This is a genomic window from Pseudarthrobacter sp. TAF60_1, from assembly GCF_052113505.1.
Lineage (GTDB): Bacteria > Actinomycetota > Actinomycetes > Actinomycetales > Micrococcaceae > Arthrobacter.
Genome location: NZ_JBFRDI010000006.1, coordinates 57,672 through 114,077, shown reverse-complemented (window position 1 = coordinate 114,077; position 56,406 = coordinate 57,672). Strand labels below are relative to the sequence as shown.

55 protein-coding genes and 3 tRNA genes (2 of these 58 running past the window's edge) are annotated in these 56,406 nt (G+C 64.2%); 33 read left to right on the top strand and 25 right to left on the bottom strand.

The window, feature by feature from the left end:
* The 3 genes from AB4Y73_RS08990 to AB4Y73_RS08980 all read left to right on the top strand — a co-directional run.
* On the top strand, positions 1 to 1,413 hold the 3' portion of the coding sequence (locus tag AB4Y73_RS08990) for a beta-glucosidase (protein ID WP_441871077.1). The gene continues 1,059 nt to the left of window position 1, outside the view; 1,413 of the gene's 2,472 nt are visible here — the last part of the coding sequence; its start codon lies off the left edge, out of view; it ends in the stop codon at positions 1,411 to 1,413.
* Entirely contained in the window at positions 1,410 to 2,057 is a 648-nt protein-coding gene (locus AB4Y73_RS08985) for a TetR/AcrR family transcriptional regulator (protein ID WP_441871076.1), read from the top strand. Before AB4Y73_RS08990 ends, AB4Y73_RS08985 begins: the two co-directional genes overlap by 4 nt.
* Before the next feature lie 121 nt (positions 2,058 to 2,178).
* Positions 2,179 to 2,502 (top strand): hypothetical protein, encoded by a 324-nt coding sequence (locus AB4Y73_RS08980; protein WP_441871075.1) that lies wholly within the window; start codon positions 2,179 to 2,181, stop codon positions 2,500 to 2,502.
* An 88-nt stretch (positions 2,503 to 2,590) separates the two neighbouring features.
* Here AB4Y73_RS08980 and AB4Y73_RS08975 read toward each other — a convergent pair whose 3' ends face one another.
* Complete coding sequence (locus AB4Y73_RS08975) at positions 2,591 to 3,691, bottom strand: Gfo/Idh/MocA family protein (RefSeq protein WP_441871074.1); 1,101 nt, start codon at positions 3,689 to 3,691, stop codon at positions 2,591 to 2,593.
* Positions 3,692 to 4,178: 487 nt separating this feature from the next.
* Entirely contained in the window at positions 4,179 to 4,364 is a 186-nt protein-coding gene (locus AB4Y73_RS08970) for a hypothetical protein (RefSeq protein ID WP_441871073.1), read from the bottom strand.
* Positions 4,365 to 5,403: 1,039 nt separating this feature from the next.
* On the opposite strand from AB4Y73_RS08970, the gene AB4Y73_RS08965 reads away from it, so the two are divergent.
* The 6 genes from AB4Y73_RS08965 to AB4Y73_RS08940 all read left to right on the top strand — a co-directional run bounded on the left by AB4Y73_RS08965 (position 5,404) and on the right by AB4Y73_RS08940 (position 11,650).
* Positions 5,404 to 6,423 carry a VOC family protein gene (locus AB4Y73_RS08965; protein WP_441871072.1) on the top strand — a complete coding sequence of 340 codons (1,020 nt, stop codon included), beginning with the start codon at positions 5,404 to 5,406 and terminating at the stop codon, positions 6,421 to 6,423.
* Positions 6,424 to 6,427: 4 nt separating this feature from the next.
* Positions 6,428 to 7,390 (top strand): fumarylacetoacetate hydrolase family protein, encoded by a 963-nt coding sequence (locus AB4Y73_RS08960; protein ID WP_441871070.1) that lies wholly within the window; start codon positions 6,428 to 6,430, stop codon positions 7,388 to 7,390.
* A complete protein-coding gene (locus AB4Y73_RS08955; RefSeq protein WP_441871068.1) occupies positions 7,387 to 8,433 on the top strand; it encodes a cyclase family protein in 1,047 nt (348 codons plus the stop codon). The genes AB4Y73_RS08960 and AB4Y73_RS08955 overlap by 4 nt, the downstream gene beginning before the upstream one ends.
* 10 nt (positions 8,434 to 8,443) lie before the next feature.
* Complete coding sequence (locus AB4Y73_RS08950) at positions 8,444 to 9,517, top strand: amidohydrolase family protein (protein ID WP_441871066.1); 1,074 nt, start codon at positions 8,444 to 8,446, stop codon at positions 9,515 to 9,517.
* Between the two features lie 11 nt (positions 9,518 to 9,528).
* Positions 9,529 to 10,527, top strand: coding sequence for a fumarylacetoacetate hydrolase family protein (locus AB4Y73_RS08945; RefSeq protein ID WP_441871064.1), 999 nt, complete (start codon positions 9,529 to 9,531; stop codon positions 10,525 to 10,527).
* A 61-nt stretch (positions 10,528 to 10,588) separates the two neighbouring features.
* Positions 10,589 to 11,650 (top strand): LacI family DNA-binding transcriptional regulator, encoded by a 1,062-nt coding sequence (locus tag AB4Y73_RS08940; RefSeq protein WP_441871062.1) that lies wholly within the window; start codon positions 10,589 to 10,591, stop codon positions 11,648 to 11,650.
* A gap of 353 nt (positions 11,651 to 12,003) precedes the next feature.
* On the opposite strand, the gene AB4Y73_RS08935 is transcribed toward AB4Y73_RS08940, so the two are convergent.
* The 3 genes from AB4Y73_RS08935 to AB4Y73_RS08925 form a co-directional block, all read right to left on the bottom strand.
* Positions 12,004 to 15,369, bottom strand: coding sequence for a glycosyl hydrolase (locus AB4Y73_RS08935; RefSeq protein ID WP_441871060.1), 3,366 nt, complete (start codon positions 15,367 to 15,369; stop codon positions 12,004 to 12,006).
* A gap of 255 nt (positions 15,370 to 15,624) precedes the next feature.
* A complete protein-coding gene (locus AB4Y73_RS08930; protein ID WP_441871058.1) occupies positions 15,625 to 15,768 on the bottom strand; it encodes a hypothetical protein in 144 nt (47 codons plus the stop codon).
* A 307-nt stretch (positions 15,769 to 16,075) separates the two neighbouring features.
* Complete coding sequence (locus AB4Y73_RS08925; RefSeq protein WP_441871057.1) at positions 16,076 to 16,825, bottom strand: LysR family substrate-binding domain-containing protein; 750 nt, start codon at positions 16,823 to 16,825, stop codon at positions 16,076 to 16,078.
* 37 nt (positions 16,826 to 16,862) lie between these two features.
* On the opposite strand from AB4Y73_RS08925, the gene AB4Y73_RS08920 reads away from it, so the two are divergent.
* The 4 genes from AB4Y73_RS08920 to AB4Y73_RS08905 all read left to right on the top strand — a co-directional run bounded on the left by AB4Y73_RS08920 (position 16,863) and on the right by AB4Y73_RS08905 (position 18,957).
* Complete coding sequence (locus AB4Y73_RS08920; protein WP_441871055.1) at positions 16,863 to 17,267, top strand: DUF5997 family protein; 405 nt, start codon at positions 16,863 to 16,865, stop codon at positions 17,265 to 17,267.
* Between the two features lie 110 nt (positions 17,268 to 17,377).
* Positions 17,378 to 17,647 (top strand): type II toxin-antitoxin system Phd/YefM family antitoxin, encoded by a 270-nt coding sequence (locus AB4Y73_RS08915; protein ID WP_441871053.1) that lies wholly within the window; start codon positions 17,378 to 17,380, stop codon positions 17,645 to 17,647.
* On the top strand, positions 17,632 to 18,027 hold the full coding sequence (locus tag AB4Y73_RS08910; RefSeq protein ID WP_441871052.1) for a PIN domain-containing protein: 396 nt from the start codon (positions 17,632 to 17,634) through the stop codon (positions 18,025 to 18,027). Before AB4Y73_RS08915 ends, AB4Y73_RS08910 begins: the two co-directional genes overlap by 16 nt.
* Before the next feature lie 192 nt (positions 18,028 to 18,219).
* Positions 18,220 to 18,957: a DUF3883 domain-containing protein gene (locus AB4Y73_RS08905; RefSeq protein ID WP_441871050.1), complete on the top strand. Its 738-nt coding sequence runs from the start codon at positions 18,220 to 18,222 to the stop codon at positions 18,955 to 18,957.
* A gap of 138 nt (positions 18,958 to 19,095) precedes the next feature.
* Here the strand turns inward: AB4Y73_RS08905 and AB4Y73_RS08900 are convergent, their stop codons facing one another.
* Positions 19,096 to 19,476, bottom strand: a complete 381-nt coding sequence (locus tag AB4Y73_RS08900) for a VOC family protein (protein ID WP_441871049.1) — start codon at positions 19,474 to 19,476, stop codon at positions 19,096 to 19,098.
* 147 nt (positions 19,477 to 19,623) lie between these two features.
* Here AB4Y73_RS08900 and AB4Y73_RS08895 point away from each other — a divergent pair, with 147 nt between their 5' ends.
* Together AB4Y73_RS08895 and AB4Y73_RS08890 are read left to right on the top strand one after the other, a co-directional pair.
* On the top strand, positions 19,624 to 20,214 hold the full coding sequence (locus AB4Y73_RS08895; RefSeq protein ID WP_441871047.1) for a hypothetical protein: 591 nt from the start codon (positions 19,624 to 19,626) through the stop codon (positions 20,212 to 20,214).
* 53 nt (positions 20,215 to 20,267) lie between these two features.
* Entirely contained in the window at positions 20,268 to 20,870 is a 603-nt protein-coding gene (locus tag AB4Y73_RS08890) for a DUF6919 domain-containing protein (RefSeq protein WP_441871045.1), read from the top strand.
* Between the two features lie 82 nt (positions 20,871 to 20,952).
* On the opposite strand, the gene AB4Y73_RS08885 is transcribed toward AB4Y73_RS08890, so the two are convergent.
* The 5 genes from AB4Y73_RS08885 to AB4Y73_RS08865 form a co-directional block, all read right to left on the bottom strand.
* Positions 20,953 to 21,435, bottom strand: a complete 483-nt coding sequence (locus AB4Y73_RS08885; protein ID WP_441871044.1) for a pyridoxamine 5'-phosphate oxidase family protein — start codon at positions 21,433 to 21,435, stop codon at positions 20,953 to 20,955.
* Between the two features lie 122 nt (positions 21,436 to 21,557).
* Complete coding sequence (locus tag AB4Y73_RS08880) at positions 21,558 to 21,962, bottom strand: universal stress protein (RefSeq protein WP_441871043.1); 405 nt, start codon at positions 21,960 to 21,962, stop codon at positions 21,558 to 21,560.
* Positions 21,959 to 23,491 carry a tripartite tricarboxylate transporter permease gene (locus tag AB4Y73_RS08875; protein ID WP_441871041.1) on the bottom strand — a complete coding sequence of 511 codons (1,533 nt, stop codon included), beginning with the start codon at positions 23,489 to 23,491 and terminating at the stop codon, positions 21,959 to 21,961. Before AB4Y73_RS08875 ends, AB4Y73_RS08880 begins: the two co-directional genes overlap by 4 nt.
* A 9-nt stretch (positions 23,492 to 23,500) precedes the next feature.
* Entirely contained in the window at positions 23,501 to 24,046 is a 546-nt protein-coding gene (locus AB4Y73_RS08870; RefSeq protein ID WP_441871189.1) for a tripartite tricarboxylate transporter TctB family protein, read from the bottom strand.
* 32 nt (positions 24,047 to 24,078) lie between these two features.
* A complete protein-coding gene (locus AB4Y73_RS08865; RefSeq protein WP_441871040.1) occupies positions 24,079 to 25,080 on the bottom strand; it encodes a tripartite tricarboxylate transporter substrate binding protein in 1,002 nt (333 codons plus the stop codon).
* A 140-nt stretch (positions 25,081 to 25,220) separates the two neighbouring features.
* Between AB4Y73_RS08865 and AB4Y73_RS08860 the strand changes: the two genes are divergently transcribed.
* The 7 genes from AB4Y73_RS08860 to AB4Y73_RS08830 all read left to right on the top strand — a co-directional run bounded on the left by AB4Y73_RS08860 (position 25,221) and on the right by AB4Y73_RS08830 (position 33,087).
* Positions 25,221 to 26,108: a LysR family transcriptional regulator gene (locus AB4Y73_RS08860; RefSeq protein WP_441871039.1), complete on the top strand. Its 888-nt coding sequence runs from the start codon at positions 25,221 to 25,223 to the stop codon at positions 26,106 to 26,108.
* Positions 26,109 to 26,260: 152 nt separating this feature from the next.
* Positions 26,261 to 27,175: a 5-dehydro-4-deoxyglucarate dehydratase gene (gene kdgD, locus AB4Y73_RS08855; RefSeq protein WP_441871037.1), complete on the top strand. Its 915-nt coding sequence runs from the start codon at positions 26,261 to 26,263 to the stop codon at positions 27,173 to 27,175.
* A 26-nt stretch (positions 27,176 to 27,201) separates the two neighbouring features.
* Positions 27,202 to 28,809 carry an aldehyde dehydrogenase (NADP(+)) gene (locus AB4Y73_RS08850; RefSeq protein WP_441871035.1) on the top strand — a complete coding sequence of 536 codons (1,608 nt, stop codon included), beginning with the start codon at positions 27,202 to 27,204 and terminating at the stop codon, positions 28,807 to 28,809.
* Entirely contained in the window at positions 28,806 to 30,134 is a 1,329-nt protein-coding gene (locus tag AB4Y73_RS08845; RefSeq protein ID WP_441871033.1) for an enolase C-terminal domain-like protein, read from the top strand. The genes AB4Y73_RS08850 and AB4Y73_RS08845 overlap by 4 nt, the downstream gene beginning before the upstream one ends.
* Before the next feature lie 102 nt (positions 30,135 to 30,236).
* Positions 30,237 to 31,157: an AEC family transporter gene (locus tag AB4Y73_RS08840; protein WP_441871032.1), complete on the top strand. Its 921-nt coding sequence runs from the start codon at positions 30,237 to 30,239 to the stop codon at positions 31,155 to 31,157.
* 87 nt (positions 31,158 to 31,244) lie between these two features.
* Complete coding sequence (locus AB4Y73_RS08835) at positions 31,245 to 32,372, top strand: L-talarate/galactarate dehydratase (RefSeq protein ID WP_441871030.1); 1,128 nt, start codon at positions 31,245 to 31,247, stop codon at positions 32,370 to 32,372.
* Between the two features lie 10 nt (positions 32,373 to 32,382).
* Positions 32,383 to 33,087: a FadR/GntR family transcriptional regulator gene (locus AB4Y73_RS08830; protein ID WP_441871029.1), complete on the top strand. Its 705-nt coding sequence runs from the start codon at positions 32,383 to 32,385 to the stop codon at positions 33,085 to 33,087.
* A gap of 142 nt (positions 33,088 to 33,229) precedes the next feature.
* Here AB4Y73_RS08830 and AB4Y73_RS08825 read toward each other — a convergent pair.
* Positions 33,230 to 33,312, bottom strand: a tRNA-Leu gene (locus tag AB4Y73_RS08825).
* Positions 33,313 to 33,643: 331 nt separating this feature from the next.
* On the opposite strand from AB4Y73_RS08825, the gene AB4Y73_RS08820 reads away from it, so the two are divergent.
* Genes AB4Y73_RS08820 through pknB form a run of 7 tightly spaced genes read left to right on the top strand, consistent with a single transcriptional unit; the run spans position 33,644 to position 43,074 of the window.
* Positions 33,644 to 34,384, top strand: a complete 741-nt coding sequence (locus AB4Y73_RS08820) for an FhaA domain-containing protein (protein ID WP_441871027.1) — start codon at positions 33,644 to 33,646, stop codon at positions 34,382 to 34,384.
* A gap of 5 nt (positions 34,385 to 34,389) precedes the next feature.
* Entirely contained in the window at positions 34,390 to 34,872 is a 483-nt protein-coding gene (locus tag AB4Y73_RS08815) for an FHA domain-containing protein FhaB/FipA (RefSeq protein ID WP_441871026.1), read from the top strand.
* Positions 34,873 to 34,875: 3 nt separating this feature from the next.
* Positions 34,876 to 36,516, top strand: coding sequence for a protein phosphatase 2C domain-containing protein (locus tag AB4Y73_RS08810; protein ID WP_441871024.1), 1,641 nt, complete (start codon positions 34,876 to 34,878; stop codon positions 36,514 to 36,516).
* The gene (locus tag AB4Y73_RS08805) at positions 36,513 to 37,910 is read left to right on the top strand and encodes an FtsW/RodA/SpoVE family cell cycle protein (RefSeq protein ID WP_441871022.1); all 1,398 of its coding nucleotides are present in this window, start codon (positions 36,513 to 36,515) and stop codon (positions 37,908 to 37,910) included. Before AB4Y73_RS08810 ends, AB4Y73_RS08805 begins: the two co-directional genes overlap by 4 nt.
* A complete protein-coding gene (locus AB4Y73_RS08800) occupies positions 37,907 to 39,364 on the top strand; it encodes a peptidoglycan D,D-transpeptidase FtsI family protein (protein WP_441871021.1) in 1,458 nt (485 codons plus the stop codon). Before AB4Y73_RS08805 ends, AB4Y73_RS08800 begins: the two co-directional genes overlap by 4 nt.
* A complete protein-coding gene (locus AB4Y73_RS08795; protein WP_441871019.1) occupies positions 39,361 to 41,100 on the top strand; it encodes a protein kinase domain-containing protein in 1,740 nt (579 codons plus the stop codon). The genes AB4Y73_RS08800 and AB4Y73_RS08795 overlap by 4 nt, the downstream gene beginning before the upstream one ends.
* A gap of 15 nt (positions 41,101 to 41,115) precedes the next feature.
* On the top strand, positions 41,116 to 43,074 hold the full coding sequence (pknB, locus tag AB4Y73_RS08790) for a Stk1 family PASTA domain-containing Ser/Thr kinase (protein WP_441871018.1): 1,959 nt from the start codon (positions 41,116 to 41,118) through the stop codon (positions 43,072 to 43,074).
* Positions 43,075 to 43,183: 109 nt separating this feature from the next.
* Here the strand turns inward: pknB and AB4Y73_RS08785 are convergent, their stop codons facing one another.
* The 3 genes from AB4Y73_RS08785 to AB4Y73_RS08775 are packed head-to-tail and all read right to left on the bottom strand — an operon-like array spanning position 43,184 to position 44,795.
* Positions 43,184 to 43,825, bottom strand: coding sequence for an aminodeoxychorismate/anthranilate synthase component II (locus tag AB4Y73_RS08785; protein ID WP_441871016.1), 642 nt, complete (start codon positions 43,823 to 43,825; stop codon positions 43,184 to 43,186).
* A complete protein-coding gene (locus AB4Y73_RS08780; protein ID WP_441871015.1) occupies positions 43,822 to 43,992 on the bottom strand; it encodes a hypothetical protein in 171 nt (56 codons plus the stop codon). The genes AB4Y73_RS08785 and AB4Y73_RS08780 overlap by 4 nt, the downstream gene beginning before the upstream one ends.
* 2 nt (positions 43,993 to 43,994) lie before the next feature.
* Positions 43,995 to 44,795 carry a class E sortase gene (locus AB4Y73_RS08775; protein ID WP_441871188.1) on the bottom strand — a complete coding sequence of 267 codons (801 nt, stop codon included), beginning with the start codon at positions 44,793 to 44,795 and terminating at the stop codon, positions 43,995 to 43,997.
* A gap of 180 nt (positions 44,796 to 44,975) precedes the next feature.
* On the opposite strand from AB4Y73_RS08775, the gene AB4Y73_RS08770 reads away from it, so the two are divergent.
* Both AB4Y73_RS08770 and AB4Y73_RS08765 read left to right on the top strand, forming a co-directional pair.
* Positions 44,976 to 45,230, top strand: a complete 255-nt coding sequence (locus tag AB4Y73_RS08770) for a cell division protein CrgA (protein WP_441871013.1) — start codon at positions 44,976 to 44,978, stop codon at positions 45,228 to 45,230.
* 19 nt (positions 45,231 to 45,249) lie between these two features.
* Entirely contained in the window at positions 45,250 to 45,873 is a 624-nt protein-coding gene (locus AB4Y73_RS08765) for a DNA-3-methyladenine glycosylase I (RefSeq protein WP_441871012.1), read from the top strand.
* 204 nt (positions 45,874 to 46,077) lie between these two features.
* On the opposite strand, the gene AB4Y73_RS08760 is transcribed toward AB4Y73_RS08765, so the two are convergent.
* The 3 genes from AB4Y73_RS08760 to AB4Y73_RS08750 all read right to left on the bottom strand — a co-directional run bounded on the left by AB4Y73_RS08760 (position 46,078) and on the right by AB4Y73_RS08750 (position 48,615).
* Entirely contained in the window at positions 46,078 to 46,500 is a 423-nt protein-coding gene (locus AB4Y73_RS08760; RefSeq protein WP_441871187.1) for a carboxymuconolactone decarboxylase family protein, read from the bottom strand.
* 679 nt (positions 46,501 to 47,179) lie between these two features.
* The gene (locus AB4Y73_RS08755) at positions 47,180 to 48,061 is read right to left on the bottom strand and encodes a rhomboid family intramembrane serine protease (protein WP_441871010.1); all 882 of its coding nucleotides are present in this window, start codon (positions 48,059 to 48,061) and stop codon (positions 47,180 to 47,182) included.
* Between the two features lie 8 nt (positions 48,062 to 48,069).
* Positions 48,070 to 48,615 (bottom strand): peptidylprolyl isomerase, encoded by a 546-nt coding sequence (locus tag AB4Y73_RS08750; RefSeq protein ID WP_441871008.1) that lies wholly within the window; start codon positions 48,613 to 48,615, stop codon positions 48,070 to 48,072.
* A gap of 154 nt (positions 48,616 to 48,769) precedes the next feature.
* On the opposite strand from AB4Y73_RS08750, the gene AB4Y73_RS08745 reads away from it, so the two are divergent.
* Positions 48,770 to 49,753 (top strand): hypothetical protein, encoded by a 984-nt coding sequence (locus tag AB4Y73_RS08745; RefSeq protein ID WP_441871006.1) that lies wholly within the window; start codon positions 48,770 to 48,772, stop codon positions 49,751 to 49,753.
* A gap of 135 nt (positions 49,754 to 49,888) precedes the next feature.
* A complete protein-coding gene (locus tag AB4Y73_RS08740; protein WP_441871004.1) occupies positions 49,889 to 50,764 on the top strand; it encodes a glycosyltransferase in 876 nt (291 codons plus the stop codon).
* Positions 50,765 to 50,797: 33 nt separating this feature from the next.
* On the opposite strand, the gene AB4Y73_RS08735 is transcribed toward AB4Y73_RS08740, so the two are convergent.
* From AB4Y73_RS08735 to gyrB, 7 genes are all read right to left on the bottom strand, one after another.
* Positions 50,798 to 51,751 carry a DMT family transporter gene (locus AB4Y73_RS08735; protein ID WP_441871002.1) on the bottom strand — a complete coding sequence of 318 codons (954 nt, stop codon included), beginning with the start codon at positions 51,749 to 51,751 and terminating at the stop codon, positions 50,798 to 50,800.
* Between the two features lie 70 nt (positions 51,752 to 51,821).
* Positions 51,822 to 51,897: transfer RNA gene (locus AB4Y73_RS08730), tRNA-Ala, on the bottom strand.
* A gap of 73 nt (positions 51,898 to 51,970) precedes the next feature.
* Positions 51,971 to 52,087, bottom strand: coding sequence for a DLW-39 family protein (locus AB4Y73_RS08725; RefSeq protein ID WP_441871000.1), 117 nt, complete (start codon positions 52,085 to 52,087; stop codon positions 51,971 to 51,973).
* A gap of 69 nt (positions 52,088 to 52,156) precedes the next feature.
* Positions 52,157 to 52,230, bottom strand: a tRNA-Ile gene (locus AB4Y73_RS08720).
* A gap of 98 nt (positions 52,231 to 52,328) precedes the next feature.
* Positions 52,329 to 52,973: a DUF3566 domain-containing protein gene (locus AB4Y73_RS08715; RefSeq protein WP_441870998.1), complete on the bottom strand. Its 645-nt coding sequence runs from the start codon at positions 52,971 to 52,973 to the stop codon at positions 52,329 to 52,331.
* Positions 52,970 to 55,648: a DNA gyrase subunit A gene (gene gyrA, locus AB4Y73_RS08710; protein ID WP_441870995.1), complete on the bottom strand. Its 2,679-nt coding sequence runs from the start codon at positions 55,646 to 55,648 to the stop codon at positions 52,970 to 52,972. The genes AB4Y73_RS08715 and gyrA overlap by 4 nt, the downstream gene beginning before the upstream one ends.
* A 58-nt stretch (positions 55,649 to 55,706) precedes the next feature.
* Positions 55,707 to 56,406, bottom strand: the end of a protein-coding gene (gyrB, locus tag AB4Y73_RS08705) for a DNA topoisomerase (ATP-hydrolyzing) subunit B (protein WP_441870993.1). It continues 1,385 nt past the right edge of the window; only the last 700 of its 2,085 coding nucleotides appear in the window; its start codon lies beyond the right edge, outside the window; its stop codon occupies positions 55,707 to 55,709.

Below are 56,406 nucleotides of genomic sequence, written 5' to 3'. Positions count from 1 at the left end.
GGGACGTTTGCCACCGTCCGACCGGAAGGGGAGCTGGTGACACCACTGGAAGCCCTCCGTAGTGCCTTTGGTCCAGATGTTGAGGTTCTTTACGAACCTGGAACCAGAACCTCATCGCCGCAGCCGCTGACAGAAAGCGGATCCACCACCCCAGACGGCATACCAGGTGTCCTGTTGGAGATTCTTCCTCCCGCCTCGGCCGAAACCGAGGAAATTCTCTACAGTGAGGTCAGGCAGGCCTCTTCGTTCGTATGGTTTGGTCCTGTTCCCGGCCTCGGCGCCGGCGTCCCCGGCCGGGCCAGGATCACCGCCCGGCTTCGGCTGTCTGCTGCCGGGCGTTGGCAGCTGGGCGCCGGCGGTACCGGTTTGACATCCCTTCGCGTCGACGGGAAAGGGGTCCTGGACGTTCCACCGCCGGCCCCTGATGACGTGATGGGCGTCGTAGCCCGCGCCGAAACCCAACAGGTCGTCCTTGACCTGCCGGCCGGCGACATCGAGGTGGTCGTCGAAATGGCCTTCGAACCGGGCAGGGTCCAGGCCATCACCGCTGTTGCAGCTCCCGAAAGCACGCACGACCCTTTGGAAAAAGCCGTAGACCTGGCTGCAGGTGCTGATGCCGTTGTGGTGATCGTCGGGGACGAGCAGAGCTCGTCAAGGGAAAGCGCTGACCGGACGACCGCGGCACTTGAACCATCGGCCGACCGGCTGGTTGAAGCAGTGGCTAACGTCAATCCGGAGACTGTCGTGGTGGTGAACGCATCACGGGCGGTACTGCTCCCCTGGGCCGACAAAGTCAAAGCCCTGCTGATGGCCTGGTTCCCAGGCCAGGAATTCGGGCGGGCCCTTGCATCCGTACTCACCGGTAACGCGGCACCCTCGGGGAGGCTCCCTGTGACGTTCCCCCAACGGAACGAGGACATTCCTGGCTGGGGAACAAGCCTGGACGCTGACCTGACATTGGATTATTCCGCAGGCGAACCCATCGGGTACCGGCATTTCCAAGCATCCCGGCAGGCGCCTCGTTACCCCTTCGGCTACGGACTGGGATACTCCCGGTTCGAAGTGCTCCAAGCCGCCGTTACTGCCGCGGATCCCAGACTTGGTGGTCCTGAAGAGGGCGTCAGTGGAGTCGCGGCCCACGTAATGCTGAGCAACAGCGGTGACACCCCAGGCCGGGACGTGGTGCAAATCTACGGCAGGGCTGACGGAGAGCCGGAATCGCGGCTCATGGGATTCGCTGCCGTGCACCTCGAGCCCGGACAACAGCGGGAAGTCCAGATTGCAGTTGATCCATTCGGATTCCGCCGCTGGAACACCGCAGCCTCATCCTGGACCGTGCCCCACGGGGATTGGGAGCTGCGCGTCGCCCGCCATGCCGCTGATCCTGGCATCCTTTGTAGGATCAGGTTGTGACGCCAGCAGAAACCACGCATCGGGAGCCAAAGCAGGCCAGGAGCCGTCAATCGTTTGAGAAAACGATCGAGGCGGCCCTGGCCCTGCTCCAGGAATACGGCAGCGATGAATTTACCCTCGCCGATGTCAGCACCCGGGCAGGAGTTTCGATCGGTTCCATATACGCACGTTTCGAGGGCAAAGACGAACTGCTCCGGGTGGCTCACGGGCGGAAGATGGACGACATCGACGCCGTCACCCAGCATTTGTTCAAGTCATTGCCCCAAAATCCCGCGGCAGGCCTTCGCTCCGTTGCCCAGGAGGCCATAGAGCAGATCATCGAGGTTCTTTGCCGCTATGCAGACATCCTGCGGCCCTTCATGCTTCGTGCCTCCAACGACGAAACACTCTCCCAGCGCGGTCTCGCTTCCTATGCTGCACTTGCCGATCACTTCACCACTGTTCTGCGACAGTGGCCAGGAGAAGATCTGGAGCAGGCGGACATCGACTGGTGCTTCAACGTTGTCTACAGCGTCGTCGCCCGCCGGCTCGGTTTGGGCAGCACCGTCGAAGGCAGCGGCAACCTGCCCTGGTCAGAAATAGCAGCCAATCTGGCGGGTATGGTGGCCTCATACCTCCAAGCCTCCCTGCAACAATCCAACTGATCTCTTACTCGCCATCCATACCGTCGATACTGCCTATCAACAAACTCGCCTTCCGGCAGGTGCCGACTCTGGGCATAGTTGAACCAGCAAAGCATGGTACGAGTTCGTAGGAGATCAAGAGATGCAGGTACGGGTCAGTCCCGGGTCAGTAGCGTTGGACGAGCCGGATGACTGCAGCAGCTTCAAGCTGTTGTTGGCGAAGGAAGCCCGAGCAAACCTGCCCGCCCTCCTCCAGACTGCTTCGGCCGGAAAACTCGACCACGAGGACGTCCTCGTCTCAGTCGACTGGATCAGGAGTGAGTGCACCGGCCGCATCGGCATGGGCTGGAACTATCGCTTTGCCAACATGCTTGTGTACGCCGCCGGAAAGGGCTGGCTCAGTGATGACGGCACGCATGTACGGGCCCACATCGAGACAGACTCCGGGGAACCAGTGGATTCTTAGCCTAAGAGCGGTGGTGCGCAAACTACAGTGAAGCGCCGTATGCGGGGAGCGTGAATTCTCAGTTTGGTCTCTGCTGCTTATTGCTGGTTCACCTATAAGTTTTGATTTGACGACGAATTTTATCCAGAGTGTCAAAGATCCGTGCAGTCTCGTCCAGGCTGTGGAGAGCGTGTTCGCGTTTACCATCAAGGATTGCGGCAGTCACCTCGCGGAGCATAGGTACGTAGCCGTTACCCTCCCGCTTGGTCTGAACGGTCTCAGTCGTCTCACCCGTTTCGATGCTGAAACGGTGCACCATGAACTGTGATGCGAACCAGAACCCTGCGTCCATCGTGATCCAACCCGTAGTTCCCGACAGAGATGCTGACTGGTCCAGGAAGTTAACCATCGAACTGGCACCATGGGCGAAAGTTCCATTGCGATAGTTGAGCGTGAAGTTTGCACTCACATCAATCCCGTTTTCGCGCGTTACGCCGGCGGCCGTGATCGTTGAGGGGGCACCAAGGAACATGTGACTAAGGGTTACGGGGTAGATGCCTTGGTCCAGCAATGAGCTACCCCCGGGCTTCCAGCGGCTTGAGTCATCTTCAGGGAATGGCGCGCCGAAGGAAGCCCTAATACCGCGGACCTCGCCGATCGCTCCGCCATTTATGACTTCCTGAAGCCGGAGGTAGAGGGGATTGAATTTCATCCACATCGCCTCCATCAAAAAAACTCCCGATTTCGCGGCGATGGCGGCAAGTTCCCTGACCTCAGCCGCGTTCAATCCCATCGGTTTCTCGCATAAGACGTGGCGGCCCCGGGAGAGGGCCTCGCTGGCATACTCAAAATGGGTTACCTGTGGCGTCCCAATGTAAACAGCATCAATGTCAGAGTCGAGCATGCTGAGGTAGTCATCACCATGAGCGGGGATGCGGAAAGTCCGGGCAAATTTTTGGGCAGTCTCCGCATGGCGGCTGGAGACAGCGGCGATGGTTGCGTTGCTGACCAAGGAGAGGTCCGCGGCGACCTGCTGAGAAATCCCGCCCGTCCCGGCAATGCCCCACCGCAACCGTGTTTGCGAAGAAATAGGCCCCGGGCCCGATGAGACAGGCCTGGGAGCCGGACTTATGCCACCGACAGCAGCCAGGGGCAGTGTTCCCGTGCCGCTGCTGCCACAGCCGCTGGATGACCCTTCACCTTGGTGCATAAAAATGGCCCTTCTTCATTGACTTGAGATGCCCCGCAAGCGAGGTAGCCGGCCGACCAGCCTCCACCACACGGACGTGTGGAAAGGGCCTACGGAATGATGCCCTCGTCCATTGGCTACCGGTCCGTACCTTGAAGCCAGTCCCCCGGAAATCGTCCCGGATTTCGGAGCCGGGAGCTGTCACCACTACCTTCTCCGTTAGTACATCTCGCGCGGAAGACGAGTGTTCTTATGCACGGTATGCGTCGGATCTATACCCAAGAGTCGTCGTCACGGCGGCGCTGAAGTCAGGCAGCAGTTTCAGGCCATGTTCTTCATCCCCACAGGGTTGTCCCGGGACCGGTTACCGCCCGCCAGCCCGGGACAACGCGGGAGCAATGCGACGACCAACAGGTTCTGTAAAGCGTCCCGATGGGGAAAGCAGGTGTGGATCATTCCACCTTCCGGGCATAGAAGCGGTCCGTGGCGTGGCTCCTCGTCAAGGAGCTTAGCCTAGTGAATCGATCAGTTTCAGACCGTGCTGTGCCCACTCTATTTCCGTCTGCGCGCGGGCGATCAAGCCCTCATAAGTAAAGATCTTGTAAGCGGTAGTGCGCTGCCGGTCTGACTCCGGCGTCTTGGCGAGGCGCTTACTTAGCATCACATTGGTGCCGGTCCGCAATTCGTTGATCATGGCCGCCCACTGCTCCCGGCGGGTCCGGATCCTCGAGCTTGAGGGCACCGTAGACCACCGGGATGTCTTCTACAGCACTCGCGAGCAGACCGCCACTACGAAGATGGCCTGCTGCGTTTCCCGCGCCGTCACCTCAAAAACTCTCCTCACAAGCGATGCGCCCACCCCCGGTCCAGCGGTAGTGACCATAGCGGTTCCCTGACGCAAGGATGGCTCGATAGCAGGCCGTGCAGAGGCCTATGCTGCACCCATGCCTTCCCTTGCCGCCTTTGCCAGAGATCTCATCAGAGGGCCATCGTCGAATCGGGCTTGTTGAAGGCAAAACTTTGATCACGGCCAGAAAATGGTCACGGCAGGGCATCCCCATACAAGACGGCCCGGTCAACTCGTGCTGACCTTTCTTTGGAGAGAAGTCTGGTACTCAAACTGGCAGGACGAGGGTTACGTCGCCGGTGGGGACACCACGTATCGGATACGTGTGTCTCAGCACTTTCAGACCAGAACGGTCCCCTGCACGAGAGGCGGTTGGGCCAAATAACGATCTGGTGATCGAGAGCCTCGCGGCGTTTTCTGGCGGAGCGCGGACAAACTAGGTTTCGGTCCTGCTCGTCGGGAACCGGACCTTCCGCGAATCCTCGCCGAGGAACTTTACGGCTCCGCTGCAGTGGCCACCGTTGGAGTCGGGATAGGGCCCACACCCGGGTTCTGTTGGGAACGGACTCCCGGAACGGCGCCGCTGTACGAACGTGGTTGCGGACTGGGAAATCTCTCCGGACCAGGTTGCGACGAATAGAACGAGTTCTCCGCCGGTGTGCACAACCGGGCGATGAAGCGTGGATAGAGCCGGTTCCGGTTCCAAAATCTGAATCAACAATGAGGATCCTTGCATCTAAGTGCATCGCGAACGACTGCCTTTACCATCGACGGCGCGTATGGCCGCTATAGAAAAAATCGTCTTCCCCTGGTATCTCAGGTGCCGCACTGTGGTTACAGGACCTGCACCAAACCGACCGCAGCCAGTAACCAAAAGGACTTCACCGTGGAAACTCCCCTCTCCCATCTTGCCCACCTCGAGATCACCAGCCCGGACGTCGAAGCCTCGGCCCGGTTCTACGAGGAAAAGTTCGGCATGCGCATTATTGACCGCGTGGACGGCAACGTCTACCTGCGCTGCTGGGGCGACTACTACCGCTACAGCCTGGTGATCACCGAAGGCCCCGAAGCGTCCCTGGGTCGGATGGCGTGGCGCACCAACTCCCAGGCAGCCCTGGAGGCCGCGGCCCAGCGCGTCGAAGCAACCGGCGTCCAGGGCACCTGGACTCCAGGAGGCCACGGCTACGGCAAGGCCTACGAATTCACCGGCCCCTACGGCCACCACATGCGCCTCTTCTACGAGGTGGAAAAGTTCGTCGCTGAGCCCGGTTTCGAATCCACCTACCCGGACCGGCCCGAGCGCCGCAGCAGCCACGCCGCCGCCCCCCGCTTCCTTGACCACGTCACCGTAGCCTCCTCGGACGTCCGCGGCTTCGCCAAGTGGTACAACGAGGCCCTGGGCTTCCGCGTCATGGCCTTCACCGACCTGGACGAAGCACCCATCACCGTGTTCTCCGTCCTCACCACCAACGAAAAGTCGCACGACCTCGGCGTGGTCCTGGACACCTCCAAGCGCGCCGGCCGCGTCAACCACATCGCCTTCTGGGTAGATTCGCACGAGGATCTGCTCCGCACCGCGGATGTGCTCATGGAAAACGGCACTCCCATGGAATACGGCCCCTCCATCCACGGCATCGGCGAACAGAACTTCCTCTACTTCCGAGACCCCTCCGGCCTGCGCGTGGAGCTCAACTCCGGCGGCTACCGCAACTACGTCCCGGACTGGGAAGCCAACACCTGGCACCCGTCCGAAGGTTCCAACAACTTCTACAAGAACGGCGCCATGCCGCACTCCATGACCGAATCCTTCCCGCCGGCCGAAGGCTTCACCGCCACCGAGGAAGGCGCATCCCCCGAAATGAAGAAAGCCCTACTCAACCCCTACGCCAAGCAGGGTCGGGGCTAAGACAATGACCGAAGCACCTTACTCCCTTATCCGGTTCCAGGAGGGTGGTGATGACAAGGCCCGCACAGGCCTCTTGGTCCACGGCCGGGTCGTGCCGCTGAACGAGGACATCAACTCCCTGATCGAGCACTGGGACAAGGCCGAGGCCCAACTCGATGACGTCGCCGCTTCTGCCAGCAAGCGTAGCGGCCTGGATCTGGCCGACGTCAAAGTTCTCGCCCCGGTGGAACCGGCCCAAGTCCTGCAGACCGGGGCGAACTACCGCAAACACGTGATCGATCTAGCCGCTGCACACCGCGAACCGGGCCAGGACGAAGACGAAGTGCGCGCCAAGACAGCGGCCATGATGGACAAGCGCGCGGGCCAGGGCACGCCGTACTTCTTCATCGGGCTCCCGACGGCGATCGCGTCCGCCACGGACGACCTCACCCTGCCCGCCTACTCCAAGTCACATGACTGGGAGCTGGAACTTGCAGCAGTCATCGGCCGGACGGCGTTTCGGGTCACCCCCGAGGACGCCCTGGACTACGTCTTCGGCTACACCATGGTCAATGACATCACCACCCGCGAGTACGTCTTCCGCAAGGACATGCCCGCCATCGGGTCGGACTGGTACCGCGCCAAGAACGCCCCGGGCTTCCTGCCCACCGGACCGCTGCTGGTGCCCGCCAAGTTCTTCGGTGACCCGCAGGACGTCCACGTGACCCTGAAGCTCAACGGCAACGCCATGCAGGACGAATCCACCCAGGACATGATCTTCGGCGTCGCCAAGCTGGTCAGCGAAGCCTCCCAGATCATGCCGCTGCGCCCCGGCGACCTGGTCCTGACCGGTAGCCCCGCCGGCAACGGCCAGCACTGGGGCCGCTTGCTCCAGGACGGCGACGTCATGGAAGGCACCATCACCGGGCTAGGCACCCAGCTCATCCACTGCAAGGACGAAGTCCAACGCGAAGGCGGCCAGCAGTGACCAGCCAGGACACTGCACCGATCACCACCACCGGCACCGGGGGATCAGCTGCTGATTCCCCGGTCATCCGGCGTGAAGACCCGCTCGGTAGCATCCGTGCCATGGCCGCTGCCCACAACAACTGGGGACGCTGGGGCCAGGATGACGTCCTCGGAACACTGAACTTCATCGACACCGGCAAACGCATCGAGGCTGCCTCCCTGGTTAAGACGGGTGAGGCGTTCTCGCTGTCCCAGCCGTTCGACACCAACGGCCCACAGAAAGGCTGGCGCCGCCGCACCAACCCCGTCCACACCATGACCGACACCGGCGTGGACGCAGAACGCGGCAACCAAGGCTTCCCACACGGCATCGGCGGTGCGGACGACGTCATCTCCATGCCGCTCCAATGCTCCACGCAATGGGACGGGCTGGGCCACATCTTCGACCAGGGCAAGGCGTGGAACGGCCGGGCCGCCGGAGACGTGGTCACCTCCGAAGGCGACCTGGTCACCGGCATCCAGACCGCCGCCGCCAAGATCGTCACCCGCGGCGTACTCCTCGACGTCGGACGTGCGCTCGGACCAGGGCTGGGAAGGACCGACGGCGAACTGCCGGACGGATTCGCCATCACCCCCGAACACCTCCAGCGCACCATCGAACTCCAAGGACCCAGCTCAAACGTGGGGCGCGGCGACATCGTGGTGATCCGCACCGGGCAATACACCAGGACCCGCCGCGAAGGCTGGGGCGATTACGCCGGCGGCGCGGCACCCGGATTGTCCTTCACCACAGCGCCCTGGCTGCACCGCTCCGAAATCGCCGGGATCGCCACCGACACCTGGGGCTTCGAAGTCCGTCCCAACGAGTTCGACGCCGCCTTCCAGCCCCTGCACCAGATCGCCATCCCGAACATCGGGCTGTTCCTGGGCGAGATGTGGGACCCGGACGAACTGGCGGAAGCGTGTGCAGCCGACGGCAGGTACGACTTCCTGCTCACCGCCGCCCCGCTGCCCATCACCGGCGCCGTCGGATCGCCGGTTAACCCGATCGCCGTCAGATGAAGGAGCCAGCATGAGCGCCAGCGCTAAGGGAAATTCCACGTTGGATGTACACGCCCACATCCTGCTTCCTGCCCTGCAAGAGCTCGTGGCCGAGGCGGATCCCGCGGGCTTCGGTGCCCAGCAGGCCTTGGAGGTGCGGCGCAACGGGCCGGAGTCCATGGCCGCGTCGGGCAGGATGATCAAGGAGCGCTGGCCGCAGCTGACGGACCTGGACCGCCGGCTCGCAGACATGGACGCGCAGGGCGTGGACGTGCAGCTGGTCTCGCCGTCGCCGTCGCACTTCTACTACTTTGCGGGCGAAGAACTTGCCCTGCAGGTGGCAAAGGCAGCAAACCAGGCTGTCCGCGAGTTCGTGGACCGCGCCCCGGAGCGGCTCAACGGCCTTGGCCTGGTCCCGCTCCAGCACCCCGCACTTATGGTGGAAGCCTTGGAGCACGCGGTGCTGGAGTGCGGACTGCTGGGCGTGGAGATCGGTTCGTTTGCTGCCACTCCGGGCGACACGGAGCGCAGCACTGTGGAGCTGTCCGATCCCCGGTTGGAACCCTTCTGGGGCCGGGCGGAAGAGGTGGGTGCGTTGGTGTTCCTGCACCCGTTCGGCTGCTCCCTGGATGAGCGGCTGGACCGGTTCTACCTCGCCAACACCGTTTCCCAGCCCGCCGAGAATGCTGTGGCCCTGTCCCACCTGATCTTTAGCGGCGTCCTGGACCGGCACCCGGGGCTCAAGGTCCTCGCCGCGCACGGCGGCGGCTACCTTCCCACCACGCTGGGCCGCTCGGACCACGCGTGGAAGGTCCGGCCGGAGGCACACGGCTGCGCCCAGCCGCCGTCGTCCTACCTGAAGAAGCTGTACTTCGACTCGCTCGTCCACAGCCCTGCTGAACTGCGGTCGCTCGTGGCCGCGGCCGGTCCTGGGCAGGTGCTGCTCGGCTCCGACTACCCGTTCGACATGGGATCGGACCTTCCGGTGGACGAGGTGCAGGCCGCGGGACTTCCTGCCGGTGACGAAGCCCGGGTTTTGGGCGGAAACGCACGCACACTGGGCATCACCGCAGCCGCTGCCCTGGCCACCCGGCCCAACGCTTAAGGAACACGCACATGGTCAAAATTGCTCGTTGGAATCACGACGGCGGGACGCAGGCCGGCTTCGTCGACGGTGGAAACTGCTATGCGCTGGCCGCAGGCCAGAGCGTCCAGACGCTACTCGACGCCGGACTTGAAGAAACGCTGGGTGTTGCCCGGAAGGTCATCGGTTACACGGAGCCCGTGCCGCTGGCCGACGTGCAGTTACTTGCCCCGCTGGCGCCCGCCACTATCCGGGACTTCGTGGCGTTCGAGGAACACGTCGAGGGCGTTCGAAAGAGCATCGACGGCGTGGCCGGCGTCGTGCGCGAATGGTACGAGGCACCCACGTTCTACTTCACCAATCCGCACACGGTGACCGGCACCGGTGAGGTGATTGGCATTCCGGCGGGCTGCGAGGATCTGGACTTTGAAACGGAAGTTGCCGCCGTCGTCGGACGCGTTCCCGGGAGCGACGGCCGGAACCTGAGCGCCGCGGACGCCCACCGGCACATTTTCGGCTACACGGTGCTCAACGACTGGTCCGCGCGGGACCTGCAGCGGCGTGAGATGAAAGTCAGCCTGGGGCCGTGCAAGGGCAAGGACTTCGCCAACACGCTGGGGCCCTGGATTGCCACTGCTGACGAGTTCGTGGACGTGCACGACGCCGAGGGCTTCCTGCCGATCTCCATGGCTGTCGAAGTCAACGGTGAAGCGATCGGCCAGGACTTGCTCTCCAACATGGGCTGGCCCTTCGCCGAGCTGGTTGCCTACGCCTCGCAGGACTCGGTGGTGCGGCCCGGCGATGTGCTGGGCTCCGGCACCTGCGGCAGCGGCTGCCTCGCCGAACTCTGGGGCCGGAACGGCGCCCAGACTCCCCCGCCGCTGAAGACCGGCGACGTGGTCCGGATGACGGTGGAAGGGATCGGAACCATCGAGAACACCGTGGGCGTCCGGCGCGAGGCCGTGACCCGGGTTCCCGCCCGGACCCGTCCGCGCAACCGGGTCGCCGCTGCGGCTCCTTCCGGAACCTAGGGTGGTTTCCCTCCAGCTCGAAGGCGCCCGTTCGCCATTGGGCAGCGATGTCACACAGAACATGCCCATAACTAAGAGCGACGCTCGGTTGCCGCGTCTCGAAGACGTGGCCGAACTCGCGAGAGTCTCGCCCCAGACCGTTTCCCGCGTGATCAACAACCACCCGAACGTCAGCGCAACTACCAAGGAAAGGGTGGAAGCTGCCATCGGCGAACTCGGTTACCGCCGAAACACGGCCGCGCGCAGCCTGAGGACCCGGCGTTCGCAGACCATCGGCGTGCTGGGCAGCGAACTCTCCCAGTACGGCCCTGCCAACACGCTGCTGGGCGTGGAGCAGGCCGCGCGCGACGCCGGCTACTTCGTCAGCATCGCGGCGCTCCGCTCCGTCAGCCGGGACGCCATCTTCGACGCACTGCGGCACTTCACCGAGCAATCGGTGGACGGAATCGCCGTGCTGGTGCCGCACTCTGAAACGTTGCGAATCCTTGAGGAATTCAACCCCGTCGTCCCCGTTATTACCATCGGATCCCTGGGCAACGAGGCCTTCAGCGGCAGCATGGCGGACCAAAAGCGCGGCGCCCAGCACGCCGTCGAACATCTCATCGAACAGGGACACCGGCGGATCGGCCACGTGGCCGGCCCCTCCGACTGGATTGACGGCGCCCTCCGCGCCGAGGGCTGGCGCGCCGCCCTCGAGGAGGCCGGGCTCCCTCAGGATCTGCTGCGCGAAGGGGACTGGAGCGCAGGCAGTGGCTACGAGATCGGCCGCCGGCTCGCAGAAGAGCGCACTGCCACGGCGCTCTTTGTGGGCAACGACCAAATGGCGCTTGGTATTCTGCGGGCGTTCAACGAGGCCGGTGTCCGCGTTCCAGACGAGGTCTCCGTCGTGGGGTTCGACGACCAGCCGGAATCCGGGTACTTCACCCCTCCGCTCACCACCGTGAGCCAGGACTTCGAAGAGCTCGGCCGTCGCTGCATGGACATCATGCTGAAGGAGATCCAGGCCGGCGCAGCCGTGAGTTCCACGGTGGTCATGCCCAGGCTGGTGCTCCGGGCCAGCACCGCAGTACCAGCGCCGCCCCCTAAGTCGGCCAAACGTAGTCTGCGCCGCCGGGTCTCTTAACGTCACTTTGTTAGCGCTCATGTTTGCCCCGTGAACGCAAGTCGTCCATGGTGCCCGGAGGACAGCCACCTCACCGGAGACCTGAAAGGCAAGGTAGCGACAGATTTGGTGTACCAGCTGAAGCCCAAGCACATATTTCGTGAGTAACGTAACCCTCGTATTCCACGAACTCCGGGGCCTTCCTCCCCATCTTCGTGGTGCTCGCCGGTATCTTCGCTGTGGAAGTAATACTGTCCGTCTTCATGCCCGAGCAGCGTCTTTCCGAAGCGACACCCGCCGAGTAGCGGACATCCGGAAACGACTTGGGGAGCCAGGCTTGTGGCCGGCTCCCCAAGGTACTCCCTCCGGGCCAACTACTTTCGGTAGGCCATCAGCCGTACCGGGCCCTGCAGGCCCGCCGGAAGCGTGTCGGCCTCAGGTTCAAAAACGTGGGCTCCAGGGCGCGCCATCGAACCTGCCGCTGCGTCTCCAATGAGCCGGTTGGCCCAGGAGTTGGTGACCGCTATTTCCAGCAGGTTCTCGCCGTTTCTAGCAGCACCGGTGACGTCCACGTTGAAGGGCGGCGTCCAGAGCACGCCCAGGTCCCGCCCGTTGAGACGGACTTCTGCAAGGTCGTGAACGTTGCGAATTTCCAGAACCAACCGATCCGTGGACCCGTTCACGAGCTGGTCGAGGTGGAAAGTGTGGCTGTACGTGGCTGTTCCGGAGAAGTGTTTTACATCCGAAGGATAGTCCGAAGCGAGGGGGCCGCTCCAGGGTTCTGCCGCGGTCAACGTGAGCGGAGAAGGGGATTGGGAATCACCGTCAAACTCGACATGCCAGGGTCCGTCCAGCTCCTGCCCATGCACGGGAATCTCCGGCCGCTCAGGAACTTCCGGCTGTTCAGGGCGCGGAGTCTGATGGGAGCCGTCATGTCCGAGCAGGACAAATACGGAGCCAAAGGCATCAAATTCTATGCTGAGGGCTGTTTCCTCCGTTTCCCCGGTGATGATCGAAGCAGTTTCGCGGTTGGCACTGACCGGGTCCCATAGCTCTGCCGTCGTGGTGTTGACCCGGAATGTTGCGTGGACCTTCTCCGGCCGGTCGAGCTGGTTGCTGACGAAGTACAGGTCGCCTTCTTCAAGGCGGCGATGGATCACCGCAAAGTTTGAGCCATCGGCAGTGTCCAGGACCCAGTCGGGGCGAGCCTTCATCCTGGCCAGGGCGACCTTGAGCCCGTCAGATGCCGGCGCTCCTTCCAGGTCCAAAAGGCGTGGCCGTTGCCGGTTCCAGAGGGCATCGACGGCGGCGGTCCAATCGTCCCTGTCATCCCCTTCGCTCGGTGAGCAATCCGGCCGCAATCCGGCCACTGTTGCTCCGGCGTCTAGCAGTTCAGTGATGCGCTGGACTGCGCCCAGCGTCATCCGGCGGCTGGAACCGCCCAGATAAAGGAGTCGGTAGGTCACCCCACCGGTACTGATCAGATGACCGGCGGCCGTAACCGTGATTTGGTTCAACAGGCCATCGAGATTGATGAAATCGAATCCGTATCCGTCAGGGACCTCGGGGGCTGAATCACCGAACACACCGGTCACCGGAGCTTCTTCGCCGTAGAAGTATGCGATGTCGGCGGCGTGCGTTCCTTGCTGAAGCAGGTAGCTGCAGCGTGCGATGTAGTCGATCCATGGCCGGGCAGCGTGGGCCCAGGTCTCGTTTCGGGTGAAGGCCTGCCCCAGGTAGGGCGAGAGGGTCACACCTGGTTTGGGGGCTGCGTCCGGCTGATGGGGAGAGGTATGGATGTTCAGGAGGTTGACGCCTAGGGAGAATTCCATGTCCACGACGGGCTTAAGGTTCCTGGGGGTGAACATATATGGCTTGCCGAATGCGCTCATGGACTCAGCTCCCACAGCTGCTTTTCCATAGATGTTGGCTACGGAGGAGGCGCCGCGCAGATCCGCAACGTACGTTGGTTGAGGGCCGTTTTCCGGCTCGTAGCACCACATCGCTCCCATGGGGACGTCGGCGTGGGAGCGCATCTCGAGGTCGTCGCCCAGCTGTGGGCGGTGATCCTCCAACGCCTCGGCGTAATAGCCCATTCCCCGTCCGTGTGCTATTCGGGCGATGGTCGCGTAATGCTTCTCCGCCAGAAGCTCTGCGATGGTGCGCCGGAAATCCCACAGGAACGCGTCGCTGCGTTGGGCCCCGCCCACCAGAACACCACTGACCACGGGCAGCCACGGGAGAAGATCATAGCCGCGCCGGCTGGCGAACTCCTCCCGCATCGCAGAGGTCCAGTTCTGCGGCCCGGACTCAATGCTGTCACTGAGCAGGGCCGTCACCCCCTTGGAGCCGACGAATTCCTGGCCCAGGGCATCGTCAAAAAAGCCAAGGTACTGCTCGATATATTCGGTGACCAGTCCGGCGTCGAGCTTGTCAACTTCCAGGCCTGTGGCGTCCGCGGGAGCCGGCCCGTTCAGGTGTCCAGTGAGGGAGTACCCGAAGCGAATGACTGTCCAGTTACCTTGCGGCGGCTCCCAGTCCAAGGTCCCGTCCTGCTGAAGCCGGTCACTCAGATCAATAATGTCCTCAGGCTGGACTGCGGCCAGCTCCTCCGAGGGGCCACCCCCAAGAGCGTAGAAGTCCGGGACGGGTGCAAAGCCGGCCTTCTCTTCTGCCCGATTGACCCGAGCACCCGGAAAGAGTTGGAATCCGGATAGTTTGAAGAGAAGGTTTTGCCCCTCCGGGGCCGGAAACTTCAGAGGTTTGACACCCGGCGCGAAAGGGAAGCCGAAGCCGACACGGTCCTGAAGACGAAGCCGGAAATAGCAAGCCGTCACGGCGGGAAAAGCCGCCGAACGGACGGGGGAAGGGGACGAGGGAAGTTCGACGATCGTCCTGAAGGTAGTACCGTCGTCGCTGGCTTCAAGCCAGGCAAGGGGAGCGGGCGACGAGCCGAAGCCGTGCAGGGCGGGCAGGCCGACCCGGATGGAAGCAATCGCAACGGGCTCGTCATAGTCCAACAGAACCCAAGCTGTGCCGCGACCGTCACGATCGGCAGTATCGGCGGCAGACAACTCGGCGGCGGGCCAGAATAGACCGTCGGCCAGCGTATCCAAAGTGCGTTCGCCCGACGATGGGCCGCTGGCGGTAACCCTTGCAGGGAGGACCGGATGATGGCACTCACGGTGAGGAAGCGCCACAATGGCCACCTCCTCATAGTGGTCTGGGATCTTCATTTCTGACCCACGGACGGCCTTGAACGGGACGTCCTGGAAGGGCCCGGACACGGACGGCGGGACGGGTAGCGCCAGGGGTGCCCGATCGGCCGCGCTGACCTTTGTCGTGCTCCAGACCAGCTTTTTCATTCCTGCTGCGGGGCGGACCCATGGGCCTCCGGTGGCACTCCACCCGGCCGAGGTGGCGATCGACAGCTCCAAGCCCAGCCGATCGGCAGTGTCCGTAGCACACCTCATCGCTGACTGCCAGGCGGGCGAACGGAAGGCAACCTTTTCGGCTACATATTCAGGTGTTCCCATCGAGCCGTTAAATGCCTGAACACCGGCGACTCCGGATGCGGCAAACCACTCCAGGTCCTTGACAATTCCAGCCTCATCAACGTTTCCGTCCATCCAGTGCCACCAAGCCCTGGGACGTGCACTTGCTGGTGGATCAACGAACTCTTGGAACAGCCGGGAGTCCTTGCTCGATTCTCCGTCGGGGGCATGGGGCAGGTCTGGCATTAGAGGTCCTTTAGGCAGCGGCAGTTGGTCTCACCCTAGGACTCAGGCTGGCCCTTTGGGGGCAAAACGACCATGCGGAGTAAGGATGGTGAGCATAGGGGAAAACTATTTCCGCGGTCTCCGCAGGGTTCATCGAAGAACTCCCTGCAGCGACAACGTGGGAACAAAGGCCGATCATCTCCGGGTACCCTTTGCGCCCGCAGTTGGAGGGCGCAAAGGGCATTGGTCAGGAGTGCGACCGGGACGGTCTTCTGGCTACGGCCCGGCGATGTGCTGGGCTCCGGCACGTGCGGCAGTGGCTGCCTGGCTGAGCTTTGGGGTCGGAACGGTGCGAAGACTCCCGCCGGCGCTGAAGACCGGCGACGTGGTCGGGATGACCGTGGAAGGAATCGGCAGCATCGAGAACACCGTGGGAACCCGGCGCGAGGCCGCGACCCGGGTTCCCACTAGGACCCGACCGCGCAACCGGGTCGCCGCTGCGGCTCCTTCCGGAATCTAGGGTGGTTTCCCTCCAGCTCGAAGGTCGAACCGTGGTGGTCGTCATGTTGAGGCACACCCCAATCTGACGTCAGATTGGGGTCAATGAGTGCGTCAGAATAGGGTCCGTTCTACATATTGTGGACACGCCTTTGTGAAGGTCTCTAATCCCAAGCTGACACTTTTGGCTGGAACGCTCAATGTCCGCCAAGGCGTGGACCGCCCAGCCCTACCGCTTCCCCTTCTTCCGCGATCCCTTCCCGCGGCCCTTGTCCGGGTTGGGCGCGTACCGCTGCGCCACCTTGGGCTTCTTGACGGCAGGTCCGCGCCGGTCCGGCTTCGGTTCCTTTTTGGGTTTTTCCTGCTGAGCCGAGGGCTGCCGCGAGCTCGCCGCGGTCCGGCCGCGGACGATCCCGATGAACTCCTCAATGATCTCGTCCGTGGAATCGCTCGGCCAGGCCAGCGCAATCTCGGTAGTAGGCGCACCCGTCAGCCGCCGGGCCACGGTGTCCTTCACGTTGAAATGCCTGGCCACGGACATCGGCAGGATGACCACGCCAGCGCCGGACGCCACCACCTGCATGGCCATTTCCGCTCCGCCCAGCTCGGCGACGTCCAGAAACGTCTCTTCGGCCAGGTCCGCCAGCGCCACTTCCTCAAACACCGAAATCTCGTGCCCCTTCGGCGCCACCACCACGGGCTGCTCCTCATACAGGGGAATCACGCTGAGGCCTTCGCGCTCCACCGGAAGCCGGACGAAGCTGAGGTCCGCGGTACCGTCCGTTAATACGGAAAGCTGCGCACCGTCGTCGGACATGAACGACTCCAGCGGGATGTCCAGCACCCGCTCTTCCCAGCGGCGAATCCACTTCCCCGGCGTCACGCCGGCCACGTACGCGAAACGCAGCACCCGGGGCGCCTCCGGCTCCACGGGTTCGGAGGGGCTGGCGTTCTGCGGGGATTCATTGTCGGCGGGCACGTCTTCACAGTACCGCCCGCCCGGATACCCTTGAAGCATGACCTCTGCAAACTCCCAGTCCATGAAGCCGGCCACCGTTGCCAAGAAACTCGGCATCTACCTGCCCGCAACACCGCAGGAGTTCCAGGATTCAACCATTACCCGCGCCGATTTCGCCGAACTCCAGGCCAACCCGCCGGAGTGGCTCGCGGAACTGCGCCGCAACGGCCCGCACCCCCGCCCGGTGGTTGCGCAGAAACTGAACGTCTCCATCAGCGGCCTGGCCCGCGGCGGCGTTGAAGATGCGCTCACGACGGCGGAAATCACCGCGCTGCTGCAGGCTCCCCCGGCGTGGCTGGTCACCGAGCGCTCCACGCACGCCGCCGTCCGCGCCGAAGCCCAGCGTGTCAAGGACGAGGCTGCCAAAAAAGACGCGAAGAAAGCCCGCGCCAAGGCCGAGTAGTTGCGGCTCATTTTGAGGCCCACACGTTAGCCGCACATCCGGCCGCCGACGTCCGGACGTTCCTGCCCTGCGGCGTAGAACAAAGGCTACATCTGGCGTAGAATTCAGGCATGGACAAGGTTGGTGTTCGTGAACTTAAACAAAACCCCAGGGCTGTCATTGAGAGGGTTGAGCACGGAGCCACGCTCGAGATAACCCTTCAGGGCCGTTCCGTGGCAATGATCAGCCCCATAACGCACCGCAAAAAGTGGACCTCAGCAGCTGAAGTGGCACTTGCGCTGAAGCTGGCCCAACTCGGTTCAGACCAGACCGGATGGCTCGAGGAACACGAAGAATCCAGGGATACTGATCCAGCTGTTGATCCGTGGACACCCCGGTGATCCTGCTGGACACCAACGTCCTGATTGCCCCGCCAGCGGTGTGGCCGGCCGGTGCCGTCCTCGGCTCAAGCATCATCTCACTCGCGGAGCTCCAATTCGGCATCAGGTCATCAGCAACTGAAGAGATCCGCCGCAACCGAGTCCACCGCCTTGCCGTCTGGCGGGAGCTAATGGATTGGATTCTCTTTGACGAGCATGCGGCCGAGAGCTACGGCGAGCTGGCGGCGCGGGTCAAGCGCCTGAGGCCGCAGCATGCCAGGAGTAAGGACATCATGATCGCCGCGCAGGCCCACTCGCTAGGCATCCCGTTGATGACCCGCAACGCCAAGGACTTTGAGTTGATCGAAGATGTGGTGGAAATCCTGGAGGTAGGCGACTGAGGGCGGGTCGAACAATCCGACTCATTCCACGGCTGGGTCCTGCCGCCAAGGCGATAACCTGGACGCTATGCGCACCGGGAGCGGAACACCTTGACGGCCAGAGACTGGTCGGCGGCTGAAATATCCGCAACCGTAGCCAGCTACCTTGAGATGTTACGTCTGGAGGTGCTCGGGCAGCCCTACAGCAAAACGATGTTTCGGGACCGGCTTCTTGATCTGTTGAACGACCGGACCAGCACCGCCGTCGAGTACAAGCACCAAAACATCTCGGCCGTCATGATGAGGTTGGGCCTTCGTCCCATCAAGGGATACCAGCCAGCCAAGAACTATCAGCACGCCCTAATCGCTGAAGTTCAAGCGAAACTGGCTTCCTCGCCGTCGATCATCGAACAAGTGTTGGCCGAAGCACTCCAGACGCCCGACGCAGCCGCAATTGGGGCACTCGACGTCGTGTGGTCCCCCGTCCCCAAAATCGTCCTCCCTGACGAACGGTCCGGCGTCCGGACAGTGCGTCATTATGACTACGCTTCGGTAGAAGCGAGCAACCGGAAGCTCGGGAACGGCGGCGAGGAGGCCGTCGTCGAACTTGAACGCAGGAGGCTGCACGGTGCCGGAAAGCGCAAGCTGGCTGAGTCAGTTGAGCATGTGTCCAAGACCCGCGGCGACGGCCTCGGATACGACATCCTCTCCTTCGAGGAGAGCGGAAAGGAACGGCTCATTGAGGTCAAAACCACAAAGTCGCGCGCCGAGACGCCGTTCTTCGTGTCCCGAAACGAATTGCAGGTTTCCCAAGAGCAGCCCGAAATTTTCCACCTCATCAGGGTTTTCAACTTCGGCCCTGCACCTCGCTGGTACCACCTACCCGGCAGCATTGATGCAACGTGTGAGCTTCAGGAAAGCACATTCCTTGCCGTGCCGAAGGCGGGTTAACGTCGCGTGTGTGCACTCGTGCTGAGGCTGGATGTTCCGGCCGCTCATACAGTCCACTGAAAACCAAAGCTTGTTCGCGGACCCGAACCTACAAGGCTCGGATCCGAGGACAGGCTTCTGTTTTATCAGGGTGAAAGCTCAGTCCTGGTGCAGCTGCACCAGGTTGCCGCAGCCATCCTCGAACACCGCCGTGATTCCGTAAGGGGTCTCCGATGGTTCCCCCGTGAACGTCACACCGGCAGCCACCAGCCTCTCGTACTCGGCCTGCACGTCCGGTACGCCGAACACGATGGCCGGCATCCCGGCGTCGTGCACAGCGTTCATGTAGTCCGCTCCGATCGGGTTGTCGCTGGGCTCCAGCAGCAGCCCAACGGAACTGTCGCCGGCGCCGGGATCCTTGATGATGAAGAGGTTGTGTTCGGGCATCGCCATCAGCGTCTCGAAGCCGAGGGTCTCGGTGTAAAACGTGTGGGCGGTGGCCGGATCCTTGACGTGGATGCTGCACATTTTCAGTCTCATGGTCCCAAGCTACCCGGCCGGAAGCAGGGCAGGGAACCGCAAACCCGTCGGGACCCCGGCACCCCATTGACCCCAGTCCCCGCAGGGGATGCAATGGAAGGAGCAGTCCGGAATCCTGGGCCGGGCCTGATACGGGGAGGTGCCGCAGTGCCGGCATTTGCAGAGTCTGTCCTGGCGGGATCGTTCCAGCTGCTGTTCTGGGGCGCGGTGCTGGTGTGCGCGGTGGTCGCCACCGTCCTGGCTGTCCGCCACCACTCGACGCCGGCACCGGAGGCAAGTGCCCCCGACACGGTGTTCTGGGACGTGTTCATGGGCTCCGCCGTGGCTATCCCTGCCATCCTCATTCCCACCCTGGCCGCACCCTGGTCCGGCGCTGTGCTCACCGTGCTCGGCGTCGGTGCGGGGGTGGCCGCGCACCGGGGCAGCCCGCGGATCCTCGCCTGGCAGGCAAACCTCCGGCAGCAAAAGAAAAACAAGCCCCTTTACACGGCCGCGCAGGCTGAGCACGAGACACTGCTCGCCCGTTGGAGCCGCTACGAACTGGATCCGGCCTGCTGCATCGACTATCCGGCCATGACGGATGTCCGCCGGCCGGAGACGTCGGCCCTGATCAAAGCGATGCGGGATGCGGAGCAGCTGCGCGCCGAGCGGCACCAGGGGTACGCTCCCGCCGTCGAGCGCTTTGCCGTTGCCCTGACCGCCGCTGAAAGGGCGGCCGGCATCCCCGCGGGAGGTTAACTGCTGTGTCGCCGCCGCTGGAGTCCGGCCTCGGGGCGCCGTAGCATCCGAGGATGGAACCCACAGAAGCGGACATCCGTGACCAGTTCGGCAGGCGCCTGGAGGACAAGGGGGCCTGGCGGCAGGCAATCACCCTTGAAGCCGCCGGGGAACTGACGGCGCGCTGGCTGGAGGGCCACAGCGAATACCAAGCCGCCACGTTCACTGTGCGCTACGACGACGAGACCGAACCCATCGCCGTCGAGCTGGCTGCCCTCAACCGGAACGGGCTGTTCACCAAGGAATCCCAGCCGGGACTGCGGACCGAAAACCTGGCCCAGCGCCAGTACGTCACCGCATTCTGCAGCGCCGACGTGGCCGCCGACCTCCTCGCCCTGTCCACCCGCACCGAACTGGTGACGGTGGCGCACGCACCCGGCGAGGCCAGCAGCGCCGCCATCCCGGTAACGCTCGACGGCGACGAGGTAGTCACCGTCCTCGGCTCCAGTGAGAACCCGGTGGACGAGGAGCAGATCCAGGACTGGGCGGACGAAACCAACGAAACCCTGGCGTTGCTGCTCGCCGACTCCTGGTACGTGGAAATCCTGGACCCTCTCTGGGGACGGAATGACGTACTGCTCCCGGCCGTCCTCGCCACGCTGACCGCGCGGCAGTAAGGCCGCGTGGCAGTAGGGCCGGCTCTCCCAGGACAGCGCAAAGGCCGCCCCGTTGAGGGCGGCCTTTGTGCTTGTTCGTTACCTACAGCTCCACGGTGCCGCTTTCGCCCACACTCATCCGGCTGTTGGTCACCTTGGACTTCACCCACTGGAAGACCGTGGCTGCGGTGCCGCCGGGGCTGGTCCAGTATTCCGCGGAGTCCGAGTCGACCCGAAGCAGGCAAACTTCGGGGGTGTCCGGTCCGTCCGGGTACCAGGCCTCAACGGTCTGGTTCCACATTTCGTGGATCTTGGCCCGGTCGGTGATTACCTCTGCGGTGCCGGCAACGGACACCCACTCGGTGCGCTTGCCGAAGGACACGTTCACCCTGGGATCCGCCCGGACATGGGCCACCTGCGAGGTGCCGAGGCCCGTGAAGAACCACAGGTCGCCGTCGTCCTTAACATCCTGGACGGCGAGCGGCCGGCTGACCAGCGCACCCTCTTCGTTGATGGTGGTCAACATCCCGATATGGGAATCGTTGATGATGTCCGTAACTTTGCTGATGTTCTCAGTGTCCGTCATGCTCTCACCTCGTTCTGGTCGAAAGGGAAGTTCCCCTGTCCAGCCTATTGGTAAGCATGCTTAGAATCCACCCCCGGCACCCCCCACCCGGGTCCCCCAAGCCGCGCGCCGCCGTCGAACCCTCAGAAGTGCGAGTTGCCTGCCTTGACGGCGAGCACGGGACGGTCGGCCTGCATCAGGATCCGCTGGGCATGGCTGCCGAGGATGAACTTGCCCACCTGCGAACGGTGCCGCAGCCCGATCACAATGAGGGACGCATCCACCTCGCGGCCCACCTCAAGGAATTCGTCGGCCAGGTCGTTCAGGTAGGGCGGCTGCATCACGGTCGCCGTAACCCCGGCGTCTTCCGCCCGTCGGGCAGCCTCCGCCAGCAGGTCCGACGGCGCCACGGACTTGTCCACCAGAGCGCCTTCGCGGGCCGAATTGACGATCACCAGGTCCTCCTTCCGGAGGGTGGCCTCGGCGATGCCCGCCACCAGGGCGGCCTCCCCGGCAGGGGTGGGGACGAATCCAACGATGATGCTCATACCTTCTCCTTGATTTCTGAAGCTGCCGGGACGGCCGGGGTGGAGGCCTTGCGCTTGGCTGCGGCGCCGCGGATGACCGGCAGCACGGCTACCAGGACGAACACCACCAGCAGCGTGGCCGAAATGGGGCGGCCGAAGAAGCCGGTGGGCTCTCCGCCGAACACCAGCAGGGAGCGGCGCATGGAGCTTTCCAGCAGCTCACCAAGGACAAACGCCAGCACCAGCGGCCCGGGTTCGAAGCCGAACTTCTTCATGAGGTAACCCACGATGCCGAAGACCACCACGAGCGTCACATCGAACATGCTGTTGTTGATGGTGTACGCACCCAGCAGCGTGATGAGCGCTGTGACGGGTGCCAGGATCGCGGCCCGGACCCGCAGGATCTTCACGAAGATTCCCACGAGCGGCAGGCTCATGATCAGCAGCAGGATGTTGCCGATGTACATGGAGTTCACGACGCCCCAGAACAGCTCCGGGTTCTGTTCCACCAGCTGCGGCCCCGGCGTGACGCCCTGGATGAGCAGCGCACCGAACATCAGTGCCATGGTGGCGTTCGCGGGGATGCCGAGGGTCAGCAGCGGGATGAACGACGACGTCGCCGCGGCATTGTTCGCCGTTTCCGGCCCTGCCACGCCCTCGGGGGCACCCTTCCCGAAACGTTCGGGCTGCTTGGCGCGCTTCTTCTCCATTGCGTAGGAAGCCATCGAGGCGATGGTCGCCCCGCCGCCGGGGAGGATCCCCAGGAAGAAGCCCAACACTGACCCGCGGCCGATGGCGCCGGATGCCTGCTTCAGGTCGTTCCGGGAAGGCCAGACGTTGGTGACTTTCGACGGCGCCTTGGCGGCCCGGTGCCGCTCCTCCAGGTTGTAGAGGATCTCTCCGAGGCCGAAAAGACCCATCGCGATGGGCACGAAGTCGATGCCGTCCGCAAGTTGCAGGTTGCCGAAGGTGAAGCGGCTTTCGCCGGTGAAAATGTCGCGGCCAACCGTGGCGAGCAGGAGGCCCAGTGCCGCGGCGATGAGCGCCTTGGCTTTTGATCCGTTGCTGATGGTGGCCACGAGGAGGATGCCGAGCAGGGCCAGGGCGGTGTATTCGGGCGGTCCGAAGTCCAGGGCGAAGCTGGCCACAATTGGGGCCAGGAACGTCAGGCCGATGATAGAGGCAGTGCCACCAATGAAGGAGCCAATGGCTGCCAGGCCCAGCGCGGTACCGGCCTTGCCCTGTTTGGCCATCTGGTAACCGTCGAAGACGGTGACCACAGAGGACGCTTCGCCGGGGAGCCGGAGCAGCACGGACGTGATGGTGCCGCCGTACTGGGCGCCGTAGAAAATGCCCGCGAGCATGATGATGGCCGTGACGGGCTCAACGTTGTAGGTGAGCGGAAGCAAGATGGCGATGGTTGCCGCGGGCCCCAGTCCGGGCAGCACACCGATAAGCATGCCGATCACGACGCCGATCAGGCAGTACAGGAGGTTTGTCGGCTCCAGGACAACGGCAAATCCGTTAATGACGGGATTTAGAAAATCCACGGGGTTCTCCTAGAAGAGGTGGGGAATGGATGTGCCGAGCGCCAGGACGAAAATGCCATAAAAGGCAATGACCACACTGGCGCTGACAACGAGGGTGGAACGCCAGGTTTCGCCGCCCAGGAAGCGCATCCAGATGACGCACAGCACCAGGGCCGGGATTTCAAAACCGATCAGCGGCATGAGGGCCACGATGGCGGCCAGGGTCACCAGCCCAGTGAGCGGAGCCGTGGACATGCGGGTGAATTTCTCCGCGTCCCGGTTGCGCCGGCCGGCGATCAGCTGGAACAGGCCCAGTGCCACCATGACGCAGCTGATGAGGAACGGCCAGAGGCCGGGCTCCGGGGTGGCCGGGGTGCCGAGGCCCATCGCGACGGACAGGACGACGGCGCCGATCCCCACTCCGAGCACCACCAGGGAGGATGCCGCGTTGGCCAGGGCCCCTGCCGCCGGAGGCTTCTCCTCCTCCCACTGGGCGGCGAGCTGCTCCGGCGTCAGGTCATCCACGTCGGGGGCGTCCACCTCCACGGCGGACTTCTCCACGGCGGACTCTTCCACGACGGACCCTGCGGGAGTTTCCTTCGCTCGAATCACTTCTTTCCGTTCAGGCTGATCTGGTACTTGTCCACGAGTTCCTTGTACTTGGCTGCGTAGCCCTTCCACTCCTTGACCACTTCCTCACCGGAGATTTCCTTGGGGGTCAGCATGTTCTTCTTGTTGAATTCCTTGTAGGTGTCCGTCTTGAACGTCTCCTGGAATGAGGCGAGGAGCTTGTCCTTCACGTCCTGCGGGGTGCCTTTGGGGGCAGCCACCGCACGGTACTGCGCCACGGGGACGTCGTAGCCGGCTTCCTTGGCAGTGGGCGTGTCCGGCAGGAAGCTGGTGCGGCCTTCCGAGAACACCAGCAGCGGGGCAACCTTGCCCGCCGTGATCTGCGGCATCGCTTCACCCAGCTGGATGGTGGTGAGTTCAACCTGGTTGCCCAGGGCCGCCGTCAGGGCAGGCTTGCCGCTGTCGAACGGAACATCGGTGCCGGTGACGTTGGCCTGCTTGAACAGCACTTTCTGTGCCAGCTGGCTTCCGGTGCCCACACCGGTAGTGCCGAACGTGACGTTCCGGCCGGCGCCTGTCACGTCCTTGAAACTCTTGAAGCCCGAGCCGGGGCTGGCAACCAGGACGTAGTCGTCCTGGGACAGGCCGGCGATGATGTCCAGGTCGTCGATGTTGACGGCTTCGTCAGCCGATACTGCCAGGGGCGTGATGGTGATCAGGGAGGCGGTCAGCAGGACCAGCTCCTGACCATCGGCCGGCTTGCCGGCAACTTCCTTGGTGGCGAGGGCGCCGTTCGCGCCGGGCTTGTTCACTACGGGGACGGGCTTGCCGAGGGTCTTGGAGGCGCCTTCGGCCAGGGCCCGGGCGATCAGGTCAGTGCTGCCGCCGGCAGCTTGGCCCACAGTGAGGTTGACGGGGCCGGTGGGGAACTTGGATGAATCGGCGGGGCCGCCAGCCACGTTTCCACAGGCGGTCAACGCCAGGAGTGTCAGGGCAGACGCCGCTCCGAGGACGGCGCGGCGGGCGGGGAAGTGCTTCATTGGGACTCCTCGTAGAAATTCCGGGGCGGATCCCGGCGGGCGTGTGAACCGAATCACTTCGGCTCGCTAGTCGAGTGTAGGGAGCCGTTATGATGCATGTCTAAACCCTAATAAGCATCAGGTAATACCCGGAAGGCATCATGTTTACCTTCGACCAACTGGCCGGATTCATTGCCGTCGCTGAGGAACTGCACTTCGGCAGGGCAGCGGAGCGCCTCAACATGACCCAGCCCCCACTGAGCCGGCAGATCCAGAAATTGGAAAAGATCATTGGCACCGAATTGCTGGAACGCGATAACCGGAAGGTGCAGCTCACGCCCGCCGGCGAAGCGTTCCTTGAGGAAGCCAGACGGCTGATGGCTTTGGCTAACCGGGCACCGGTCACCGCCCGACGGATCGCCACCGGCCGCTCGGGCCACCTGCGGGTGGGCTTTACGGCAGCTAGTGGCTTCAGCATCCTGGGACCGCTGCTGGAGGAGATCTCGGAAATCATCCCGGATGTGGACATCGACCTCCAGGAACTTGTCACGGGCGAACAGATCCAGGGTCTGCTCACCGGTGGACTCGATCTGGGCCTCGCCCGGCCCCCCTTCGACCGGGGGATCTTCGACTCGCACCTGCTGTACAAGGAATCCATGATGCTGGCAGTGCCTAGCGGCCATCCGCTGTCGGCTTTGACGCGCCCCATCGAGGACTCGGATCTCACCGGCGAGCCGTTGATCATGCACTCACCCACGAAGGCAACGTACTTCTATGACCTCGTGGTCAGGATGCTCCCCGTCCAGCACGCCAACGTGATCCATACGGTCAGCCAGATCCTCACCATGGTTTCCCTGGTGGCAGCCCGCCGCGGGGTGGCCTTCGTTCCCCACTCGGCAACACTGCTGGCCATCAAGGGCGTCGAGTTCCTGCCCTTGGCCGGCATGGAGAGCGAACAACCGGTGGAGCTGCACGCCATCTGGAACCGGAAAGTGGTCAACCCGGCCCTCCGCCGCCTGCTGCAGGATCTGGAGTTCCGCACCGAATAGCGAGGGCCGCCGTCGGAATTCAATACCCTTCCGGTATCACCGGATACACAAATACACTTAGACAGGCATAACGTCCTCTGCCTAACCTGAACAGGATCCACACCACCCGCCCGCGGCACTCACCACGCGGCGCCCAGACAGAGGACAACAACGTGGCAAAGTACACCCCGCAGGAACTGGCAGACACCCTCAAGGAAGGCCTGCTGTCCTTCCCGGTGACCGCCTTCGACGCCAACCTGCAGTTCGATGAGGAAAGCTACCGCAAGCACCTCGCCTGGCAGGCCAGCTTCCCGGTGGCGGGCCTCTTTGCCGCAGGCGGCACCGGCGAGGGCTTCTCCCTCACGCCCGGAGAGTCCGAGCGCGTGGTCCGCGCCGCCGTCGATGAGGTGGGCAGCCTCGTTCCCGTGCTCGCCTCCGCCGGCGGCTCCACTGCCCAGGCCATCGAGAACGCCCAGGCCGCAGAAGCCGCCGGCGCGGACGGCCTCCTGCTCCTCCCGCCGTACCTGACCGAAGCTGACCAGGCCGGCCTCGTTGACCACGTCAGCGCCATCTGCAGCTCAACGTCGCTGGGCGTCATTATCTACAACCGCGCCAACGCCATCTACAAGGACACCACAGTGGCCACGCTGGCTGACCGCCACGAAAACCTCATCGGTTTCAAGGACGGCGTGGGCGACCTCGAACACGATGCCCGCGTCTACGCCAAACTCGGCGACCGCCTGTTCTACCTCGGCGGCCTGCCCACAGCCGAAACGTTCGCCCTCCCGCTGCTGCAGCTGGGCATGAGCACCTACTCCAGCGCCATGTACAACTTCGTCCCGCAGTTCGCCCTGGACTTCTACCAGGACGTGCGCAACAACGACCGCGTCGCCGTCAACAAGAAGCTCAACGAGTTCGTCATCCCGTACCTGGACATCCGCGACCGCGTGAAAGGCTACTCTGTGTCCATCGTCAAGGGCGGACTGGACGCCATCGGCCGCCCTGCCGGCGGAGTCCGGCCGCCGCTGCAGAACCTGGCACCCCAGGACCTTGCGGACCTCAAAGCCCTCATCGCCAACATCTCCTGACCCGCCTTCTCCTAGGAGTAACTACAGTGACACTCACCGGACATTCCCTGATCGCCGGCCAGACCGTCGTCGGCAGCGGCAAAACAGCCTTTGGCTTCAACCCCGCCACCAACGAACAGCTCGAGCCCGCCTACTCGCTGATCACCGAGGAGCAGTTGACGACGGCGACCTCCGCTGCCGCGGCCGCCTACCCCTCGTTCAGTACGCTGGACCCCGCAGCCCACGCAGCGTTCCTGGACGCCATCGCGGACAACATCGAGGCCATCGGCGATGAGCTGATCGTCCGCGCCGGCCAGGAAACCGGCCTGGCCGCCGCACGCCTCCAGGGCGAGCGGGCGCGCACCACCGGCCAATTGCGGCTCTTCGCCAACGTTGTCCGGCAGGGCGACTTCCGCGGCGTCCGGATCGACCCCGCCATCCCGGACCGCACGCCCCTGCCGCGCGCTGACATCCGCCAGCGCCAGATCCCGCTGGGCCCGGTGGCCGTCTTCGGGGCGAGCAACTTCCCGCTGGCATTCTCGACGGCGGGGGGAGACACCGCGTCCGCCCTCGCCGCCGGCTGCCCCGTGGTGTTCAAGGCACACAACGCCCACCCGGGCACCGGCGAACTCGTGGGCCAGGCCATTGTTAAGGCGGTTGCCGATGCCGGCCTGCACCCGGGCGTCTTCTCCCTGATCTATGGCCCCGGCAGCAGCATCGGCCAGGCCCTTGTGGCCGACCCCGCCATCAAGGCCGTGGGCTTCACCGGCTCCCAGTCAGCCGGCATCGCCCTGATGCGCACCGCAGCCGCCCGGCCCGAGCCGATCCCTGTCTACGCCGAAATGTCCTCGCTGAACCCGGTGTTCGTGTTCGACGGCGCGCTGCGCGGTTCCGCCGAAGACGTTGACGCTTTGGCACAGCAGTATGTCACCGCCGTCACCGGCAGCTCAGGCCAGCTCTGCACCTCTCCCGGACTCCTGTTCGCCCCGGCCGGCGAGCTGGGTGACAAACTCGCTGCCGCCGTCGGACGCGCTGTTTCCGCCTGCGCGGGGCAGACCATGCTCACCGAAGGAATCGCCGGCTCCTGGAACGCCGGCGCCGAAGCCCTCGGTTCCGCCGACGGCGTCACCCTCGTCGGGCAGGGCACCACAGGCCCCACCGAAAACGCCCCCGCGCCCGCCATCTTCGGCACCCAGGTCAGGGACTTCGTCACCAACCAGGTGCTGCACCAGGAAATCTTCGGTGCGGCATCGCTGGTGATCCGCTACTCCTCCACCGCGGAACTGCTCGACGCCATCGACCGGCTCGAGGGCCAGCTCACGGCGTCCCTGCAGCTCACCGAGGAGGACTACGCGACGGCGGCACCGCTGATCCCCGCGCTCGAGCAGAAAGTGGGGCGCATCATCGTGAACGGCTGGCCCACCGGCGTCGAAGTGGGCCACGCCATGGTCCACGGGGGCCCGTTCCCCGCCACCTCCGACTCACGCACCACCTCCGTGGGCACCCTCGCCATCAACCGGTTCCTTCGCCCCGTGGCCTACCAGAACCTGCCCCAGGAACTGCTGCCGGTTGCCCTGCAGGACGCCAACCCCTGGCAGCTCAACCGCCGCGTCGACGGCACCGTCGTTGCAGCGGATGCACAGGTCAGCGCATGACCAATCAGCCTGTTATTTCACGCGTGGAGGTCGTCCCCGTAGCCGGCCACGACAGCATGCTGATGAACCTCAGCGGGGCGCACGGTCCGTTCTTCACCCGCAACGTGGTCATCATTACCGACTCCGAGGGCCGCACCGGCCTCGGCGAGGTGCCCGGCGGCGAGAAGATCAAGGCCACCATCGAGGAGGCCGGCGCCCTGATCAACGGCAAACCGGTGGCGCGCTACCGGTCGCTGCTGCGGGAAGTCGCCGCGGAATTCGCAGACCGCGACGCCGGCGGCCGCGGCCTGCAGACCTTCGACCTGCGCACCACGGTCCACGCCGTCACCGCCGTCGAATCTGCCCTGCTTGACCTGCACGGCCAGTTCCTCGGCGTACCCGTCGCGGAACTGCTTGGTGACGGCCAGCAGCGCACCTCGGTGCCCATGCTCGGGTACCTCTTCTTTATTGGTGACCACGCCCGCACTGACCTTCCCTACCTGGTGGAGGACGCGCCGTCGGACCGCTGGGAGCAGGTCCGCCGGCAGGAAGCCATGACCCCCGAGGCAGTGGTTGCCTTGGCCGAAGCCGCGCAGGAGCGGTACGGATTCAGTGACTTCAAGCTCAAGGGCGGCGTGCTGTCCGGGGACGACGAAGTGGATGTAGTCACCGCCCTCCACCAGCGCTTCCCCGAAGCGCGCGTGACCCTCGACCCTAACGGCGGCTGGCTCCTCGAGGAGGCCATCCGCCTCGGTATGAGGATGCAGGGGGTCGTGGCGTACGCCGAGGATCCCTGCGGCGCCGAAGGACGCTTCTCCGGCCGCGAGGTGATGGCCGAATTCCGCCGTGCCACCGGGCTGAAGACGGCCACCAACATGATCGCCACGGACTGGCGGGAAATGTCCCACGCCATCCGCAGCAACGCCGTTGACATTCCCTTGGCGGATCCGCACTTCTGGACCATGTCCGGCTCAGTCCGCGTGGCGCAGCTGTGCAACGAGTTTGGCCTGACTTGGGGATCACACTCCAACAACCACTTCGACATCTCCCTGGCCATGTTCACGCACACCGGCGCCGCCGCCCCGGGCGAAATCACCGCGCTGGACACCCACTGGATCTGGCAGGACGGACAGGGACTCACCAGGAACCCGCTCCAGATCCGGGACGGGGCCATCTCGGTGCCCGACGCCCCGGGGCTCGGCATCGAGCTGGACCGCGCCGCCCTGGACAAAGCCCACGAGCTGTACCTGCAACACGGTTTGGACGCCCGTGACGACAGCATCGGCATGCAGTACTACGTGGACGGCTGGTCCTTCGACCCGAAGCGGCCCTGCCTGGTGCGCTAGGCTCGGCCTGCATCAATTCGAGTCGGTTCCGCACGGCCGGACTTCTCTGTGCGCGGAGGCGGCCGTGCGGAACCCCCAAAAGTTACATAGAAGGGCGCATTTGTGGGCGGCGTTGTATCCGGCATCCTGATCGTCTCCGCCGTCATTGCCGGGGGCTATCTAGCCGCCCGGCTGCGGATTTTGGGGCCGGAGGTCCAGGGAGCACTGACCCGCACGGCCTACTACGTCACCAACCCGGCGCTGCTGTTCACAGTGGTGGCCGGCAGTGACATCCGGGCAGCCCTCGGAACGGACGCCCCGCTGGCGCTGCTCTCGGCAGCGATAGTGGGGCTTCTCTATTGCCTGGCGAGTTTTCTGTTCTTCCGGCGCCCGGTGGCGGAGACCGCCGTCGGGGCCATGGCAAGCAGCTACGCCAACGCCAACAACATCGGCATCCCGGTCTCGCTATACGCCGTCGGTACCGCACAGCACGTGGCACCCGTGCTGCTGGTGCAACTCCTGGTGATGGCGCCCTTCTACCTGACCGTGATGGGGCTGGCTTCCGGGTCTCGGCTTTCATGGAAAAAGACGCTCGTCTCGCCGTTCGCTAATCCTATGATCATCGCCTCAGCACTGGGGGCCGTCGTCGCCATTACGGGGTGGACCGCTCCCGACCTGCTGCAGAAACCCATCGACATGCTCGCAGGCGGCGCCGTGCCCATGGTCCTGCTGGCTTTCGGCCTGTCCCTCGCCGGCCGCGCCCCGCTCCAAAAGGGTGACGGCCGGGTTGAAACGCTCGTGGCTACGTTCCTCAAGATTGCGGGCATGCCGGCGGTGGTGTGGGTCCTTGGACGCTTCGTCTTCGGGCTTGAAGGGCAGCACCTGCTGGCAAGCGTGATCATGGCGGCACTGCCCACGGCGCAGAACGTGTTCCTCTTCGCGTCCCCCTACGGCCGCGGCATGACGGTTGCACGCGACGTCATCCTGTGCACCACCGTACTCAGCGTGGGTGCACTCGTGGTTGTTGCGTGGCTGATGGGCTGAGCTCTCGCCGCTTCTCTTGTAATACAAGTTGATTACTTATAGAATAAGTGGAGGCAATGTTGCCCATCCCTCTCTAGGAGAACCCCCATGAGTACCGTCGATTTCATCCGGCACGTCAAGCTTTCCACCGCCCGCCTTCCGCTTGCCGTTCCCATCAGCGACGCAAAGGTCTTCACCGGCCGCCAGAAGCCCATGACCGAAGTGGTGTTCCTGTTTGCCGAGATCACCACGGAGCTCGGCCACACCGGCATCGGCTTCAGCTACTCCAAACGAGCCGGCGGCCCCGCCCAGTACGCCCATGCCAAGGAAGTCGCCGAAGGCCTGATTGGCGAGGACCCCAACGACATTGGCAAGATCTACACCAAGCTCCTCTGGGCCGGCGCATCTGTGGGCCGTTCCGGTGTGGCCACGCAGGCCCTCGCCGCCATCGACATTGCCCTCTACGACCTCAAGGCCAAGCGGGCCGGCCTTTCGCTGGCCAAGTTCCTCGGCGCCTACCGGGACTCCGTCCAGACCTACAACACTTCCGGCGGCTTCCTCAACGCCTCGCTCGATGAGGTCAAGGCCCGGGCCACCGTCCTCCTGGAGGAAGGCATCGGCGGCATTAAGATCAAGGTGGGCCTGCCGGACTCGGCCGAGGACCTGCGCCGCGTTGCGGCCATCCGCGAGCACATCGGCTGGGACGTTCCGCTGATGGTGGATGCCAACCAGCAGTGGGACCGCCCCACCGCCCTGCGCATGGGCCGCCAATTGGAACAGTTCAACCTCATCTGGATCGAAGAGCCGTTGGACGCCTACGACTTCGAAGGCCACGCCCACCTCGCCAACGTCCTGGACACCCCCATCGCCACCGGTGAAATGCTGGCCTCCGTGGCAGAACACAAGGGCCTTATCAACGCCAACGGCTGCGACATCATCCAGCCGGATGCGCCGCGCGTCGGCGGCATCACGCAGTTCCTGCGCCTGGCAGCCCTCGCGGACGAACGCGGCCTGGGCCTGGCCCCGCACTTCGCCATGGAAATCCACCTGCACCTTGCCGCCGCCTACCCGCGGGAACCGTGGGTAGAGCACTTCGACTGGCTGGACCCGCTCTTCAACGAACGCCTCGAAACCAAGAACGGCCGGATGATCGTGCCGGACCGCCCGGGCCTGGGCGTCACACTCAGTGACCAGGCACGTGCCTGGACCACCGAGACTGTGGAGTTCGGCCAGTAACCTTGAACGCATGACCCGGAACCTGACCGCGGACCTCACCGCAGAGCTTCGCACCCGCATAGTGGACGGCGCCATCCAGCCGGGAGACAAACTTCCGAGCGAGAACACGCTGATGGGCGAATTCAGCGTCAGCCGCACCGTGGTGCGCTCGGCGCTGACGAGGCTCCAGGCCGAGGGGCTGGTGGAAACCGAACGCGGGCGGGGCAGCTTTGCACTGACCCCGCCCGACGCCGGCCACCAGCCGGTCCCGGGCAGCCGGCCCGTGGCCAGCGTCGAAGACCGCCTCCACCTGCTCGAATTCCGGATGGGCGTGGAAGCCGAGGCGGCGGCACTGGCAGCCCGCAACCACTCCGACCGCCAGCTCCGGACCATCAACTCCGCGCTGGAACAATTCACCTCCAGCGCCGACCATCCCGGCCACGCCATGAAGGCCGATTACGAATTCCACCGCGCCATCGCGGCCGCCTCCGGCAACCCCTTCTACTCGGACTGCCTGGCCGCCCTGGGACAGACGATGATCGCGATGCCGCGCACCCGGCTCATGACCGGCGTCGAGCATTACGCCCGGGACCACTTCGACCAGGTGATCCACGAGCACCGATCCATCGCCGCCGCCGTCGCAGACGGTGATGAGGCCGCTGCCGCAGCCGCCATGCGCAGCCATCTGGCAAATTCCCGACGCCGGTTCAAGGCTTCTGTGCGGCAGCCCGCCTAAGACTCCCCTCCCGATGGTCTACTCCCCGCGGCGTTACCCGGGGATTCGACCGTTCGGCGGGGAAAATGGGCCACAACCAAGCACGCCGCGGCGGTTAAGCAAAGAGAACCCCGGTCCGAAGACCGGGGTTCTCTTGTTTGCGTGCGCGAGGGGGGATTTGAACCCCCACGCCCTTTCGGACACTGGCACCTGAAGCCAGCGCGTCTGCCGTTCCGCCACTCGCGCGCAACTTCTTTTCCTCGAATCACGGCGGGTTTCCCCGATCCGCGACCTTGTAAAAGCAGCGAGATCAAGCATAACGGACATCAGCGGCAAAACACTAATTGACGTCCGGAGGCCTCCGAAACCTGCCTCTTAAACACGGCAGCTGACGCCGGAAACTGAACTTTTCCGGCGGCCCGGCGGGTGGGCATTAAGGTCATTCACAGGCCTGCCCAGTAGTATCTGATGTAGTAGTGCCCGCCGCTGCAAGGCGGAGCACCGCGTACTTACCTGCACTGCTGGTTGAGTTCCGGAACGAATACTGCCCCGCAAACGGGGGGAAAGGAGAAGGACCATGGGATTGCTGGACAAGGTCGAGCGTGGCATCGAAAAGGCCGTCCGCGGTGTCTTCTCCACCGGCTCGCGGGCCCAGGTGGAACCTGTGGAAATCGCCAGCCGCCTCCGCCGCGAACTGGACCATAAATCGCTCACCGTTTCGGCCGGGCGCACGCTGGCCCCGAACGTGTTTGACGTCCAACTCAGTGAGAACGACTTCACCAGGGCCCAGGAATGGGGCACGCCCCTGGCCGAGGAACTGTGCGACGTCGTGATCAACCACGTCCGCAGCCAGGGATACACGCTGCAGGGACCGGTGCGAATCTCGTTCCGCCGGGCCGAGGAACTGCGGGCCGGAGATTTCGAAATTGCGTCCTCCACCGAGAAGTCGGGCGCACCAGCCAACCCGGCCCCCAGGCCCAACCTCCCGGCAGCCCCCACGCGCCAGCCGGTCCGGCTCCAGCCCGTCCTGGACATTGACGGCCAGCGGTACTCCCTGAACGCTCCCTCCATCGTCCTGGGACGCTCGTCGGAGGCTGACATCCTGGTTGATGACACTGGCGTTTCGCGGCGCCACCTGGAGATCCGCACCGCCAGCGGCGTAACCAGCGCCGTGGATCTCGGTTCGACAAACGGCAGCTATGTCAACGGCCACAAGGTGGCGGGCAGCACCGAACTGACAGACGGCTCCACGATCACGATGGGACGGACAAAGATTATCTTCCGCCTGCTCCCCGCCAACCCTGGTGGCCGCCAGTGAGTGACATGAGCGAACTGACCATTACGGCCCTGCGGTTCGGGTTCCTGATCCTGCTTTGGGTTCTCATCTTCAGCATCGTCTCCGCCATGCGGCGCGATCTTATGGTGGGCCGGAAGGCCGCCGCGGGCACGCCCACGGCGCGGCAGGTCCGGAAGAATCCTGAGCTGGCCGAAGCTCCGCCGCAGCCGGTCAAGCAACAGGCCCACCAACTCGTTGTCACCGAGGGACCGCTCAAAGGCAAGACCCTTCCCCTGGCCGCCAGCCCCATCCTTTTGGGCCGCGCGCAGGAAGCCACGCTCGTGCTGGAGGACGACTATGCGTCGGGCCGCCACGCACGGTTATTTCCGCAGGGCAGCCGCTGGTTCATCGAGGACCTCGGCTCCACCAACGGCACCTACCTGGCCGACCAGCAACTTACCCGGGCCCTGCCCGTTGAGCTTGGCGTACCCGTGAGAATCGGCAAGACGGTCATCGAATTGAGGCCATAGCCAATGGCCGATGAAACCCCCGCAGACGAGGCTAAGCCCGTGCAGCGGCCCCTGATCATGCGCTATGCAGCGCGCTCGGATGTGGGCCGTATCCGTGCCAAGAATGACGACTCAGCGTACGTGGGCCGGTATCTGGCAGTGGTTGCGGACGGCATGGGCGGGCACGCGGGCGGCGACGTCGCCTCGGCGGCCACCGTCCTGGACATGCTGCACCTGGACCACGGGGATTACCACGGCGATGCTGTCACCGTCCTTGCCGACGAAATCCAGACAGCCAACTCGCTGCTGTCCGAGCTCGTGCACATCAACCCCAAGCTGGCTGGCATGGGCACCACCGTCACCTCGCTGCTGCTCGCCGAGGGCAAGCTCCACATCGCCCATATTGGCGATTCCCGCGCCTACCGCCTGCGTGACGGCGTGTTTGAGCAGGTCAGCGTGGACCACACGTTCGTCCAGCGGCTCATCGACGAGGGACGCCTGCGGCCCGAGGAAGCCGAAACCCACCCCCACAAGAACGTCCTGATGCGCGTCCTCGGAGATGTTGATGCCAGCCCCGAATTGGACCTGGACACCATGGACGTCCAGCCCGGGGAGCGTTGGCTTCTTTGCTCGGACGGCCTCAATTACGTGGCCGGACACGTCGTGGAGCGCACGGTCCGGGAGACAAAAGACCTCCGCGAGTGCGTTGAAACCCTGGTGGACCTGACCCTTGAAGCCGGCTCGCCGGACAACGTCACCGTGATCATGGTGGAGATTGTGGAGGAAACGCACGACGACGTCAGTACCGCCGCCGTCGACGTCGTACCTCCCGCAGTGGTCACTGAAGCCGGAACCGCGGACGCCAAAGCTGAAGCCGCGGCAGCGGCAGATGCCGACGGTAAAGCCGCCCCGGCCCCCAAACCTGTGGTCGAAAAGCCGGACGCAGCAGACCAGGGCACGTCCACGGACCCGCACCTGGGCGAGCACCTGTCAGCTGAAGTGCTTCGCCAGGAGCTTTCCTCGCGGCCACACGAACTGGTCGGGGCTGCGGCCACCGCCGCGGAGTCCGGCTCCATTCCCACCATCGCAGGCCGCACCGTAGCCAGGCGCGCGGCCACCGTTCTCACGCATAAGGCCGACGCCCCTGCGAACGAAGAAGACGAGATCCTGGAGCCCGGGAAACCCCGCCGCTGGGTCACCTGGTCCATCGCCGCCGCGGTGCTTCTTGTGCTGACTATCGGACTCTGGCTCGGCTATGCGTGGACACAGACCCGGTACTACATCGGGGAGTACGATTCGCGCGTTGCCATCTACAACGGGGTTTCGCAACGGCTCGGGCCCATCCAGCTTTCCACCCTCGAGGCCGTGACTGAGATCCGGATGGATTCCTTGCCCCTTTTCTCCCAGCAGCGCGTGCGTCAGACCGTTCCAGCGCGTGACCTTTACGACGCACAACGGATCGTCAAGAATCTCGAGGGCACCGGAACCATTGCGCCCGCCGAGTGCCTGACCGCATCGCCCACGGCAACCGCCACGCCGGCACCGCCCGCTGATGGCTCGACGCCTACCACCCCGGCCCCGTCGCCGGATGCTTCCAACCCGGCAGCGGCTCCAGTCCCCACCGCGTCGCCCAGCCAAACCGTAAACTGTGAGGGGGTCCGATGACCCAGCTCGGCACCATACCCAAGCCCAGACGCAACGTGGAACTGCTGCTCCTTCTCCTTGCCCTTGCCGTCGGCATCGGCGCCAACATGCTGGTGGGCGTGGACAGGGAAAAAGCGTTCGACTCAGATTTCTGGTTCCAGTCCAGCCTTCTGGCCGTCGCCGCACTGGCATTCCACGTGGTGCTGCGCATTCGTGCTAAGTATGCCGACCCGGTAATACTTCCGCTGGTGGTCGGCCTGAATGGCTTGGGTCTGGCCATGATCCACCGGCTGGATGCCCCGGGAGATGACACCGGCAATAACCAGCTGCGTTGGACCCTCATCGCCATGGCCGTGGCCATCGCTGTGATTTGGTTCCTCAAGGACCACCGGATGCTGCGCCGCTTCACCTACATTTCCCTTGCCGTCAGCGCCCTTCTGCTGATCCTTCCCCTGGTGCCGGGCATCTCGGCCGGGGAAATTCTGGGCGCGCGCGTCTGGATCAGGCTTGGCCCCATGACCTTCCAGCCCGGTGAGATTGCAAAGATCACCCTGGCTATATTCTTCGCCGGGTATCTTTCCTCAAACCGCGATCTAATCCTGCTTGCCGGCCGCAAAGTCGGTCCCTTGCAGTTCCCCCGGTTCAAGGACATGGGTCCCATGATTACGGCCTGGCTGGTGAGCATCGGGGTGCTGATCTTCCAGCGCGACCTCGGAACTTCCGTGCTGTTCTTCGGGCTGTTCATCGTGATGATCTACGTGGCCACCAGCCGCATCAGTTGGGTGGTCATTGGCGTGGCCCTGCTGCTTGGCGGCGGCTTTGTGGCGGCACAGGTCTTCTCACACGTTGCACTCCGAATCGACGGCTGGCTAAACGCCTTCACAGATGAGGTGTACGGACGCCAGTTCGGCAGCAGCTACCAGATCGTGGAAGGCCTCTTCGGGATGGCCAGCGGCGGCCTGGTTGGGACGGGCCTGGGCCAAGGCAGGCCGAACCTGGTCCCCTTCGCCAACAGCGACATGATCATTGCTTCGTTCGGTGAGGAACTGGGCCTGATCGGGCTCTTCGCCATTGTCATGATGTACCTGCTGCTGTTCACCCGCGGGTTCCGGGCAGCCTTGGGCACCCGGGATGCTTTCGGGAAGCTGTTGGCCTGCGGGCTGTCCTTCGCGGTGGCGCTGCAGTGTTTCGTGGTCATCGGCGGCGTGACGAGGCTGATTCCGCTGACCGGGCTGACCACGCCGTTCCTCGCGGCCGGCGGGTCCTCGCTCCTGGCCAACTGGATCATCGTGGGCCTGCTGCTGATGATTTCGCATGCTGCCCGCGGCCCGGTTGACACGACGCCCCTGCCGCCGGGCAACGAACCAGGAGCCGAAGCAAGCAACAAACCTACCGAGGCGGTGAAACCCCTGTGAACCAGGCCATCAGGAGCTCATGGGTGGCGGCCATCGCTTTGTTCGCGCTGCTGTTCGGCGCCATTAGCTACGTCCAGGTGGTGGGCGCGGACGATCTGAAAGCCAACGCGTGGAACAACCGCGCCATCCTGCAGGACTACTGCAACGACCGCGGCGCCATCATTGTGGGCGGAAATCCCGTGGCCGAATCCGTGCAGGGGTCTGAACAGTGCGGATTCCAGCGGACGTACCCCCAACCACAGCTTTACGCCGGACTCACGGGTTACTTCTCGCAGAACTACGGCGCCACCGGGCTAGAGCAGGCGATGCGTGAGCAGCTCGCCGGCAACTCGGACCAGCAATTCCTGGACCGGGTCGGCCAGCTCTTCCTGGGCAACCAGCCGAAGGGTGCCTCGGTGGAGCTCACAGTGGATCCAGCCATCCAGAAGCTCGCGTACGACCTGATCCCGGACGGCCAGCGCGGCTCGATTGTGGTCACCAACCCCAAAACGGGCGCCATCCTGGCCATGGCCTCCAAGCCGTCCTACGATCCCAACCTCATCGCCACCCAGAACCCCACCGCGGAAGCAGCCAACATCAATGAGTTGCTCAAGGTTCCCGGAATCAACCTGAACCAGAACGTCAGCGGTCCCACGGGCGAACTGCTTGCCCCCGGCTCAGTGTTCAAACTCGTGACCACCGCAGCCGCCTTGAATTCCGGAAAATACAACAAGGACAGCGAGCTGCCCAACCCTGCTCAAATGCCCTTCCCCGGAATCGCGTACACGCTGCCCAACTATGCCGGCGGCAACTGCTATACCCGGAACACCGCCAGCTTTGCCTTCGCCCTGCAGCAGTCCTGCAATACGCCGTTTGCCAGCATTGCCCTCGATCTCGGCCGGGACGCCATCGCCGAACAGGCAACGAAGTTCGGCTTTGGCCAGGACGTGGGCGATAAGCTCAAGCTCGCCTATGCCAAGGGCAACGGCTTCCCGGACAACCTGGACGCGCCCGGACTGGCCCAGACGGTCATCGGCCAGAAAGACGTCCGCGTGACGCCGCTGCAGATCGCCATGATGACGGCCGCTATCGCCAACAACGGCGTCCAGATGAAACCCAGCCTGGTCAAGACGTTGCGGTCCCCGGACCTACGGGTCATTGACGAGCCCAAGCCTGAAGCGCTCCGCACGTCCACCAGCCCCGAAATCGCCAAGCAAATCACTGAGTGGATGACCAGCGCGGTGAGCCAGGGCATAGCCGGCGGCGCGGGCGTGCCTGGTGTCCAGGTTGCCGGCAAAACCGGCACCGCTGAACTGGGCAACGGCCTGAACAACTCCTGGTTCACCGGTTTTGCCCCCGCGAACAACCCGCAAGTGAGTGTCACCATCGCCATGGAAGGCGTGGACATCACCACCGGCGCAAAGCTAACCAGTCCGAACGCGAAGAAGATTTTTGAGGCGGTGTTGAATAAGTGAGGCCAACAACAGGAATCACCCTCGGCGGCAGATTCCAGCTGACCACGCGGATCGCGATCGGCGGGATGGGAGAGGTCTGGAAGGCCAAAGACCTCGTCCTGGGCCGAATCGTCGCCATCAAGGTGCTGAAGGAGGAGTACACGGGCGATCCCGGCTTCCTCCAGCGCTTCCGCGCCGAGGCACGGCACACTGCGCTGCTGAACCACGTGGGCATCGCCAACGTCTTTGACTACGGCGAGGAAGAGGGCTCGGCCTACCTTGTGATGGAGCTGGTCCCGGGCCAGCCGCTGAGCAGCATCATCGAACACGAACAGGTGCTGTCCCCGGACCGCACGCTGTCCATGATCGCCCAGACCGCCCGGGCCCTGTCTGTGGCCCACGCGCAGGGCCTCGTGCACCGCGACGTGAAGCCCGGCAACCTGCTGATCACTCCGGACGGGCGGGTCAAGGTGACGGACTTCGGCATCGCCCGCCTGGCTGACCAGGTTCCGCTGACGCAGACAGGCCAGGTGATGGGGACTGCCCAGTACCTCGCGCCGGAGCAGGCAACCGGCCAGGTCGCCACCGGCGCTTCGGACATCTACGCCCTCGGCGTGATCGGCTATGAGTGCCTCACCGGGCACCGGCCCTTCTCCGGCGAGTCCCAGATCGCGATCGCCCTTGCCCAGGTTAACGATGCGCCGCCGCCGCTGCCCGAAAGTCTTCCGAAGCCGGTCCGCGCGCTCCTGATGTCCATGCTCGCCAAGGACCCCAAGAACCGCCCGGCCAACGCGATCAAGCTGTCCGAGGCCGCCGAAGCCATCCGCAACGGTGACATCAGTGCCGCACACGCAGCGGTTCCCGGCATGCTGCTCTACGAAGCGGCCACCGGCCCCATAACGGCGCCAGTGGACGTTGCCACTGCGCCCACCGGTGTCATCAGCCAGAAAGACAGCAGTACGACGTCGACTTCCGCCCTGCCGGTACTCGGCGCCGCGGCCGCGGGGGCTGCCGCCGGCGCCGCCGCGGCAGGCGCATCCGGTGCGGCGGCAGCCGACGCCGATGGCCCGGCCACCACCGCCATGACCGGAGCCGGGAGTACCTTGTCGCGTGCCGACGCCCTGGCTGCGGAGCGGACCTGGGTCCCGGCAGAAGAAACGTACGACGACGAGCCCGCCGACGAGCCCGACCGTCGGGGCCGCAGCCCCTGGACCTGGCCGTTGATTGCTTTGATCCTGCTGGTCCTCTTCGCGCTGGTGGGGTTCTTACTCACCCAGCAGGGGATTCTCTTCCCGGCCAAGGACACTGTCACCACCTCGGCGTCGACCAGCCCGCCGTCCACGAGTGCGAGCCCCACCAGGACTTCGCAGTCCGCGACGCCCACGCCCACGCAGACCAGTGCCGCGCCTACCCCCACCATCGAGACGGTGGACGTCGTTGCCGCTGGCTACCTTGGTAAGGACTACCAAACCGTAAGGTCCGCATTGGAACGATTGGGGCTGTCCGTGACTGTCGTCCCACAGCAGAGCACTGAAACGCCGGGCGAAGTCCTCGACCTCAACCCCACGGGGACAGTCCCCAAGGGAACATTGGTGACCGTTACATATGCCGTCGCACCCCCTGCACCCACGCCCACACCGGCGCAGACCACTGCAGCACCCCGCCCCACAACTGCCCCGTCGCCGTCGGCTGCATCCACCCTGGCCGCCTGCAACCCGGGCCAGGTGCCGGGTCTTCCTCCTACCTGCGCACCGTAGCCGCCAGGACCGCTCGTGAACGATTCGCCCCGTACCCCGCTACACCGTGAGGACAACCTCCCGGTGGATAACCAGCGCGTCCTGAGTGGACGCTATGAACTCGGCGGACTGATCGGCCGTGGGGGAATGGCGGACGTCCACCGCGGGCTGGATACCCGGCTTGGCCGCACGGTGGCCGTGAAGCTGCTCCGTCCGGACATGGCCCGGGATCCGCAGTTCCGGGCACGGTTCAAGCGGGAGGCCCAGTCCGTGGCTGCCCTGAACCATCCGTCTATCGTCGCCATCTACGACACCGGCGAGCACACCGTTCAGGACGGTTCTGAGGACAGTGTCCGCGTGCCCTATATCGTGATGGAGTTTGTGGAGGGCAGGACGCTCCGCGACCTGATCCGGGCCAAGGAAGTCAGCGTCGACCAGGCCATCGAGTTCTGCCTCGGTGTCCTCTCGGCGCTCGAATACAGCCACAAAGCAGGCATCGTCCACCGGGATATCAAGCCAGCCAACGTGATGTATTGCGAAGGATCCAATTCCATCAAGGTCATGGACTTCGGGATTGCCCGAGCCATGGCTGATTCCGCCGCCACCATGACCCAAACACAGGCCGTGGTGGGAACCGCCCAGTACCTCTCGCCGGAACAGGCCCGCGGCGAAACCGTGGACGCCCGGAGCGACCTCTACTCGGCGGCCTGCCTGCTGTACGAAATGCTCACCGGCCGTCCCCCTTTCGTTGGTGACAGCCCGGTCTCGGTGGCTTACCAGCACGTCCGCGAGATCCATGAACCGGCAAGCAGCCTGAACCCGGACGTGTCGCCGGCCCTGGACAGTGTCCTGGCCAAGGCCCTGCAGAAGAACCGGGATGACCGCTTCCAGGATGCTGCCGCGTTCCGTCGTGCATTGCGCGCGGCCCGGGCAGGGGTGCCTGTTGCCGCGCTCCCGGCGTCCGAGGCCCCCACCGACCCCAACGACCACGTCCCCTCGCCGATGCGCAGCCCTGCCACCGAGGCGTTTTCCCTCACCGGCGCCAGTTTCCTGGACGACGCCCCCACCGGGCGGTTTGAGCTCGCGGACATGGACGACGCCGGGACAACAGTTCCCGTCCAGGCGGCCGCATTGGGTGAGCAGCGGTACGCGGACGAACTGCCCTTGGGCCTCCCGCCGGAACGCGAGCGAAGCGCGCGGCAGAAGTCCCGCCGTCGTACGTGGATCGCAACGCTGGTGATATTCACGCTGTTGGTCCTTGCCGGCGGCGGCCTCTGGCTGTTCCAAATAGTGAACCAGCCGCCTCCACCGCCACCCAAGGTGGCGATACCCGCGGTCGCGGCAATGACTGAGTCCGCGGCGCTGCAGGAACTCTTCGGGGCCAAACTCCGCCCGAAGAGCCAACGCACCAAACACGACACCATCCCTGCTGGCACAGCGATTGGCACCGATCCGCCGGCCGGAACGTCGGTGGATCCCAATGCCGAAGTGATCCTGAATATCTCGGACGGTCCCGCGGCGGTGAAGGTCCCGGACAACCTGCCGGGCCAGACAGAGGCCGCGGCCCGCGACATTCTGCGGCAGACCGGGTTGGTGGGGGCCCCGTCCACCACCACGGCCAACAGCTCCACGGTACCGGCCGGCCGGGTGATCACCACCAGCCCGGCGCCGGGCCAGATGGTGGGGGTAGGCAGCACGGTGGAGATTGTCATTTCCACCGGCAAGGTGGCCATGCCGGAGCTGCGTGGCCGCACCCGTGCGGAGGCAGAGGCGGCACTGCAGGAGCTGGGGCTGGTACCCAACGTCCAGGAAGCGGAAAACTCCCAGGTGGAGGCAGGCCGCGTGACGGACCAGAGCGAACCCGTGAACACCGCTGTTGATCAGGGCAAGACAGTGACCGTGGTGGTGGCCAAGGCTCCGCCGCCACCGCCCACACCCACACCCACACCGACGCCAACTCCTACGCCCAGCCCCACCCGGACCGGCCGGGGCTGACCGCACCCGCCCACACGCAACGTGGGCCCAACAACAACGCGGGGTCACATTACGCCCGATCCATCATTTTTGGGCGAAAAGTGACCCCGCGTTGTTGGCGAAGTGCCTGTCAGTGCTGGATGAGCGGGCTCAGGGTGGCGGCCCGGGCGGCCGCGCCGGCCATGCCCAGGGACTCGAGCCAGTTGCCGAGCATCTGGTAGCCGCCTTCGGTCAGGACGGACTCCGGATGGAACTGCACTCCGCACAGCGGGGCGGTCCGGTGCTGCAGGCCCATGATCACGCCGGAGGCCGTTTCGGCGGTGATCTCCAGGACGTCGGGGATGGTTTCCCGCACTGCCGCGAGCGAGTGGTACCGCGTTGCCGTCACGGGGGAGGGGAGTCCGGCGAACACACTGGTGCCGTTGTGCTCTACGAGGGAGGTCTTGCCGTGCATAAGTTCCGGCGCGTGGGTCACCGTGCCGCCGTAGGCCTCTGCGAGTGCCTGATGACCGAGGCAGACGCCGAACATCGGCTTGTTGTTGGCGCCGCACCATTGGATCAGTTCGACGCACACGCCTGCTTCGGCGGGGTTGCCCGGGCCCGGCGAGATGAGGACGCCGTCGCGGGTTTCTGCCATCTCGATCGCCTCGGCGAGGGTCACGTCGTCGTTGCGGACCACCGTGGTTTGGGCGCCAAGCTCCTGGAGGTAGCCCACCAGGGTGTAAACGAAGCTGTCGTAGTTGTCGACGACGAGGATTTTTGATGTGGTCATGGCTGGTTTGCTGCACCAATCGTTGAGTCGGTGAACTGGGTGAGATCGGACATCCAGGGGAACAGGAACTGGACCATCAGGACCAAAGCGCCGGCGATGAGCACCAGCGAGGTAAAAATCCGCAGCCAAAGGGGTCCAGGCAAATGGCGGAAAATCCAGCCGTACATGGTCAGCCGCCTCCCACTGCAGCGGCCACCTGGGTTGCGATTTCGGCGGGCGGTCCGGCAGAGGCGGGGCGCCAGCTGTCCAGCAGGGCATAGGCGATGATGCGTTCCTCGGCGCCGAAGCGCGGGTTGCAGCTGGTCATGGTGAGGTAGCTTTCGGTGGGGGTGACGCCAGGGCGGCTGGGCACCGGCTCCAGGACATCCGTGCGGGACGGCATCACGATCTGGTTGTTCCGGAACACGTAGACGTAGTATCCGTCCTTGGTCTGGACATAGATTTTGTCGCCGGGAACCAGGGTGTGGATGTTGTCCAGCACGGCCCCGTGGGTCTGCCGGTGCCCGGCTACCGCGAAGTTACCCACCGCACCGGGCATGGACGTGTTGTCGTAATGGCCCAGCCCCAGCGTATCCAGGACATCGCCCGTGGTGCCCTGCACGATAGGGCGCGTGTAGTTGTTTCCGAACCGTGGAATGTACATGATGCCGATGGTGCCGGCATGACCGGGTGCCGTGCCAACCACGGGGTTACCGTAACCAACGGGCGGTGCCGGGGCTGCCGAATTGGCTCCGGTCGGCTCCGCCGGTGCCGCATTGCCCAGTTCCTGGGCGAATTCCTTGATAACGGCACTCTGCCTCGCGTCAGACTCCACGTTGGTCCACCACAGCTGCCAGCCCACAAAGAGCAACAGGATAAGCCCGGCGGTGATGAGCAGTTCGCCAAGTACCTGCACGGTTCCGCGCAGGATGCCGCGGCCGGGCCGCACACGGGCGGGCCGCACTGCGGCGCGCCTCGTCCTCTCCTGCACTACCACGCGTTCTCCTCCGGGCGGCCGCGCCGGGCATTAGTGCGCCCTGAACTGCGGCTAGAATTGACTGCTAGTAAGAATCCAGATTTGACCAAGATCGCGCAGACCGCTGGCAACTTCCTTCTTGCAGGATATCAAGCCCGCGACGCCGAGCTTGCTCCAGTCCGCCAAGGAGAGCACGTGCCCGAGTCAAAGTCACGCCGGAAGACTTCCAGCGGAGCCCAGTCCGCATCCACGACGAAGGCGTACAAGCCCAATGCAGTCTGGTTCAAGCCCGTGATGTTCGGCCTGATGATCATTGGGCTGCTGTGGATCATCACCTTTTACATCAGTGAGGGCCGTTTGCCTGTGCAGGCCTGGGGGTCGTGGAACATCATGGCCGGCTTCGGCATCGCCATTGTTGGCTTCCTGATGACCACGCGCTGGCGCTCCTGACGCCGGCCGTAGCCGCAGCATGATCTCCGCTTCCGGGGCTGCCGCCCGCGGGGACGGCACCATCATGGGCGACGACGGACTTGCCCGTCCACCGTGGGCTTCCGTAGATCCCCTCTTGCGGGAGTACTACGACACCGAGTGGGGCCTTCCGGTCCGGGACGAGCAAGGACTGTACGAGCGCATCAGCTTGGAGGGCTTCCAGGCCGGCCTGTCGTGGGCCACCATCCTCCGCAAGCGCCCGGCCTTCCGGAGCGCTTTCCACAACTTTCATCCGGACACGGTCGCCGCCTTTACTGAGGCAGACGTCGAGTGTCTGCTGCAGGATACCGGCATTGTCCGCAACCGGCTCAAGATCAGGGCAGCCATTACCAACGCCCGGGCCACTGTCTCGCTCAGGGAGCGGGGCGGCCTGGTTGACTTCGTCTGGCAGTTCCAGCCGGCGGCAACGCCCCAGCCGACCGAACATACGGAAATCCCCACCCAGTCGCCGGAATCCGTGGCCCTGTCCAAGGCCCTGCGCAAGCAGGGGTTCTCGTTTGTTGGCCCCACCACCATGTATGCGCTGATGGAGGCTATCGGCATGGTGGATACGCATCTGATGGCCAGTCATCGACGGGGGTCCTCGGGCGTCTGGCCCTCCTGATCCCGCCCTCCCGCCACAGAAGTTCTCCCCAACTGTTGGGAAGGTTATCCACAATGTGCATAACTTCCGGCGCCATCAACATTTCACCTTTCGCCGCAGGCCCTGATCCGCGGAACCTTGGCGAGAATGTTCCTGCACACGGTTATTAACAGTGTGGATTAGCTGTGGATAACGTCGACGCCTGCGTGCGTTTCAGGATCCCGCTCAGCGTTCCTGCCGGACGGGATGGTGGCTGACGATGGAGACCCGGTTAAAGGCGTTGATAGTGATGGCAAGCCAACTCACGGCTGAAAACTCGTCGGCCGTGAGGTGTTCGCGCGCATAGGCTTCCTCATGCTCGCGGGTTCGGTGGTCCGGCAGTTCGGTGATGGATTCCGTCAGGGCCAGGGCCGCCCGTTCCTTGGCTGTGAACAGCGCCGTATCGCGCCATGCCGGCAGCACAGCAAGCCGCTGCGGCGTCTCACCGGCTTTCACGGCATCGCCCACGTGCATGTCCAGGCAATAGGCACAGCCGTTAATCTGCGAGGTGCGTACGTAGAGCAGTTCGATGGTCCTCCGGTCGATTCCCGCCGCTTCGGCGGCCTCGCGCACTTTAAGCCCAAGGCCGTTCAAGGCCCGCCAAACCATTGGATGCTGCTTGTCGAGGAAGATGTGCTGGGTGGTGGTAGCGCTCACGGCGGTCCTCCTGGCTGGGGAGCATCTGCAGGTAAAGGTATAGAGGAACACCTTCCCATAGACCCGAGTTGTCCACTTACTAACACTGGAGTACCCACAACTTATCCACAGTTGTGGACAACAATCCACAGGCGTGACCGGAGGGAGGCCCTCACGGGCCACAGTCCGGAAATTCGGGACGCAGAACTACTCATCTGTAAGTTATTAACACTGTGAATAACCCTGTGGATGGATTGCCGTCAGGCTGCCAACCACAGGGCTGCAAAGCCCGGGCTGCGCACGTTCTCCACACGATCAGCTCAAACAGGCATATTGTCCACTTAACCACAGGCGCATCCCCAGAGGTTATCCACAACTGTGGACAGTGTGAGCCCGAGATCTTGAAAACTCGCTGGCTTCCGGGAGCTGCGAGCCCCTGGAAGCCCGAACTACACCTGTGTAAGTTACCAACAGTGTGGATAACCCCTGTGGATAACTGTGGGACAGGCCGCAGAACCACCCTGCCGCGGGCTGCAGGGGGCTTGCAGGTGGACGGCGCGCAGAAGACCCCGGCGTCCGCTGGGGACGCCGGGGTCTGAGGTCTAACGATGGGCCGCCGAGGCTGCCGGATTGCCGCGACAGGACGGGTGGCTTAGCCCGTGATCACCCTGACCCAGCTCACGGCGATGAGGAGGACCAGCACTGCGGCGAGGCCCGCGGCTTGGATCAGGCCCTGGCGGGGCCCGCGGGGCGTGTAGGCGATCACGGCGGCACACAGGCCGCCGGCGATCAGCCCGCCAAGGTGGGCTTGCCAGGCGATCTGCGGAACCACGAAGCCGATCACGCCGTTGATGGCGATCAGGATCCACAGTTGTCGGGTATCACCGCCCCGGTGCCGCTGCACCAGGAGCATCGCCCCGAAGAGACCGAAAATGGCACCGGAGGCTCCGACCACACCGGTGGGGGGAACGCCCGGTACGTAGCCCGGCGTGAGCGCGAGGTAGCCGACGGACCCGCCGATGGCAGAGATCAGGTAAAGAGCCAGGAAGCGGACCCGGCCCAGAAGAGGCTCGAGTGCCTGGCCGAAGATCCACAGCATGTACATGTTCAGCACAATGTGGAGGATAAATCCCTGGGAGTGCAGGAAGGCGGCCGTGAGCATCCGCCAAGGTTCGAACTGTCCGAACTCCGGATAGGCAAAAACGTTCGCGTAGGCGAGATTCTGGTAAATCCACTCGTCGGGGAGCAACCACTGCAGAACATAGACCACCGCGCACAGCGCGATGATGCCGAACGTCACGAGTGGTTTCCCCGTTGCGACGGCGCCGCCATATACGGTCTTGACGGCCGGCGTCGACCGGGCTGCTTCGTTGACGCAGTCAACGCACTGGAATCCGACGGCGGCCGCCCGCTGGCAGTCCGGGCACGCAGGGCGCCCGCAGCGCTGGCAGCGCACATAGGAAGGCCTGTCCGGGTGCCTGGGGCACACCGGTACCTGCGCGGACGGCTCAGCCGCCGGAATTCCGTAACTCATGTGATGGGTTAGAGCTGCTCGATGTCGATGCTCTTGATGGTGACGTCCTCGACCGGACGGTCGCCGGTGCCGGTGCGGACGCCTTCAATGGCGTCGACGACCTTCTTGGATTCGTCGTCGGCAACTTCACCGAAGATGCTGTGCTTGCCCTGCAGCCAGTCGGTGGGAATGGTGGTGATGAAGAACTGTGAACCGTTCGTGCCCTTGCCCATGCGGATGCCGGCGTTGGCCATGGCCAGCTTGTAGGGCTGGTTGAAGCTGAGCTCGGGGTGGATTTCGTCGTCGAACTGGTAGCCGGGTCCGCCTACGCCGCGGCCAAGGGGATCGCCGGCCTGGATCATGAAGTCCTTGATGATGCGGTGGAAGATGGTGCCGTCATACAGCGGCGTGCCGGTCTTGTCCTCACCCGTTTCGGGGTGGGTCCAGGCCTGCTCGCCCGTGGCCAGGCCAACGAAGTTCTTGACCGTCTTCGGGGCGTGGTTGCCGAAGAGATTGACGACGATGTCGCCGAGGCTGGTGTGGATGGTTGCTTTTGCAGTTGCGATGGCAGTCATAACGCCATTCTTTCACGGCGGGTCAACGCGACAGCGGCTGGACCAGCAGTTCCGCGCTGGGTGAAATCGGCTGTAAATCGACGGGAAGAATAGCCCGTGCAGGTCAATCCACGTAGGCTAACAACAGAACCGTCACATTAATCGGGAGGTAGTTGTGAAGAAATCGGATCGTATTGCCCGTGACCTTGAGCAGTCAGTCAACAACGCAGTTGAGTATGCAAAGGACTGGGCATCCCCCCGTGTGGAAGCAGCAGTGGATTGGGCAGTTCCCCGCCTGCAGAGCAGCCTGGATACGGCATCTCCCAAGATCCAGGAGGGGCTCAAGACCGCCGCCCACAACTTGGCCGACGGCGTTGCCACCGTGACGCCGCGCATCCAGGAGGGTCTCGCCCACCTTGCCCCGAAAATTTCGGATGCCGTTGAGGTCACCACCCCGCGCCTGCACGAAGCTCTGGACCGGGCAACCCCGGCCATCCTCAGCGCCCGTGACCGGGTAGTGGTGGATTACCTGCCGCGCCTTTCGGACCAGATCGGTCACGCGTCGGGCGTTGTACACCGCACGCTGGAAAACACTCCCGGCCATGTGGACGCTGTGGCCCAGAGGCTCACCGACTCCGGCGTTGTCCACTCGCTCCAGGAGCAGGCCCAGACGGCCGGTACCCAGCTGCGGGCCGCCGCGCACCAGGCCGGCAAGGCCGTGGGCGTGCAGATCGCCGAGCCGGAGAAGCCTAAGAAGCGTGGCTGGCTGGTGTTCGGCATTATCGCCGCTGCTGTGGCCGCCGGTGTTGCGGCCTGGAAGGCATCCAAGCCGGTGGAGGATCCCTGGAAGACGCCGTCGCCGGTTACGCCCACTCCTGCTCCGGTTCCCGCCACCACGGTAAACGACGCAAAGGACACTGCTGAGGAGGCCGCCAACAAGGCCGCAGCCGCAACGGCCTCAACGGCCGGGGCGGCCGCTGACAAGGCCGAGGACGTTGCCGGGGATGCCCAGGCTACCGCTGACGAGGCCGGCGACAAGGCGAAGCACGTCGCTGACGAGTCGGATGACGCGGCAGCCAGCGCTTCTACCGACGCCAAGACGGCAATGAAGAACATCGCGTCCAACATGAACGGTTCCTCGGACAAGAACACCATCTGATTAGCCCGGCGCCGCAGCGCCGTCCGTTGAAGGGGTTCCGCAGCAGCGGGACCCCTTCAGTGTTTTCCGAGAGTTTGTCCGGACTCCGACCGTATACCGATGGGACGGACCCCGATCGGTGCTAAATTTGGACTGATGTCAGCCGATCAATCCTCTGGGGATGCCTTGAACGACGCAGCAGAACTGCCCCGCGTGTCCATTGTCATCCCGGCTTATAACGAGGAAAGTGTTATCCGGCAGTGCCTCATCGCTGCCGTCTACCAGTCAGTGCCGGCCCACGAAATCATCGTGGTGGACAATCTCTCCACAGACCGCACCGCCGCCATCGTGACGCAGATGCAGCTGGAGTATCCGGAAAGCCCCATCATCCTTCTCAGCCAGGACCAGGACCAGGGCCTGATTCCCACGAGGAACTTCGGCCTGAACCACGCCACCGGCGACATCCTGGGCCGCATTGACGCCGATTCCGTGGTGGAACCCGACTGGGTGGAACAAGTCCGGAAAGCGTTCCAGGACCCGTCAGTGCAGGCAGCAACCGGCCCGGTGGTCTACTACGACATGCCGATGCGCCGCTTCGGGCTCAAGGCTGATGACAAGATGCGCCAGATGATGCTCAAGCTGGCCAAGCACCAGTACCACTTCCTGTTCGGATCCAACATGGCCCTGCGCGCCACCGCCTGGGCCACCATCCGGGACGAAACCTGCCGTGACGAGAAGGACGAGATGCATGAGGATATCGACCTCTCCCTGCACCTCGCCGATCACGACCTCAAGGTCCAGTACTGGCCCCAAATGGTCTCCGGCATGTCAGCGCGCCGGCTGGAAGACTCACCCCGCGACTACCGGTACTACGTGACCCGCTTCGACCGGACGTACAAGGCGCACAACGTCAAGAAGATGGCTCTCAAGGCGCCCATGGTGGTGTTCTTCTCGGTCTACTTCCCGGCCAAGCTCCTGCGGGCCATCCACACGGTCAACACCGCCCAGCCTGTCCGCCGCGGCGGACAGTAGCCCCCTCTTTGGCTCCTGCGCTGCAGGCAGCCTTCAGTCAGTGCCGAGATCCGCGAGCCGGTCCGACGGCGGTTCGCCGGCCTGTGTGCCTTCCCCTGAGTTCGCATCCCGACGGCGGCCGAGGCCTGAGCGCTGTCCCGTCACCACAACGGCGAGGCCGGCGAGGATGAGCGCCAGGCCCGCGTATGTGCCTGCGGGAAGTGTTTCGTGCAGGAATACCGCGGCCAGCAGCGCGGCGCCGGGGATCTCGAGCAGGATGATCATCGAAACCAGCAGCGGGCTCATGGTGGCGAGCAGGTGATTGAAGGCGGTGTGGCCAACCAATTGGGCACACACGGTGATGGCAAGGATACCCAGCCAGCCAACGGCGTCGAACCCTGCCAAGGGCTGGCCGCTGAACACGGCAAGCACCGCCACCACAGCCGCGCACATGCCGTAGCAGAGTGTGGTGTAGGTGCCAGTAGTCATGGTCTGGCGGGCCTTGCCGCCGGCAAGGGTGTAGAGCCCGGCGAGAGCCCCGCCGGCCACGGCCAGGACGTCGCCCAGGAACGCGTCCGGCGAGGAACCCATGTCGAATCCGGTGATGGTTACTACGCCGCCCAGAGCCATACCGAGTCCGGCCAGAACCGGCCACCGGTGCCTGGTCCCGCGAATGAGCTGGAAGACGGCGATCCACGCCGACTGAAGGCAGACGAGGGCGGTGGCGGCGGCCACGGAGGTGAGCTGCAGCGAAGTGATGAAGCAGGCGAAGTGGAGTGCAAGCGCGACGGCGGCCAGCAGGGACCAGCGGAATTCGGGGCCGGTGATCCGGCCGAACTGGCGGGGTTCGCGGAGCAACGTGGGTGTGGCCATCACGGCGGCCCCGATGGCGTTGCGCCAGAAGGCGATGGCCAGGGCGCTGACGGTGGTTGCGCCGAGGGTGGCGGCAATCAGGGGCCCGGATGAGGCCACACCCAGCACCCCAAGCGCTGCGAGAAGGAGGTTCACTTTTTCACCCTACTGGTCGGCTGCAACGAAAAAGTCCCGGACAGCGTTTCCGCTGTCCGGGACTCTCTTATGGTGGAGGCACGGGGACTCGAACCCCGAACCCCCTGCTTGCAAAGCAGGTGCGCTACCAATTGCGCCATGCCCCCATAAGAAGCAACCCGTCAATCATACCCTAGAACCGTGGAGCCTTTAGCCGGCTTCCGGTCCGGGGCGTCCGGCCTATTCGACCTGATCGGTCGAATTGCTCCAGACTGTTTTCCGGGCTTCGGATTCCTGTGCTTTCCTATAGAGCAGGACGCCTGCGATCGCAGCTGCAAGTACCAGCAACTTCTTCACATGCACCCCGTTCCGGCTTTGCCTGCCGCTAAGCAAACCAAACCTTCCATGAAACCTGCACAGGTTCCGTGGGCGTACCAGGACTTGAACCTGGGACCTCTTCGTTATCAGCGAAGCGCTCTAACCGCCTGAGCTATACGCCCCGATGCCTCATCGGGCCGAGATATGACTTTACAGCACATCCCGGCCCGATCTCAAATCGAGGCATTTCACCGGAGAATTCCCGGTGGAATTGTGGGATTTAGTCGTCCGTGAGCGTCACGCCGATGCCGCCCACCAGTGTGGCTGAGATGTTGTACAGCACCGCTGACAGCATGGACAGCGCGGTCAGCAGAACAACGTTGACGACGGCGATGATGGTGGCGAAGGAGGCCACCTGCCCCAGGGACGCCACCTTCTTCAGTTCGAAGCCGCCCCCCTCGGAACCGGCCAGCGTGCCCAGGAGGCTGTCCACCTGGTCGAAGATTCCTGTGAGGTCCAGGACCGTCCAGAGGACGATGGCAGCCACCACTGTGACGATTCCCAGCGCCACAGAGAGCAGGAAGGCCATCTTCAGGACGGACCAGGGATCCACCTTGCTGACCAGCAGGCGGGCACGCCTGACCTTTGCCTTGGGTGCGGGCTTGACCAGGCCGGGCTGCCCCTGTGCAGACGCGGGACGCTGTCCGCCGGGAGCGGGCCGCTGACCCTGGACGGGGCGCTGACCGGGCTGGCCCTGGACGGGGCGCTGTCCGGGTGCTGCGGGACGTTGCCCCGGGGCGCCTGCAGGAGCCGCCGGCCGCTGTTGCGGGCGAACAGGTGCGTTCACCCGCGGTGCGGCCGCGGGCTGGGGCGTTCCGCCGGGGACGGTGCTGCTCGGTTTGGGATATGAGTCGGGATTACTCACTCGTTACCTCCGGTGTAGTCTTCGTTCGGCTCAGCGTCGCCGGAGGCGTCCTCTGACTCAACAGCCGGTGATGATTCTGGTGCTGATGCTGACTCTGCGGCTCCCTCGGGGGACCCACCGTCTTCAGCCAACGTTACGTCATCCTCCAAGGATTCTTCGCCCTCGAGACCCCGTTCGCTGTTCCGCGCCACCTCGATGATGCGGTCGTTCTTGTCCGGTTTTGCGAAGATGACGCCCATCGTGTCGCGGCCCTTGGCGGGGACGCCGGCCACGGACGAACGGACCACCTTGCCGCCTTCCATGACCACCAGGACCTCGTCTTCTTCCTGGACGATCAAGGCACCGACAAGGTGCCCGCGTTCCTCCTGGTACTTGCCCACTTTGATGCCCAGGCCGCCACGGCCCTGCAGGCGGTACTCTTCCACAGCGGTCCGTTTGGCGTAGCCGCCTTCGGTGACGATGAAGACGAACGAACCGTCCGTGACCACGTCGGCGGCTAGCAGTTCATCGTCCTCACGGAACTTCATGCCGGTCACGCCCGACGTCGCGCGGCCCATGGGGCGCAGCGCATCGTCAGTGGCGGTGAAGCGGATGGATTGACCCTTGCGTGAAACAAGCATGAGGTCGTCCGTTTCCGAAACCAGCTGGGCCGAAACCAGTTCGTCCTCGTCGCGCAGGTTGATCGCAATGACACCGGCTGAACGGTTGGTGTCGTAATCCTCCAGTCGCGTCTTCTTGACCAGGCCGCGCTTGGTGGCGAGCACCAGGTACGGGGACTGCTGGTAGTCCTTGAGGTCCAGGACCTGGGCGATGTGTTCGTCCGGCTGGAAGGCCAACAGGTTGGCAACGTGCTGTCCCTTGGCGTCACGGCCGGCTTCCACCAGCTCGTAGGCCTTGGCGCGGTAGACGCGCCCCAGGTTGGTGAAGAACAGGAGCCAGTGGTGGGTGGTGGTGACGAAGAAGTGCTCCACCACGTCGTCGCCGCGCAGCTGCGCGCCCTTGATGCCCTTGCCGCCTCGCTGCTGGGAACGGTAGTTGTCGCTGCGTGTGCGCTTGACGTAGCCGCCGCGGGTAATGGTGACAACCATTTCCTCTTCGGGGATGAGGTCCTCAATGGACATGTCGCCGTCGAAGCCCATCAGGATCTTGGTGCGGCGGTCATCGCCATGCTTGGCCACAATCTCGCCCAGCTCCGTGCTGATGATGTCGCGCTGCCGCTCTTCGGAGGCCAGGATCGAGTTGTACTCGGCGATCAGGGCTTCCAGTTCGGCATGGCGGTCCTGAATCTTCTGGCGTTCCAGGGCGGCCAGGCGGCGCAGCTGCATGTCCAGGATGGCGCGGGCCTGCAGCTCATCGATATCGAGCAGCTGCATGAGGCCGTCGCGTGCGGCTTCCGTGGTGTTGGACGCCCGGATCAGGGCGATCACTTCGTCCAGCATGTCCAGTGCTTTGAGGAGCGCGCGCAGGATGTGCGCTTCTTCTTCGGCCTTGCGCAGGCGGTACCGGGTACGGCGGGCAATGACGTCCATCTGGTGCGTGACCCAGTGGCGGATGAACGCGTCCAGGCTCAGTGTGCGCGGGACCCCGTCCACGATCGCCAGCATGTTGGCTGAGAAGTTGCTCTGCAGTTCCGTGTGCTTGTAGAGGTTGTTCAGCACCACCTTGGCAACGGCATCGCGCTTGAGCACAATGACCAAACGCTGGCCGGTGCGGCCGGAGGTTTCATCACGGAGGTCAGCAATGCCGGAGATCTTGCCATCCTTGACCAGCTCTGCGATCTTGATGGCCAGGTTGTCCGGGTTGGCCTGGTAAGGCAGTTCGGTGACCACCAGGCACGTGCGGCCCTGGAGTTCCTCCACATTGACTACCGCGCGCATCGTGACCGACCCGCGGCCGGTCCGGTAAGCATCCTCAATGCCCCTGTGGCCAAGGATGGTTGCGCCGGTGGGGAAGTCCGGCCCCTTGATGCGAAGGAGCAGCTCTTCGAGCAGCTCCTCGCGGGTGGCCGTAGGGTTCGCGAGATACCACTGGACGCCGTCTGCCACCTCGCGGAGGTTGTGCGGCGGGATGTTGGTGGCCATGCCGACGGCGATGCCTGAGGAACCGTTGACCAGAAGGTTGGGGAAACGTGCCGGCAGGATGGTGGGTTCCTGGTTCTTGCCGTCGTAGTTGTCCTGGAAGTCGACGGTTTCCTCGTCGATATCCCGGACCATCTCCATGGCCAGCGGCGCCATTTTGGTTTCGGTGTACCGGGGAGCGGCGGCGCCGTCGTTGCCCGGCGAGCCGAAGTTTCCCTGTCCCAGGGCCAGCGGGTACCGCATGGTCCAGTCCTGGATGAGGCGCACCAAGGCATCGTAGATCGCGGTGTCACCATGGGGGTGGTACTGGCCCATGACTTCGCCCACCACGCGCGCGCACTTGTTGAAGGAGCGGTCAGGCCGGTAGCCGCCGTCAAACATCGCGTACAGCACGCGGCGGTGCACAGGTTTCAGGCCATCGCGCACGTCGGGCAGGGCACGGCCCACAATGACGGCCATGGCGTAGTCCAGGTAGGACCGCTGCATTTCGGTTTGCAGGTCCACCTGCTCCACGCGGTCAATCAGCACGTCGCCTTCAAGTACGGTGTCCGGAAGATCGGCGGAATCCGCCGGTACCTCGGGTGTTTCGTCACTCATCGTTTATATTTTCCGTTCCAGGTATATGTCGGTTAGGGAATATCAGTCCGATTAACGGCTAGATATCCAGGAACCTGACGTCCTTGGCGTTCTGCTGAATGAAGTTTCGGCGGGATTCCACGTCTTCGCCCATCAGGGTGGAGAACACCTGGTCCGCGGCCAGGGCATCGTCCATGGTCACCTGCAGGAGGGTCCGGTGGTCCGGGTCCATGGTGGTGTCCCACAGTTCGGTGTAGTCCATCTCACCCAGGCCCTTGTAACGCTGGATGCCGTTGTCCTTCGGGATCCGGCGGCCGGCGGCCTGGCCGGCAACCAGCTTGGCATCCCGCTGTTTGTCACTGAAGACATAATCGTGCGGGGCATTGGACCACTTGATCCGGTACAGCGGGGGTTGCGCCAGGTACACGTAACCGTTTTCGATGAGCGGGCGCATGTAGCGGAACAGGAGCGTCATCAGCAGCGTCGTGATGTGCTGGCCGTCGACGTCGGCATCGGCCATCAGCACGATCTTGTGGTACCGCAGCTTGCTGAGGTCGAAGTCCTCGCCGATGCCGGTACCGAACGCCGTGATCATGGACTGGACCTCGGCGTTACCCAGGGCCTTGTCCAGCCTGGCGCGCTCCACGTTCAGGATCTTGCCGCGCAGCGGCAGGATGGCCTGGGTTTCGGGGTTACGGCCGCGCTTGGCGGATCCACCGGCGGAGTCGCCCTCCACGATGTAGACCTCACAACGGGCCGGGTCCTTTGAGGAGCAGTCG

Bases quoted from the DNA above. Each gene is read 5' to 3' on its own strand.
- AB4Y73_RS08980 (WP_441871075.1), top strand. From the start codon at position 2,179: ATGCAGGTACGGGTCAGTCCCGGGTCAGTAGCGTTGGACGAGCCGGAT.
- AB4Y73_RS08975 (WP_441871074.1), bottom strand. From the start codon at position 3,691: ATGCACCAAGGTGAAGGGTCATCCAGCGGCTGTGGCAGCAGCGGCACG.
- AB4Y73_RS08970 (WP_441871073.1), bottom strand. From the start codon at position 4,364: ATGATCAACGAATTGCGGACCGGCACCAATGTGATGCTAAGTAAGCGC.
- AB4Y73_RS08960 (WP_441871070.1), top strand. From the start codon at position 6,428: ATGACCGAAGCACCTTACTCCCTTATCCGGTTCCAGGAGGGTGGTGAT.
- AB4Y73_RS08950 (WP_441871066.1), top strand. From the start codon at position 8,444: ATGAGCGCCAGCGCTAAGGGAAATTCCACGTTGGATGTACACGCCCAC.
- AB4Y73_RS08945 (WP_441871064.1), top strand. From the start codon at position 9,529: ATGGTCAAAATTGCTCGTTGGAATCACGACGGCGGGACGCAGGCCGGC.
- AB4Y73_RS08940 (WP_441871062.1), top strand. From the start codon at position 10,589: ATGCCCATAACTAAGAGCGACGCTCGGTTGCCGCGTCTCGAAGACGTG.
- AB4Y73_RS08935 (WP_441871060.1), bottom strand. From the start codon at position 15,369: ATGCCAGACCTGCCCCATGCCCCCGACGGAGAATCGAGCAAGGACTCC.
- AB4Y73_RS08930 (WP_441871058.1), bottom strand. From the start codon at position 15,768: ATGCTGCCGATTCCTTCCACGGTCATCCCGACCACGTCGCCGGTCTTC.
- AB4Y73_RS08920 (WP_441871055.1), top strand. From the start codon at position 16,863: ATGACCTCTGCAAACTCCCAGTCCATGAAGCCGGCCACCGTTGCCAAG.
- AB4Y73_RS08915 (WP_441871053.1), top strand. From the start codon at position 17,378: ATGGACAAGGTTGGTGTTCGTGAACTTAAACAAAACCCCAGGGCTGTC.
- AB4Y73_RS08905 (WP_441871050.1), top strand. From the start codon at position 18,220: ATGTTTCGGGACCGGCTTCTTGATCTGTTGAACGACCGGACCAGCACC.
- AB4Y73_RS08900 (WP_441871049.1), bottom strand. From the start codon at position 19,476: ATGAGACTGAAAATGTGCAGCATCCACGTCAAGGATCCGGCCACCGCC.
- AB4Y73_RS08890 (WP_441871045.1), top strand. From the start codon at position 20,268: ATGGAACCCACAGAAGCGGACATCCGTGACCAGTTCGGCAGGCGCCTG.
- AB4Y73_RS08885 (WP_441871044.1), bottom strand. From the start codon at position 21,435: ATGACGGACACTGAGAACATCAGCAAAGTTACGGACATCATCAACGAT.
- AB4Y73_RS08880 (WP_441871043.1), bottom strand. From the start codon at position 21,962: ATGAGCATCATCGTTGGATTCGTCCCCACCCCTGCCGGGGAGGCCGCC.
- AB4Y73_RS08865 (WP_441871040.1), bottom strand. From the start codon at position 25,080: ATGAAGCACTTCCCCGCCCGCCGCGCCGTCCTCGGAGCGGCGTCTGCC.
- AB4Y73_RS08860 (WP_441871039.1), top strand. From the start codon at position 25,221: ATGTTTACCTTCGACCAACTGGCCGGATTCATTGCCGTCGCTGAGGAA.
- AB4Y73_RS08845 (WP_441871033.1), top strand. From the start codon at position 28,806: ATGACCAATCAGCCTGTTATTTCACGCGTGGAGGTCGTCCCCGTAGCC.
- AB4Y73_RS08835 (WP_441871030.1), top strand. From the start codon at position 31,245: ATGAGTACCGTCGATTTCATCCGGCACGTCAAGCTTTCCACCGCCCGC.
- AB4Y73_RS08830 (WP_441871029.1), top strand. From the start codon at position 32,383: ATGACCCGGAACCTGACCGCGGACCTCACCGCAGAGCTTCGCACCCGC.
- AB4Y73_RS08820 (WP_441871027.1), top strand. From the start codon at position 33,644: ATGGGATTGCTGGACAAGGTCGAGCGTGGCATCGAAAAGGCCGTCCGC.
- AB4Y73_RS08815 (WP_441871026.1), top strand. From the start codon at position 34,390: ATGAGCGAACTGACCATTACGGCCCTGCGGTTCGGGTTCCTGATCCTG.
- AB4Y73_RS08810 (WP_441871024.1), top strand. From the start codon at position 34,876: ATGGCCGATGAAACCCCCGCAGACGAGGCTAAGCCCGTGCAGCGGCCC.
- AB4Y73_RS08805 (WP_441871022.1), top strand. From the start codon at position 36,513: ATGACCCAGCTCGGCACCATACCCAAGCCCAGACGCAACGTGGAACTG.
- AB4Y73_RS08785 (WP_441871016.1), bottom strand. From the start codon at position 43,825: ATGACCACATCAAAAATCCTCGTCGTCGACAACTACGACAGCTTCGTT.
- AB4Y73_RS08780 (WP_441871015.1), bottom strand. From the start codon at position 43,992: ATGTACGGCTGGATTTTCCGCCATTTGCCTGGACCCCTTTGGCTGCGG.
- AB4Y73_RS08765 (WP_441871012.1), top strand. From the start codon at position 45,250: ATGATCTCCGCTTCCGGGGCTGCCGCCCGCGGGGACGGCACCATCATG.
- AB4Y73_RS08760 (WP_441871187.1), bottom strand. From the start codon at position 46,500: ATGGTTTGGCGGGCCTTGAACGGCCTTGGGCTTAAAGTGCGCGAGGCC.
- AB4Y73_RS08755 (WP_441871010.1), bottom strand. From the start codon at position 48,061: ATGAGTTACGGAATTCCGGCGGCTGAGCCGTCCGCGCAGGTACCGGTG.
- AB4Y73_RS08750 (WP_441871008.1), bottom strand. From the start codon at position 48,615: ATGACTGCCATCGCAACTGCAAAAGCAACCATCCACACCAGCCTCGGC.
- AB4Y73_RS08740 (WP_441871004.1), top strand. From the start codon at position 49,889: ATGTCAGCCGATCAATCCTCTGGGGATGCCTTGAACGACGCAGCAGAA.
- gyrA (WP_441870995.1), bottom strand. From the start codon at position 55,648: ATGAGTGACGAAACACCCGAGGTACCGGCGGATTCCGCCGATCTTCCG.